We start from the raw sequence: 52,996 nt of genomic DNA, 5'->3' as shown, positions 1-52,996 counted from the left end.
TGCGAAAATTGGCGTGGATCCTGACGGTTCCTGGCAAGGCGCGCCGACGAGGCGTAGCGGGGACTACGGCGAGGAGGCGCAACGCCGCCAGGGGCCGTCAGGGCCGCGACAATCGTAACGTCATTTGCGGCACAGGACACTAGGCTCCTGTATCCGTCGGGTATACTGGACTGGGGCAGCGCCTGAAGCTGCGGGACCGCCTTGACGCCGGTCCGACCTTCCTGCGGCCAGCGGTGGCTTCGCCGGCATGAGTAACCTGAGATAGTATTGAGTGCCACTGCCGAACGCCCGCGCTCGTTCAACGCGTCGGGCGTACAGGACCCCTGACCCATGGGAACTCGGAGCTGCGGATAGAGCCGATGTATGCTGCCTGGCGTGGCACGGGGCCAGACAGCGCAACCGCTTGATGCGCGACCTGGACTCACCAAAACATGCGTGAACCTGAAATCCCGCGGGAACTCTGCGTACCTGAAGCAGCGGGGCGGTGTCGACAGTGCGATGACCTCGAACAGGTCTTTCGGACAAACCTGTTCGGCGTTCTCGTCATCGAGCCGGACGGTCGCTTCGCCTACGTCAATGACGCGGCCGTGGACCTCCTTCAGTGCTCTCGTGAATTGTTTGTCAACTCTCGGTACCACGACCAGAACTGGGACATCGCAGACATCAATGGACACTCTGTGCCGTGCGAGGATCAGCCCTTTGCGAAAGTCATGGCCACGGGGCAGCCCGTTCGCGGTGCCGAATACGCCATTGCCTTGGCGGACGGGCCGCGGCGTTACCTCCGAGTGAATGCGGCGCCCATACGTGGGCCCAACGACGCAATTGAGCGAGTCGTCATCGCGCTCGAGGACATCTCCGAGTCCTTTCATGCGCGGCGACATCTGGAGCAGGTGTACGAGTGGTTCCGCCTGGCCCAGGAGGCGACCCGATTCGGATTGTGGCAATGGGACGTTGACAGGGATCGTGGCCAATGGGACGTCGTATCGTGGCAGCTACTCGGCCATGACGGCGACCAGGCATCAACCGTGCTGACTTACGAGGACTGGTTGCAGCTCATCCATCCCGATGATCGTGAGGCCGCCTCGCACGAGTTCCGGGTGCAACTGCAATCCGGCGATTCTCTCTCCCAGGAGCTCCGCTACCGGCGAGCGGACGGGCGGTGGCAGTGGATTCAGCACCGCGGCAAAGTCGTGAGCAGGACGCCGGAGGGGCAGCCACTAATGATCGCGGGCACGCACACGGATGTTCAACAGCTAAAAGAAGCCGAGGAGCGGCTTCGGCAGATTGCCGAGAGTATTGAGGAAGTGGTCTGGCTTCGCACCAGCGACGCGCTGCTCTACGTTAACAGGGCCTATGAGCGTATTTGGGGACGCAGCCGCGAGTTGCTGTATGCAGACCCTTCCGGCTATTTGGAGGGCGTACACCCGGACGACCGGCGTCGAGTCGAGACCGCGTTCGCGCGCGCGCAGCAGACTCCGGTCGCATTCGACGAAACCTATCGAATCGTCCGGCCCGACGGCACAATCCGCTGGGTGCGTGCGCGTTCCTATCCCGTTGATCACGAGCAAGGCCGCACTGTCGGCACGATCGTTGACATTACCGACGCAAAAAAGGCGCAGGATATTCTGGAGCGACGAGCAACCATCGATCCGCTAACAGGGCTTTGGAACCGCTCCCAATTCGATATCAAATTCCGCGACGCGCTCGATCGTTGCCGTCGGTACCACTCGCCAGCAAGCCTTATCCTGCTGGATATCGATCATTTCAAGCGCGTCAATGACACATTCGGACATGATGTGGGTGACGCCGTCCTGCGCGAGATTGCCCGACGTCTGGGCGCTATCCTGCGAAGCCCGGACGCCCTCGCCCGCTGGGGCGGTGAAGAGTTCGTGGCGTTACTGCCTGAGACCAACATTGAGCATGCAGCAGGCATCGCCCAACGCCTGCGCGAGTGCGTCTGCAGTCGCGACGTCGAGACTGTCGGTCGGATAACGGCCAGCCTCGGGGTGACTGCTCTCCGCCCCGACGATCCGACCACGCGGGCCGTGCTGCGTCGCGCCGACTCTGCGCTCTACCGTGCCAAGGCTGCAGGCCGCAACCAGGTAGTGACGATTTACGCCTGAGGCAGCCATCCACCCCTAGTGCCTGCTGTCGGGATTTCCCACTAATGCCGCCGGCAGAACCCGAGTTCAAGGGCGTGCCAGGGCCTGGCCTTTCCCGCCTGCTACCGTCGACAGATTGCCCCTTTATTCATCAGACCTTTCCTTCAAAACCCCGGGAACATGAGCTATCCTCTAACTGCCAGCGCGGGCGGCCTATCCGACCGCGTTTTACTTGTACGGGACTGCGGTCGGGGGAGAGCAGGCCCATAGCAGGTGCCATGGCAAGGGCACCATCCGTCACCGAAGCCTAGGAGTTGACAAAGCCTCGGTGGCGGCCAAGGCCTACCGCTGCCGATTACTCGAACCAACCCTGTTGAGAAGAGGGGAGACACCCATCATGGCAATACGTGTAGCCGTGCCCAAGGAAACCCAGACAGGAGAACGTCGGGTGGCCTTGGTGCCGAGCGTGATCAAGCTGCTCGACAAGCTGAGCGTAGAGATTCTAATGGAATCCGGCGCTGGCATGGAGAGCGGCTTCAACGACGACGCCTACCAGGGCGTCAAAATCGTGGATTCGGCTGACAATCTCTACCAAGATGCCGACGTTATCCTGAAGGTCCAGCCGCCGACCGTTGAAGAAGCCGGCAAGCTCAAAGAGGGCAGTGTCGTTGTAGGGTTCATGTCACCTCACGAGGGCGACACACGCGTCAAGACATTCACCAAGAACAAAATCACCAGTTTCTCCATGGAGCTGGTTCCGCGCATCACCCGCGCCCAGTCCATTGACGCCCTCTCATCGCAGGCATCGATTTCCGGTTACAAGTCCGTGCTCCTGGCGGCGAACCTGAGCCCACGGCTGTTTCCGATGCTGACCACGGCTGCCGGAACCATCCGGCCATCCACCGTGCTTGTCATCGGTGTTGGGGTGGCGGGCTTGCAAGCCATAGCCACCGCCAAGCGCCTGGGCGCCATCGTGGAAGCCTATGACGTTCGCTCCGCCACCAAGGAACAGGTCGAATCCCTGGGGGGTAAGTTCATCAAGACGGGCGTCACGGCGGAAGGTGAAGGCGGCTATGCCCGCGAACTCACCGAGGACGAGAAAAAACAGCAGGCCAATGTGCTCGCGAATCACGTGGCCAAGGCGGACGCCGTCATCACGACAGCGGCCATTCCAGGCAAGCCGGCGCCGAAGCTTATCGACCAGGCCACCGTGGAGCGCATGAAGCGCGGCGCAGTGATCATTGACCTTGCTGCCGAGACCGGGGGCAACTGCGCAGTCACCAAGCCCGGCAAGGACGTGGACCACAACGGTGTCACCGTCTCGGGGCCCAAGAACGTGCCCAGCGCGCTATGCCAGCATGCCAGCGAGATGTATGCCCGCAACCTGTACAACTTCCTGGCGCTGATTGTTAAGGACGGGAAGCTCGCACTGGACTGGAACGACCAGGTCCAGGCGGATAGCTGCCTGACGCACGCCGGCGAAATCAAGCACGGGCCGACCCGTGAACGCCTGGAAGGAGGCAAGAAGTCATGATCGAGGGTTTCACTGCACTCTACATCTTCATGCTGTCCGCGGTCGCGGGGTATGAAGTGATTTCCCGGGTTCCGGTCATCCTGCACACGCCGCTGATGTCCGGCTCCAACTTCATCCACGGCATCGTCGTCATCGGTGCAATGATCGTCCTGGGACACGCGCAGACGCCCATGGAGCAGCTCATCGGCTTCATCGCCGTGCTTCTGGGTGCCGGTAATGCCGTCGGGGGTTACGTGGTCACCGAACGCATGCTCGAGATGTTCAAGAGCAGCAAGAGCTAAGGTAAGGGGGCACGGGAATGGCAACGCTGATGCAATTGAGTTATTTCCTGGCAGCCGTTCTGTTTATCGTCGGGCTCAAGGCAATGAGTTCGCCGAGGACGGCGCGCAAGGGCGTCATGTGGGCTGGCGTGGGCATGGTGCTCGCGACGCTCGTCACCTTTTTTGATCCGACGATTATCGGATTCGCCAACTACCTCCTGATCATCATCGCCATCGGCATCGGCGGGGGGCTGGCCTGGGTCACCGCCAAGCAGGTGCAGATGACCGAGATGCCGCAAATGGTGGCGCTCTATAACGGCATGGGCGGCGGCTCGGCCGGCGGCATTGGTGCCGTAGCACTGCTGGAGGCCCAGCGCAAGCTGGTGGAAACCGGCGATAACGCCATCTTTCAGCAGATGGGTGCCGACGTCGCTGTACTGGCCGTGCTGGGCGGGCTGATCGGTTCCGTCGCCTTCTCCGGCTCGCTGATCGCCTGGGCGAAGCTGGATGGGCGCATGCAACGCAACAGCCTGATGCCCGCGCAGCAGATTGTGAACATCGTCCTGTTTGCGGCGGTGGTCCTGGCCGGGATCTGGGTGTTCTTCTCCGGTGGCGTGTTCTCGATCTTTGTATTCTTCGTCCTGGCCCTGGTGCTCGGCGTGTTCATGACGGTTCCCATCGGCGGCGCCGATATGCCGGTCGTGATTTCGCTGTTCAACGCCCTCACCGGGCTAGCGGTTGGCTTCAAGGGCTACGTGCTCGGTAACGCCGCCCTGATCATCGCCGGTACTCTGGTGGGTGCGGCCGGTATGCTACTCACGGTTTTGATGGCCAAAGCCATGAACCGATCGATCGCTAACGTGCTCTTCAGCGGCTTCGGTACCCATGCCGTCGCGGCCGCCGAGGGCCCCGAAGGCGAAATGAAGGAGATGGGCGCCGAGGATGCGGCGTACCTCATGGCATTCTCCGAGCGCGTGGTGATTGTTCCGGGCTACGGCATGGCCGTGGCTCAGGCGCAACACAAGATCTGGGAGATGGTGCAGGGGCTGCAGGGCCGTGGCGTGGACGTCAAGTTCGCGATCCACCCGGTGGCAGGCCGCATGCCGGGGCACATGAACGTGCTGCTGGCCGAGGCCGGGGTCCCGTACGATCTCATCTTCGACATGGAAGAGGTCAACGAGGACTTCAAGCTCACCGATGTGGTGCTGGTCATCGGCGCCAATGACGTGGTGAACCCGGCGGCCAAGACCGACGAGTCCAGCCCGATCTACGGTATGCCCATTCTGGAGGTGGAAGACGCCGAGAACGTGCTGGTGATCAAGCGCGGTCGCGGTACCGGGTTCTCCGGCGTGGAGAACCATCTTTTCTTCGGCGACAAGACCAAGATGGTCTTCGGCGACGCCCAGAAGGTGGGCAGCCAAATGGCGGCAGCGATCAAGGAACTCTGACAGCCTGGTGCCTGCCGCACGAAAGGGGCCGCCTCCGGGCGGCCTTTTTTTCGCCCTGCTACCGCGCCGCCACGGCGACCGTGACAATCCGCCGCAACGGTGCCCGCAACCCGGCCGTGGCCGCGACACCCAGGCTGGTCAGGTACCGCTCCAGGGCCACGCGGGCATCATCGCCCGCGTCCCCCGGGTGATCCCGACGGCCGCACGGGCGAATCCGCGCCAACACCCTCTCCTGGACTAAACGCTCCACCTCCAACTCCCGCTGGAGCAGACTCTGGCGCAGTGCAGCGGCCTGTGCATCCCGGCGTGCATCCCCCCGCAGGCCGTTGCGGGCCCGGCGCAGTGGGCGCAACACGTCGGCCTCGAGACGCTCGCTGATCGCGACCACCGCGGCGGCCGCCTCGGGTCGAAGCGGCCCGTGCCCGGCCGCCGCACTCCAGACAACGGTCAGCAGGGCTGTAACGCACACCCCCGCCCGATCCTGAAGCAGCAGGCAAATCTCCTTCACACCCGCTTCGCCATACAGCCGGGCCAGGCCAGCCCAGGCGGCATCCCGTTTGTTCAGGGAATCATCCATCAGCGCTCTCCGGTCAGGCCGCGCGCATGCCGTGCCGTACCCGTGGGCCAGCCCCTTCCAGGTCTCACACAGGCGTCGCACCGCATTGATCGGCGCGGTGTTAACCATCGCCCCAGTGCAACCGGGCGCGATCCGAGGTTGACAAAAGCCGCGGGTTATACACACCGCCGTCCCGTCCCTAAGCAAAGACCCTGATCCTGGCGCAACCCGCCCCGTCACACTTGGAGGCGCACATAAGTCATTGTTTTACTGATGTGCCACTCGTTCGCCGCTGTCTGCTCTATACAACAATGGTACCCATGAAACAAGGAACTCCGTCGCAATCCGGAAAATAAATCCACAGAGTTGTCCACAGGCTCTGTGTAGGCATGACAAACACGCCGACGCTGACATCGACGGCCCAAAGATCGGTAGACTGCCCGCGGGTTCCGCCCCAACTGGAAGCACAATGCCTCATGCGCTCGTTATTCAGGTGGCCGTCCCAGCGCCACTCGGCCGCACACTTGACTACCTGCCGCCCGACTCAGGGGAGCAGCCGGCGCCAGGCATGCGGGTGCGGGTACCATTCGGCCGCAGGCATGTGGTGGGCGTGGTCACCGGCAGTGACACACGGGCGCGGGTGGACGGCGGACGCCTGCGATGCATTCAGGAACTGCTGGATGACACCCCCATCCTGCCTCCCGACGTCCTGGAGCTGGGCCTTTGGGCTGCCGCGTACTATCACCACCCCCCCGGGGAGGTGCTGGCCGGCATGCTGCCTACCCCGCTGCGCAAGGGGCGTCCAGCGCGGCGACGGGCTGCGGACTGCTGGCAACTCACGCGCACCGGTCAGGCGTGTGACCCCGAGCAGTTGCGCCGCCGGGCCCCGCGACAGGCAGCCGTCATAGAACGTCTCGTAGAAAACCCCGAGGGCCTGCCCACCGCGGCGCTGGCCAACCTGGACGGCAACTGGCGCAACGCCCTGCGCACCCTTCATGCTCAGGGCCTGGTGACGCCGGCGGTGCCATCAGTCAGTGCGCCGCGGGCCGGCAGCGCCCCGACCCTGAACGCGGCGCAGTGTGCGGCCGCCGTGCGCATCGTCGCGTCCCTGGGCAATTTCACTGCGCACCTTCTGGAGGGCGTCACCGGCAGCGGCAAGACGGAGGTGTATCTCGCGGCGATGGATGCCGTGGTCGAGCGCGGCGAACAGGTGCTGGTGCTGGTCCCCGAAATCGGACTCACACCCCAGCTTATCGAGCGTTTCAATGCGCGCGTGCCGGGACGTCTGGCTGTGTTGCACTCCGGCCTGGCGGAGGGCGAACGCCAGGCCGCCTGGCTTGCCGCCGCAGACGGCGACGTGGACGTCCTGATCGGAACGCGATCAGCGCTGTTTACGCCATTACCCCGACCTGGGCTCATTATTGTCGACGAGGAACATGATACGTCGCTGAAACAGCAGGACGGCTTTCGTTATCACGCCCGGGACCTGGCCGCGGTACGCGCCCGCAACCTCGGCGTGCCACTGGTGCTGGGGTCCGCCACGCCGTCGCTCGAGAGCCTGCACAACGCCGTCACCGGACGCTACCAGTTGCTGGATCTGCCCCGTCGCGCCGGTGCGGCCCATCCGCCACGCCTGGAACTCGTGGACGTCCGTGGACAACCCCTGGAAGCCGGCGTCTCCAGGCTGGTGCTGGCGCGGATGGATCAGCACCTGGACAGCGGTGGGCAGGTGCTGCTGTTTCTCAACCGCCGCGGGTATGCGCCCGTGCTGCTGTGCCACGACTGCGGCTGGGTCGCGGGCTGTCCGCGCTGCGATGCCCGCCTCACCTGGCACCGGCATGCTCGGCGCCTGCGCTGCCACCACTGCGGCCACGAACGGGGCGTCGACCGCCATTGTCTGGATTGCGGCAGCACCGATCTTCGCGATGTCGGCCAGGGCACCGAAAAGCTGGAGCAGGCGCTGAACAAGCGCTTCCCCGACGCCGGGGTCATCCGTATCGACCGCGACAGCACCCGGCGCAGGGGGGCCATCAGCGATCTCCTGGGCCGGGCCCGAGACGGTGGAGGGCGCATCCTGCTGGGCACGCAGATGCTCGCCAAGGGCCACGATTTGCCGGGTATTAGTCTGGTCGCGATCCTGGACTGCGACCAGGGGCTGTTCGGCGCGGACTTCCGCGCCCCGGAGCGCATGGCCCAGTTGGTCACACAGGTCGCCGGACGGGCCGGCCGCCGCGAGCGGCCGGGCGAGGTGCTCCTGCAGACCCACCACCCGGAACACCCATTACTGGAGGTGCTGCTGCGCGACGGATACGCTCGCGTCGCGCGCACGATGCTGGCCCAGCGCCGGGAGGCCGCACTGCCACCCCACACCCACTTGGCGCTCATCCGGGCGGAGGCGGTGGATGCCGAGGCGCCCAGCGCGTATCTCGCCGCCGTCCGCGAGGCCGGCGAGTCCCTCGCCGACCCGAAGGTGCTGCTCATGGGGCCAGTGCCCGCCCCCATGGAGCGGCGCGCCGGACGATACCGCGCCCAGCTGCTCCTGCAGGCCGCGACCCGGCCACCCCTGCAAGAACTCCTGGGCCGAATGTCACCGCGAATGCAGGACCTGCCCGGTGCCCGTCGTGTGCGCTGGTCCATAGACGTGGACCCGCAAGAGATGTTCTAACAGGTGCGTTGCCGGGCGCAGCGCATGGCGCTGCCGCGGCGCAGATTTGTGGGTCGCCCCGGGAACCGGGATAATACGCCACCACCTGAAGAGCAACGGCCGCCGCTACGCGCATGAAAGAACAGCTTCGCAGTCTCATTGCCACCGCCGTGGACCGCCTCGTCGCAGACGGGACGCTGCCGCCTGACACCCGGGTCGAGATCCAGGTCGAGCGCGCCCGTGACAAATCCCACGGCGACTATGCCGTGAATACGGCCATGGTGCTGGCGAAACAGGCGCGCAGGAAGCCGCGGGAACTCGCGGAACGCCTTGTCGCGGCAATGCCGCAGGACGCGGGGGTTGCCGGCGTCACCATCGCCGGTCCCGGGTTCATCAACATCGACATCACTTTCGAAGCGGCCTACGGGGCGGTGCGTGACGCCCTGGAGCAGGGGCCGCGCTACGGCCGCTCGAACCAGGGTGCCGACGAGCGGATCAACATTGAGTTTGTGTCCGCCAACCCCACAGGCCCGCTGCACGTGGGCCACGGCCGCGGCGCGGCGTTCGGCGGCACGCTGGCGAGCCTGTTGACCACCGCCGGTTACGACGTCAACCGGGAATACTACGTCAACGACGCCGGGCGGCAGATGGACATTCTCGCCACCAGCGTCTGGCTGCGGCACCTGGAGTTGCAAGGAGAGGCGATCCGCTTTCCGGACAATGCCTACCGCGGGGACTACGTCCGCGACATCGCCCAACGGCTACGGAACAGCGCGCAGGACCGCTTCTTCCACCCGGCGAAGGTGGTGTTGGCGTCGCTGCCCCTGGACGGCTCCGAGGGCGGCGACAAGGAAGACTACATCGACGCGCTCGTCTCCCGCACCAAGGACCTCCTCGGCCCCGAGGCGTACGCAGCGGTGGTCAGCCTCGCTTTGGAGACCGTGCTGGAGGACATTCGCGACGACCTGGCCGCGTTCGGCGTCACGTACGATCAGTGGTTCTCGGAGCGCTCGTTGACGGAATCCGGCGCCGTGGATGACGCGTTACAGCGCTTGCATGCAGCCGGCCACCTCTACGAGGCCGACGGCGCCACCTGGTTTCGCTCCAGTGCCTTCGGCGACGAAAAAGACCGCGTGGTGCGCCGCGAGAACGGCGCCGTGACCTACTTCGCTTCCGACATCGCTTATCATCTGAACAAATTCGAGCGCGGCCATACCGCGTGCATCGACGTCTGGGGCGCCGATCACCACGGTTACGTTGCGCGGGTCCACGCCGCGCTGAAGGCCTTCGACCGGCCCCCGGAGCAGCTCGATGTTCGGCTCGTGCAGTTCGCCATTCTCTATCGCGGCAGCGAGCGCATGCCCATGTCCACGCGCTCCGGGCAGTTTGTCACCCTGCGGGAGCTGCGCGAGGAGGTCGGCGCGGACGCGGCCCGGTTCTTCTACGTCCTGCGCAAGCCGGAGCAGCACCTGGATTTCGATCTGCAACTGGCGAAATCCCAGTCCAACGACAACCCCGTTTACTACATTCAGTACGCCCATGCGCGCATCTGCAGTGTGCTGGTCCAGCTGCGCGAAAAAGGGCTCACCTACGACCCGGTCAACGGCGACCGGCACCTGACGCTGCTCACCGAGTCCCACGAGACGGAGCTTGTTAGTGCCATCGGCCGCTACCCCGAGCTCATCGAGATCGCGGCCGCTGCACGGGAACCGCACCAGGTCGCCCACTACCTGCGGGAGCTCGCCAGCCACGTGCATACGTACTACAACGCGCACCAGTTTCTGGTTGATGAGCGAAATCTGCGTGATGCGCGCCTTAATCTGGTATTGGCAGCCCGCCAGGTCATCCGCAACGGCTTGCACCTACTCGGTGTCTCCGCGCCGGAAGCGATGTAACGGACAACGGAAGAGAGCATGGCAAACAACAAGCGCAGCGGCGCCAAGCGCAATCCACGACCAGCCGCTCAACACAACGCGCCCCGCTGGGTCTGGTTCCTGAGCGGACTGCTGCCCGGGCTGTTCATCGCGCTGCTGGTGCACATGCACCACGCGCGTGACGACGGCATCGCCAGCCTCGCCTCGGGGCCGGAGAGCGCCGCGCCCGGCAGTGCCGATGACGGTAGTGATTCGTCGGATCGACCGCGCTTCGAGTTCTACGAACTGCTCTCGGAGATGGAGGTGGTCGTCCCCGATGAGCCGGAGCCGGACGCGGGACCGACCGAACAGCCCGCGACGCCGGCGCCGGAGGTGGCCACGCCGCACCTGGAGCAAGCGCCTGCGGCAGCTGACAACGCGCAGGAGACGCAGGAGGCGCAGGGGGATACCCGCTACATGCTGCAGGCGGGGTCATTTCGCTCCCACGAGGACGCCGACCAGCTCAAGGCCCGGCTCGCACTCATGGGTGTGCGAGCGGACATCCAGAGCGTTGAAGTGGACAGCGGCGAGACGTGGCACCGTGTCCGCATCGGGCCGTTCTCCGACCGCGAGCGGGTGGATTCACTGCGCAGTCAGCTCCAGGGTGTGGAAGTGGACAGCCTGCTGCTGCGCACGCGCGGTTAAGGGCGCGCCATCCGCCAAGGACGGGTGGCGCGGGCGCCCTGGAGGACCAGCGGCCGCAGGCCTTCCGGGTGTTCGGTTTCTGTGAACTCCTGATCCACGAGCATGGCTACGTGCCCCTCGGCCAGGCGGCGCATGAGATCCGGCGCACTGCCCTCGCCGCTGTGCGCCGCCAGAAGGGCCCGTTCCAGGTCGTTGATCGGCGCGAACGATTGGACACGCGGATCAGTGGCCATGGCCCGCCTATAGCGATTTCTTGTTGCCGCCACGAAACAGCTGGCGCTTGTCCCGGTAGAGCGCGGAGATGTCCTCATCGCCGTGACCCGCCGCCATAAGGCGCTCGTAGTGCTTGAGCGTCATTTCCACGATGGGCAACGCCACGTTCATGGTATCCAGCATGTGCCGGCAGATCGTGAGGTCCTTATGGTGCAGCCCAAGCTTGAAGCCGGGCTCGAACGTGCCTTTGACCATGGTCGGGCCGCGCATCTGCAGAAACCAGTTACCGGCCGCACCCCCGCCTACCACCTCGATGACCTTGTCCATATCCAGCCCCGACGCCTGGCCGAACGCCAGCGCTTCGGTCACCCCCTGATTGATGCCGGCAACCATGATCTGATTGACGGCCTTGGTGGCCTGGCCGGACCCCACCTCACCCATATGCGTGGCGCTCTTGCCCATGGCATCGAACGCCGGGCGCAGGCGCTCCACGGTATCGGCATCGCCACCGATCATAAACACCAATTGGCCGCTCTGGGCGCCTTCCTTGCCGCCCGAGACCGGCGCGTCCAGGAACTCGACATTGGCGGCGGCCAGCTTCGCGGCTGACTGCTTGGCGGTGTCAACGGCCACGGTGGAGGTATCCACCACGGTCTTGCCGGCAGACAACCCACCGGCCATGGCATCCATGACCGCCAGCACATCCTCGTCGCGAGAGACGCAGGTGATGATCGCATCGCACTCGCGTGCCAGGCTTGCCGGGTCCACCGCAGCCACGGCACCGAGTTCATCGGCAATGGCCCTGGCCTTCTCGGGTGTGCGATTCCACACCGCCGCCAGCAAGCCCGCCTTGTGCAGATTCCTGGCCATGCCGGTGCCCATGGCTCCCATTCCGATCACGCCGACTTTCATGACGATCAGCCTCCGTTTCACCTGTTAGGGTTCCGAGGCCGCGACGCGGCCATCACTCCTCGAGATAGGTATATCCCGCCAGTCCGGCTTCCAGCGCGGTCAGACAGTCCTCACGCCGCCTCGCATCCAGGTCCGCGTCGGCCACCTTGTCACGATACGCCGCCAGCAGGCTGTCGCGCTCGAAATGCACGTAGCGCAGCACCTGCTCCACGGTGTCACCGGGGACCGGGTCGCTCAGCCGGCAGCCATCGCCCTCCAGGTGCACGTTTATGGCGGCGGTATCGCCGAAGAGATTGTGCATGTCACCCAGGATCTCCTGGTAGGCGCCCACCATGAAAACCCCCAGGTGATAGGGCTCTCCCGGGCGGAACGGCGGCAATGGCAGCGTGCTCTCCACGCCCTCGCCGTCCACGTAGTACTGCACGCTGCCATCGGAATCACAGGTCAGGTCCTGGAGGATGGCGCGCGCGGTGGGCCGCCGTTCCAGGCCCGCCAGCGGCAGGATGGGAAAGACCTGGTCGATGGCCCAGACGTCGGGGATGGACTGGAAAATCGATAGGTTGCAGAAGAGTTTCTCGGCCAGTTTCTCGTTGAGCTCATCCAGCACCTCGCGGTGATTGCGCGCCGCCGGGCTGAGCTGCCCGTGGACTTGACGGCAGATCGCGGTGTAGAGCTCTTCGGCCCGAGCCCGCTGGCGCAGGCTCAGCACCCCGTGGGTGTACATCGCCTGGGCTTCCTGCAAGCCGTGCACGGCATCATGATAGCGCTCGATGGGCGAGCGGCCAGGACCCTCTGCCACACTCCGCCACAGGTCCTGGAGCACCTGCGGGGCATCGGCAGAGGGGGGCTCCGGGTTCGGCGCTCCAGGCACGTCGTGATCGATCACGTTGGTGAGCAGCACGGCGTGGTGAGCGGTCAGAGCGCGCCCGGACTCCGAGATGATGTCCGGATGGGGCAGGCCGTGTTCGCAACAGATTTCCCACAGGGCATGGACGACATTGCCGGCATACTCGGAGACGGAGTAGTTCATGGAGCAGAAGTTACGGGATCGGGTCCCCTCGTAGTCCACCCCCAGACCACCGCCCACGTCCACGGTGCTCACCGGCACGCCAAGGGCCCGCAGCTCCGCATAGTAGCGGGCCGCCTCGCGCATGCCACGGCGGATATCACGCACGTTGGGAATCTGCGAGCCCAGGTGGAAATGCAGCAGCTCCAGGGTGTGTTCCAGGCCTTCGGCGCGCAGCCGCTCGACGACGGCCAGGGCCTGGGAGGCGCTCAGGCCGAACTTTGATTTCTCGCCGCCGGTGTTCTGCCACTTGCCGGTGCCGATGGAGGCAAGACGCACGCGCATGCCCAGCCGCGGGGTGATGCCAAGGTCCCGGGCCTCGCCGAGGACCAGTTCCACCTCGCTGCGCTTTTCCATGACGAGGCGCACATCCATGCCGAGCTGCTGGCCCAGCAGGGCAAGGCGCACGTATTCCCGGTCCTTGTAGCCGTTGCAGATCACGGTGCCGCCCGGCGGCGCTAGCGCGAGCACAGCCATGAGCTCGGGCTTGCTGCCCGCCTCCAGGCCGACGCGGTGATTGCCGTGGGCGAGGATCTCCTCCACCACGCGGCGCTGCTGGTTGACCTTGATGGGATACACGGCCGTGTAGCGAGCGCTGTAGTCGTGCGCCGCCATGGCGGACTCGAAGGCCTGACAGAGTCCATCGATGCGGTCATGGAGAATGTCGACGAAGCGGACCAGCACCGGCAGGGAGAGACCGCGCGCCTGAATGGCCTCGGCGAGGCTGGTCAGCACAATGCCGTAACTGTCATCACGGCCGTCCGGATGCACCACCACGCGGCCGTCGGCACCGATGTCGAAATAGCCGCCGCCCCAGTGCGCCGTGTTGTAAAGATCGCGCGCCTGCTGGATGCTCCACTCGCCCATGATTCCGATCGGTCCCCGTTTGCGCTCCCCAGCGGAGGGTACAGTGCACCGGGGCTGCTCCCCGGACGCCGGTAACGGCGCCGCATCAGGGTAACACGGGTAACACCATCGGCTTGCCACGCGCCTTGCCTTCTCACGTTTGCACGACGCCGCGCGGTCGGCGAGGACTGGTCACGGCCGGCTGCTTTGCGCATAATCGCCGGCCATTGCGTGTTTGGACGCAGCTCATACGGGCTGCGCAAGGGAGGCGAACCATGGCACTGGATAGCGAGCGCTGGTTCAGCGAGCCCTTCGGTGAGGAAGGCATCGCGTTCTCGCTGGAATTAAAGGAGAAGCTGCACGAGGAGCAGACCCCGTACCAGAGGATTGAAGTCTACGAGACCACGCGCTGGGGCCGGCTGCTGGTAATTGACGGCTGCGTGATGCTGACCAGCCGCGACAACTTCACCTACCATGAGATGATGTCCCACCCGGTGCTGTTCACCCACCCCGCGCCCCGCAACGTGCTCATCATCGGCGGCGGCGACTGCGGCATGCTGCAGGAGGTACTCAAGCACCGGGGCGTGGCGCATTGCACCCAGGTCGATATCGACGCAGGGGTCACTCGGGCGTCGGAGCGCTTCTTCCCGGAGCTCTGCGGCGCCAATGACGATCCGCGCGCCACGCTGCGGTTCGAGGACGGCGTCCAGTACATCAAGGACCTGGGGGCCGGCAGCGTGGACGTACTGATCGTCGACAGCACCGACCCGGTGGGCCCGGCGGCGGGGCTCTTCGGCGAAGCCTTCTTCCGCGACGTCCACCGGGCGGTGGCCGACGACGGCCTGATCGTGCAGCAGAGCGAATCACCCATCCTGCACGTGGACACCCTGTTGCGCGAGCTCCACGGCGCCATGCGCAGGGCCGGCTTTACGCGCGTGGTCACGCTGCAGTACCCGGTGTGCAGCTATCCCTCCGGATGGTGGTCCGCCACCATGGCGGGCAAGGGGGCGGACCTCACGCAGTTTCGCGCAGGGGACGTGGAGCGCAAGCCGTTCCGCACCCAATATTACAACGCCGCCATCCACCGCGGCGCGCTGGCGGTGCCGGAGTTTTGCCGGCACTTGTTGACGGATCAATAAACGGCAGCGCTGCGCCTTCGACGCACGGCTACCCCACCGTCAACACCTCCTGCAACCACGCGGGATCGAGGTGGGCCTCCACCGCATCCGCCAGGCGGTCCAACTCGGCCTCGCGGTGGGCCGGGTAATCCACCGCCTCGCCGCCGACAAGCCCGGCGCGGGCCAGCAGGGCATTGGCCGCATCCGGTTGGTCGAACAAGCCGTGTACGTAACAGCCGAACACCTGGGCGTCCCCGCTCACGGCACCGTCCACTCGGCCATCGAGCCGCAGCAGGGGGCGACTCAAGGCCGCTCCGGTGGTGACCCCATTGTGGATCTCGTAGCCGCGTAAAACCGCCCCCTCGGGTTCCAGCGTGCCCGTCACCTCACGCAGCCGCTTGCCGGCGATCAGGCGTGTCTCCAGATCCAGCAGCGCGAATCCCGGGGTCGTGCCCGACTCGCCCTCAATACCGTCCGGATCGGCGACGCTGCGCCCGAGCATCTGGTAGCCGCCGCAGATGCCCAGTACCCGGCCGCCATAGCGTAAATGCCGCTGCAACACCTGCTCCCAGCCGTGGTCGCGCAACCAGGTGAGATCCCCGCGGGTGCTCTTGCTGCCGGGCAGTATGATGAGATCCGCCGGCGGCGGCGACTGATGCGGGCCGATGAATTGCAGATCCACCTGCGGATGCAGGCGCAGCGGGTCGAAATCGGTGTGGTTGCTCATGCGCGGCAAAGCGGGGACGACGACGCGCAGCGCGCCCTCGCCGCCGCCGCTGCCGGCGCGCCCGATGCTGTCTTCGGCGTCCAGCACCAGGCCCGGGAGGAACGGGAGCACGCCGACCACCGGCGTCCCCGTGCGCGCCTCGAGCCAGTCCAGGCCGCTCTCGAGCAGGGCCGGGTCACCGCGAAATCGGTTGATCACGAAGCCACGGATTCGCGCGCGCTCGCTGCCGGAGACCAGCGCGAGCGTGCCCACCAGCTGGGCGAAGACGCCACCGCGATCGATGTCACCCACCAGCAACACCGGGCAGTCGGCGGCCTCGGCAAAGCCCATGTTGGCGATGTCGTGCTCGCGCAGATTGACCTCTGCCGGGCTGCCCGCACCTTCGGCGATGACCGCATCAAAGCGGGCTGTCAGACTCTCCCAGGCCGCCATGACCGCCTCGCGCGCGCTGGCCTTGAAGCGGTGGTAGGCGACCGCATCCATGTTGCCGTACACATGACCCCGCAGGATGACCTGGGCACCGCGGTCACTCTGGGGTTTGAGCAGCACCGGGTTCATGTCGCTGTGCGGGGCGATGCCGCAGGCCAGGGCCTGCAGTGCCGTGGAGCGGCCGATCTCGCCACCGTCGACGGTCACGGCGCTGTTCAGCGCCATATTCTGGGGCTTGAACGGCGCCACCGACACACCCTTGCGCGCGAGCCACCGGCACAGCGCGGCCACCACCGTGCTCTTGCCGGCGTCGGATGTGGTGCCCTGGATCATCAGTGTGGCCATGGTGGCATGCGCCCGGCCTACAGCTCGACGCCTTTCTGCGCCCGCACGCCACCGTCTTTGAAGGCGTGCTTCTCGACGCTCATCTCCGTCACCGTGTCGGCGATGTCAATGAGTTCCCGCTTGGCGTTGCGGCCGGTAACCACTACGTGCTGCATGGCGGGACGAGCCAGAAGGTCATCCAGGACGCGGTCGAGGTCCAGGTATTCGTAGCGCAGGGCGATGTTCAGCTCGTCCAGGAGCACCAGGCCGTAGGCGGGTTCCCGAAGCATGGCCACGGCCTTGTCCCAGGCGGCACGGGCGGCCTCCTCATCCCGGGTGCGGTCCTGGGTGTCCCAGGTGTAGCCTTCCCCCATGACGTGGTAGGTGACATTGGGGTGGCCGCGGAAGAAGCGGTCCTCGCCGGTGACGAACGCGCCCTTGATGAACTGCACGATACCCACCTGCATGCCATGACCCAGGGCGCGGGCAACCATGCCGAAGCCGGAGCTGCTCTTGCCCTTGCCGGGGCCAGTGAGAACCACCAGCACGCCCTTGTCCGCCTGGGCACGGGCAATGCGCTCGTCGATGGCGCGTTTTTTCTTCGCCATGCGCGCGGCATGACGGTCCGGATCCTTGGCGTTTTCACGCATGGCCGATCTCCTCCAATGCTGTCCCGCGGAACAGGGCGGCGGTGGCCGCCGGCGCGGACGGGAAGTAGGCATGGTAGTAGCTGGCGGTGAGAGCGCCATCGCGGTAGATGGCCTCACCCGGTGTCCCGCCACGGTGGCGGCGTGTGCGGGCCACGGGCTCGAGCTCCGCCTCCAGGCGCGAGTGATGGAAGGTATGCCCGCGCAGCTCGCCGCCCGGCAGCGCCAGGGACTGCAGCCCAAGGCCCATCAGCTTCCCGGCCATGGCCGCCTGTCCGGGCAAGAGTCCCAGCATGCGGTGGGCTTTGCCATCGCCGTCGACCAGCGTGTCCATGCAGGCCATCAGCCCGCCGCACTCCGCCAGGATGGGTTTGCCCGCGGCGTGGTGGGAGCGGATGGCGAGCAGCATGGGCAGATTGTCCGCCAGCTGCCGGGCGTGCAGCTCCGGGTAACCACCGGGCAGCCACAGGGCATCGCACGCGGGCAGGGCCTGGTCGGCCAAGGGCGAGAATTCCCGCAGGTCTGCCCCCATGGCCTCGAGCAGCTCGAGGTTGGCGCGATAGATGAAGGCAAAGGCGGCGTCCCTGGCGACGGCAATGCGCGCCCCGTCGAGCAGCCGCGGCGGCTTCGGCGGCGGTTCCCCGGCCAGTGTCACGCTCGCCGGCAATGCATCCAGACCGGCCTCGCGCAGCAGTTCGGCCGCGGCATCAAGGCGCCGGTCCAGGTCCGGGAGTTCACCGGCCTGCACCAATCCCAGGTGCCGGTCGGGGATGCTCATGGCATCATCCCGCGGCACCGCGCCAAGGAGCGGCAGGCGCTCCGGCAGGGCCTCGGCAAGCATGCGGCCATGCCCCGCACTGCCCACGCGGTTGGCGATGACGCCCGCGAGGCAGACATCGTCGCGGTACTGATCCAGCCCCAGGGCCACTGCGGCAAGGGTCTGTGCCATGCCGGCGGCATCGATCACGGGCACAACCGGAATGCCGGCGGCCGCGGCGAGGTCGGCGGTGGCCGGATCACCATCGAACAGGCCCATGGACCCTTCCACCAGCACCAGGTCCGCTGTGGCGGCGGCGCGGGCCAGGCGCCAGCGGCATTCGTCCATGCCGGTCATCCAGGGGTGGAGCTGGTAGACCGGGTTGCCGGAGGCCGTCTCAAGCACCATGGGATCGAGGTAATCCGGGCCGTACTTGAACACCCGCACGTCGCGACCGGCATTGCGGTGAAGCCGCGCCAGCGCCGCGGTCATCATTGACTTGCCGGAGCCGGAGGCGGGGGCGCTGATCAGGACTGCCGGGGCGGTGCCCCGGGGCGTTATGGGTGCATCTGTCATTGGCTATGTCTCCCGTGTGCAGCCGGCCGCGGGGGCTTGATCGCTCCCGTTGCCTTAGGCACGAATACCTGGGCGCCGTCCAACTCGGTGCGTGCCAGCGGCTGCTGGTAGAGCCGCTCCAGGGCCTCGGGCACCAGCATGGTGCCCGAGGGCCCCCAACAGGCCTCGCCGTCGGGGTAGAGCAGCAGCACGTGATCGCACCAGCGCGCCGCCAGGTTGATGTCGTGGAGGCAGAGCAACACCCCGCGCTGGGCCTGCGCCTGCGTACGCAACAGCTCCATGACGCAGACCTGGTGGCGCAGATCCAGGTGATTGGTCGGCTCATCCGCAAGCCAGAACTCCGGCGTTTGCGCCAAAGCCGTGGCAATGGCCACGCGCTGACGCTCGCCGCCGGAGAGTGTGTTGACCAGCCGCGGCTCCAGGGATGCAAGCTCCATGCACTCAAGCGCGCCCCGGGCAATTGCCAGGTCGTCCGCCGTTTCCATATCCCAGGGCGCCAGGTACGGGTGCCGGCCGATGAGCACGGTCTCCAGCACGGTGGCCGGGAAACCGTCCTGGCGCTCCTGGAACACGACGGCCAGGGCCCTTGCGACGCGCTTGCGCCGCAACTGCCGGAGTGGTTGCCCGTCCAGGGTCACCGCACCACGCCGGGCCGCACGCAGGCCGGCCAGGGTGTGCAGCAACGTCGTCTTGCCGGCTCCGTTGGGGCCCAGCACGCCCCAGATCTGCCCGGGCGCAAGCGTGAGGTCCAGCGGCGCGCCATCCGGGCGCCCCGGGATATCGATCACCAGGTCCTGGGTCGCGAGCACGGCCATCAGCGGCTCCGGTACAGCAGGTACAGGAACGTGGGCACGCCGAGCAGCGCGGTGATGACGCCCACGGGCAGCTGCTCCGGGGCGATCATGGTGCGCGCCAGGGTATCGGCAAGCGCCAGCAGCGCGCCGCCGGCCAGGGCAGCGGCCGGCAGAATCAGACGCTGGTCGTTGCCCAGCACCAGGCGCAGCATGTGGGGCACCACAAGGCCGACGAAACCGATACTACCCGCCGTGGTCACCGCCACGGCGGTAATCAGGCTGGCCCCGACGTAGATGGACCACTCCAGGGCGCGCACGGGCACCCCCAGGGCGGCGGCCTGCAGCGGCCCGCGCGCAAGCACGTTCAGGCTGCGCCCCAGGGGGATCACCAGCACGCACACCGCCCCCAGCACTGCAAAGGCCACCCAGGGGGTGCGCGCATAGGTGAGATCCCCCATCAACCAGTACAACATGCCGGGCAAGCGTTCCGTGGGCCCGACCGCCAGCATGAACGTGATCACCGCCCCCCAGCCGGCCGCCACGACGACGCCGGTGAGCAGGAGCCGCGTGGGCGTCCAGCTGCCGGTGCCGTGGGCAAGGCCGAAAACCAACACGGTGGACAGCAGCGCACCGGCGAAGGCGAAGCCGGAGACCACCGCCGCGCCCAGCCCCGCGAGCATGGCGGCCAGCGCCCCCACGGCGGCACCGCCGGAGAGGCCCAGCACGTAGGGGTCCGCCAGGGGGTTACGCAGAAGCACCTGCATCAGCGCTCCGGCTACCGCCAGCAGCCCGCCCACGGCGAAGGCTGCCAGGGCGCGTGGGGCGCGGAGTTCCAGCACCAGGGTGCGGTGCAGCGGCGAGCCGTCGCCGGTGAGCACCGCCCACAGCTCGGCGGGCGGCACGCGGACACTGCCGAGGGCCACGGCGACCAGGACGGAGGTGACGGCCAGGCACAACAGGGCGAGCAGCGGCGGCACGAACCGCCCGGAGCCGATGGCCGGGCGCGCCGCCGCTGCCGGCGAGACGCCGCCCTCAGCGCCGCTCACGGGCCCTCTCCAGCTGCTCGCAGAGCAGGCGGCTGCCCTCCACGAGCCGCGGCGTTGGCCGCTGGATGCTCGACGGCGGCACGAAAAACAGGTTGTCCTTGCGCACCGCCTCCAGGCTGTCAAACCGCCGCCAGGGGTCCAGCCAGGTCGCGTCTGCTTCGCCCATGCCGCCGGCGACGATGGCCTCCGGGTCGCGCGCCAGCACCGATTCCTCATCGATGCGCGGGGTCAGGCTGGCCAAATCGCCGAAGACGTTCTCGCCGCCGCACAGGGCCGCCGCCTGGCTGATCAGGTGATCGTCGTTTATGGTCATGAGCGGATCCGGCCAGACCTGATAAAACACCCGCACCGGGTCCGCATCGCCATGGGCCTCGCGAATTGCGGCGATCTCCTCACGAAACGCCTGCGCGCGCGCCTGCGCCAGGTCGCTGGTGTCCGCCAGGGTGCCCAGGCGCTCCAGGGTCGTGGCGACATCGTCGAAATCCCGCGGTTCGGACAGGTACAGCGTGACACCCAGCGCGTCGATGCGCTCGAGCTGCTCCGTGGGATTGCCGCTCACCCAGCCGACGACCAGATCCGGCTGCTTTGCCACCAGAACTTCCATGTCGAGCCGCTTGTAACTACCAACCCGGGGAATGTCTTTCGCCTCGGGCGGGTAGTCGCTGTAGCTCACGGTGCCGACGATCTGCTCACCGGCGCCAGCTGCGAACAGCAGCTCCGTGGCGCCGGGGGACAGGGCGATAATGCGCTCCGGGGGCGTATCCAGGCAGACCACCCGGTCGGCGTCATCGGTGACGCAGGCGCGCTCGGCGGCCGTCACCGGCGAGCCGGCGAAACCGCCGGCGACGGCGCCGGCGATCACGGCCGCCAGAACGCGGTGTCTCGTCGCCATTAGTCGTCCCCCCCGATCAGCACCATGCGCCCCGTCTGCGGGTCGCGGTAGACCTGCCCCACGGCCTCGTAGCCGCTGCCCGCTTCCCCGGCCTCGGCGGGCACGTCCGGCAGTTCCTCACCGGTTTCCACATCGATTCCACCCTGGCTGAACTCCTCCCGGCCGCCCCCGGACGCGGCCAAAGCCACCATCAAACCCACGGCGAACACCAACATGATGTCCGCCAGGTTGGCGAGCGGCCCCATGGGCTCCTCATCCCCGGCATCAAAGCGGCTGCGCCGGTAAGACGGCACCGTCATGGCGCACCCTCCAGCCGCGCCATTGCGGCGTCATACCAGCGCCGGCGCAACCGGCCGATCAGAAAGCCGAGAATGCCCACCAGCAGCCCCAGCACCGTGGTATTGAAGGCGATGGTGACGGCCTGGGCCAGCACATCGAGTTCGCCCCGGCCCAGCGCCGCGAGCCCGGGACCCAGCGGAATGAGTGTGCCCATGAGGCCAAGCATGGGTCCGACGCGGGCCAGCAGGTCGGCACGGTCGATGCGCCGTTGCGCGCGCCGTGCCACGGCGGCGGCATCGCCGTTGGCTTCCATGCGCCGCACGCCGCCGGTGCGTTCCCCGAGCGCCAAACCCAGCTCCCAGAGGGCCAGTGCCACCAGCGCCAGCAGTGAAATGATCACCGGCTCCAGGAGCCAGCCGACCACCGCGTCCATGATGTCCAGCGTTGCCGATGTGAACATCGTTCACCTCGTCGTTGCGCGTGTTAATACCGCCGCCCCGCGTAGATCCCGCCACCAAGCAGCAACACCGCAGCCCCCAACACAAGCCACGGCAGCAGCACGCGCCCGCCCTCGACGGCCTGCCCGCCGGCGTGGTCCTCCGCCTGCTCCTCGGCTGCATCCCCGGTCGCCTCGGCCGGCGCGTCGGTGATATCCACTGCCGCGACGGTGGCCGGATCCATGGCCTGCTCGGCAAGACCCATCTGTGCCGCGGCGCGCACGCCATCGAAGCCCTGGGCCAGGTCGGCGTCGTCCAGGCGATCCGCCACCCAGTCCATGGTGGGATGATCCGGCCTGGTGTGGCCGCCGCCGGGCAGACCGTGCTCGACCACCAGCTCGGCGAACTCCCGGGCCTGGGCATCGATGACGTGGTCGCCCGCGTCCCAGAATTCCCGGTGCGCGGCCACCAGGGTGATGGCCTGCATGTGCATCTTCACGTGTACGTTGTGGTCCTTTTCCAGGAAGGCGTCCAGCCCGATGCCGTGGCTGTCCTGGAAGTAGACGTCGTGGACCGCGTCCCACGCCCAGGAGCGCACCACGTCCGGGCTGGTGACCTGCCAGCCCCAAAGGTTATCGAGAAAGTCGGCGCCCATGGTGCGCGCACCGGCATAGCCGTGGTCCATGAGCGGCTCGAGCCATTGGGGGTTCAGATTCTGCCGGCGCAGCTCTCCGAGGAGGGCCCGATGCAGGGACTCCACCCGCGGGTTGTCCACGTCGGCGTGCATGAGCACCCGGTTGTCCGGCGCCTCCCCGGTGAGGGATTCCACGGCCAGGGACAGTCCGCCCTGGAAATCGAAGCCGTCGTCGTTGTCCAGCAACCCGTAGACGTGACTGGCACGGCCCAGGTAGGTGCGGCCCACGGACTGCAGGCGCGCCTCGAAGGCAGCATGGGCCGGCTCGCCGCTGGCCTCACTGCCGTAGGCGTGGCCCATGCGGCGCAGGTAGGCGGCGGCCACTTCGCTGCGCTCCTCCCAGGCACCGGAGCGCTCCGCCAGCCGGTTCACCCCGGCACCATAGGCCCCGGGGGCCGTGCCGAACACACGCAGGGCGGCGTCGCGACCGGCCTCCTCGAGCGCCGCGCCGTTGTCCACGAGTTCGCGGGTGTCCGCCACCCAGCGGGCCGCCACATGGTTGTCCGCCAGGGATTCGTCACCCGGATCGCGCCAGTCCTCGGGCAGCGTGCGCAGCGCTTCGTCCAATGCCCGGGCGAGCTGCGGGTGCTGCGCGCGGATGGTCTCGGAGGCACCGTCCAGGGCCAGGCGCACGGCCTGGTCCAGCCACACGAGCTGATCCTCGTAGAGATCCCGAAACAGCCCCGAGGTGGTGAACAGCGCATCGCGCCGGCGCCCGCGATCCTCCAGCGGCATACGCTCCAGGCCTTCGACGATGCCGCGGGAGTTCCACCGCGGGCGCACCCCGAGCATGTCCAGCCCGAAGGCAACCATGACGCCCTCGTCACGCACGGTGTCGGAAGCCCAGAGCACGATGGCCTCGCTGCCCTGCGCCTGCGGGTCGCCCCGGTCACGGGCGGCGGCCGCCATCGCCTGACCCAGGGACCAGGCCACGCGGGTGGGCACCAGGTCCCCGGAGAGGGCGTGGAAGTTGCGGCCGGTGGGAAGCACGCCCGGTGTGCGCACCGGGTCGTTGCCCCGGGCGGGCGGTATGAAACGCCCCTCCAGCGCAGCCAGGAAGTTTGCCATCTCGTTCCCCGGCGACCCGGCCAGGTCGTCGCGCCACTGGGGCTCCGGTTCATCGTCGCCCGCCATGGAGCCAAGCATGGTCTCGATGGCGTCGTCCTTCCAGTCACGCCCGAACACGTGCAGGCCGATGGGCATGAACTGCTCCTGCATTTGGGTCACGTAGTGGCCCACCTCGTGGACAAGCAGTTCATCGTCAACGTCGGCCAGGCCTCCGAGCGCGTCATCCGCGTGCTGATGATCCGACTCGCTGGCGTGGTGATGGTCGTCGCCTTGAGCGTCCTCGTGGCGCGCGCCGTGGTGATGGTGTCCGTGCTCGAGCTCGTGCTCGTGCTCAATCTCGTCGCTGAGATCCAGCGCCGCGATGCGCTCCCGGAGCGTGTCCACCGCCCGCGCGCGGGCGGGCGACTCAGGATCCGTGGCCGACTCGAACGTCTCCACCAGCTGGCGCAGCTCCAGCAGGTCGTCATAGAGCTCCGTGGTCTCCAGCGGCGGGGTCAGGTGGCTCACGATCACGCCCATGGAGCGGCGCTTGGCCTGGATGCCCTCACCCACGCCGTCGACGATGTAGGGGTAGATCACCGGCAGGTCGGCACCCAGCAGCTCCGGGTAGTCGTCACCGGCCAGCCCGGCGCGCCTGCGGGGCAGAAACTCGCGGGTGGAGTGCCGGCCCACGTAGACCAGGGCGTCGGCCTCGAAATGATCGCGTAGCCAGTGATAGAAGCCCACGTAGTGGTGCGTGGGCGGGAAGGTGGTATTGGCGTGCAGCAGCGCCTCGCTCACTTCCCAGCCCCGCGGCGGCTGCGGACCGATGAAGACATTGCCGAAACGCAGCCCTGGGAACACCATCGCGCCATCGCTCACCATGGCCTCGCCCGGCGCCTCACCCCAGCCAGTGAGACCGGGGATGCCTGTGCGGATCAGGGCATCACGCAGAGCGCTGACGCCATCGGTGTCTCCGCCGCGCTGGAGCAGCTCCTCCCAGCCGTGCCGATACTGCCGCAGCAGGTCCAGAGCCCGGCGCTGGGACGCGTGCTCGTGGTTCTCGAGCATGTGCCGGAGGTCACCGAGACCCCGGTCCAGCAGCCCTTGCGCCAGCGTCTGGTGATCCTGCTCCTTGGCGCCGAGCAAGCGCGCGTGCAAATAACCCACGGGGCCGTGCTGCAGCTCCGCCCGGATCACCCCCGGCAGGCTGGCGAAATAGGCCAGGTAGGACGGTTCGGACAGCGACGGCACCCTGCCCGCCAGGTCCTCGAGCCCCGAACGGCTATCCGGCAAATTGATCCCGCGGTCCTGGATTTTGTCATGCAGAGCCTCGGCGTCCTCCGGCAACGCGCCGGTCTCGTAGCCCGCCGCCTTGAGCTGCTGGAGCATCTCGAACAGGGATTCCGGGACATCCAGCTTGTCTGCGCCCACGTTGTGCCGCCCGGGCGGGTGGTTGTAGTAGACCAGCGCCACGCGCTTGTCGGCGTTATCGAGCTGCTGCAAGCGCCTCCAGCGCTCCATGCGGTCCGTCAGGGCGGCGACGCGCTCGTCAACCGGCCGGGTGAGTGTCAGCCGCACACCGGTGGCGTCGTCGGTCTCCGAGGGCTGCGCCACGGAGAGCACCATGGGCTGGCTGACGCCCTGGAGTTCAGGCATGGCCAGCTGGTAGTGCACGGCATCCCAGGGAATGCCCGCCTCCGAGAACTGCCACTGCGGTTTGCTGAGGTCGCTTAGGCGGATGCCCTTGACCACGGGGACATCCAGCTCGCCGAAGGCTTCGGTAACCTCCCGCCGGCCCTCGCCGCCGCCGACCGTGAAATCCTGCAGGCTGACCACCCCGGCCAGGGAGGCGGGCGCCGCGCGCCGCGCCAGGGTGACCACGGCCTCCACACTGGCCCCGCCCCAGCGGGCCAATACCGCGAAGCACTGGATACCCCGCTCTTCGAGCGCCGCGCAGGCGGCATCCAGCAGGGCGCGGTCGCCTGGACGATCGCCGGAGTCCAGATCGAGCAGCGCCACGGCCGGCCCCTCCTCCAGTTCCATGGCCTGCGGGTCGGCACGCACTTCGCCATGGCGGTAGTAGCGCACGGTCTCCCGGCGTGCCGGCTGCGGCACGTCGACGCCGTGCCCGGCCTGCGCCAGCAGCCAGCGCAACATGCCCGCAATGTGCTCCGGGCTACGCCCCTGATAGAAGGCACGACCCACCAGCCAGGCATCCTGCTCCGGGAACTGTGCCCGCAGCGCGCTCAGGTGTTTCTGCGGGTCCTCGCCGGGGTCAGGGTTAGCCGACAGCTCGGTGATGGCTGCGTCCGACAGGTTCTCCAGCACGAACTCACCACCCAGCCGCGACAGCCGGGTGATGCGGCGGTCGCTGTTCATGGCCAGGACGGGCACATCGGCGCCGGGAGGTTGCTGGCGCAGCAGGCGTGCCAGCCGCCCGACCTGATCGTCGAACACGGCGGCCAGGAAGATGGCGTCCGCCTCCTGCCACAGCGACGCCACTTCGCCGTCGGACTTGCCCGCCAGCTGCTCCGGGGTGCGCAGCACGACGGCGTGATCCGGGTAGGCGTCGAGAAACGCGTGCGCCCCCGCCGCCACCTCGGCGGCGGAGCGCTCGGAGACAATGCCAAACACAGTGCCCGCGGAGGCGACGGCCGGTATCAGCAGCAGGCAAGACAAGGCCAGGCGCAACATCATCGATTCCCGTAGCGCACGCTCAGGAAGGCGTTGCGGCCGGCGTTTTTGAAACCGCCGACGGTCTCGTAGTCCCTGTCGAATACGTTGTCGACCGTGAGCTGCGTGGACCAATGTCGGGCAAACGCCCAGCCTGCGCGCAGATTCACCAGGCCGAAACCGGAGAGCCGCTCTTCGTTGTCGGCATCGTTATACCGATCTCCCTGGGCGACCCCCGAGGCGCCGACGGAAAAATGGCCGAGAGAGCGGTCAATGTCGAGCCTGGCACTGGCGGTGGAGCGGCGGGCGAGCCGATTGCCGGTGTCACGATCCCGGGGGTCGATGAGTGAGGCACTGCTGGCGAGCTCCCAAGCACCCAGCCGCGCCCCCGCACCCAGCTCCACGCCCTGCATGCGGGCGCGATCCACATTCTCGGGGCGCAGCACACCTTCGGGGTCTGACTGGTTCTGGATCAGGTCGTCGACGTAGGTCTGAAACAGCGCAACGTCCCAGTACCCGGCCCCATACTGGCCGCGGAACCCAAGCTCCGCAGTCTGCGACTTCTCCGGTGACAGATCCGGATTGCCCTCGAAAAAGCCGAGATCCGGCGTGTAGAGGTCGTTGAAGGTCGGCGCGCGGAAGGCCGTGCCGTAGCTCAGACGCACACGGTGCCAGGCATCGAGCTGCTGGCCGATGGCCACCGCCCCCGTCACGTGGTCCCCGAAGGCCTCGTTACTGTCGAAACGCGCACTGAACTGGATGTCCGCGCCCCCACCTGTGACCAGGTACTGGCCGAAGGCCGCGCGGTTATCGCGCCGGTCCTCTGCGAACTCGGTGGTACTGTCCACTTCGTCTCGCTGGAACTCCCCGCCCACGATCAGCTCGTTGCTGCCGTGAGTGAGAGAGTTCTCCAGGCGCGCCGTGCGGGTGCGGGTGTCGAAGATGGAGACTCCGAAGTCGCCCGACGTTTCCTGTTCGTCCCGGCCCTCGCTCACCTGCAGCCGGGCAAGCCACCGTTCGGTCACCGGCACGCCGGCGGTGGCGCCGACGGTCTGGGTGACGAAATCCGTGTCCCCGCCGTCGAACTCGGTATTGCCCTGGGCCCGGAAACCGAGCAGGCCCAGCTCCAGGCCACCGTCGAACGCGTGGGTGATGCGGCCAACGCCGGATGTGTTATGGAACCCCTTGTCCTCGCCGTCCTCGCGGATCTGCGTGCCGTCGGTGTGGAAATGGTTCGCCCCCAGGCTCCAGGACGTACCACCGCTGCTGCCAGCGACACCGGCACCGTATTCGTGGGAACCAAAGGAGCCGGCGCCGCCCTGAATCCAGTGCGCGTCCCGATCCCGCCCGTCCGGGGTAAATCCCTGAACGACGCCGCCGACGGCGTCCGCCCCATAGAGACTGCTCCGGGGGCCGCGAACGACTTCCACGCGATCGAGCAGCTGGGGTGGGATGAACTGCCACGGGGCGGAGCCGGTGGTTGCGGAGCGCACGCGGATACCGTCGATCAGCAGGACCGTGGACTCGCTGCCCGTGCCACGGGTGAAAACACTGGTGTTCTTGCCGAACGAGCCGCTGGAGGTATGATCAACGCCCGGTCGCCCGCGCAATGCGTCGGCGAGCTCCCGCGGCTGCTGGCGGTCGAGGGTCTCACGATCGATGACCGTGACGGAACTCAGGCTTGCATCAACCGTCTGGGTTGAAAGCGTCGGCGTGACAACGACCGGGTTGAGTTGGATCGCCTGGCCATCGCCGCTGGCGTGGGCAGGAATCAGGCATGCCGCCGCCAGGGCGGCCCTGCCGGGTGTGCACACGTGCATGGTTGTCCCCTTTGACCGTGCCACCCGCACGGCTTGTGTTGTGGTTATCGAGTGGTGGCGCGCGCAGGAGACGGACAGGCTGGCAGGGTCAGGGAAGTGGTCCGGCCGGCCTGAGCGTTGCCCTCCGCAACGCGCGGCATCACAGCAGGCCGGTCTACGGGCTGATGAGCGAAATGGCGTGCATTTCTCGGCGACCGCCTTCCCGTACCGCTGGCACAGTGGCTGATTGGGCGCCGTTGACTCAAACACCGTTGCGGGGGCAGCGTCGGATTATGGCCACGTGCCGTGGGGCGGGCCGGTACCGACTTCCCGTTTCATCCCGATCCACCGTATGACAACGGCCGGGACACCTGCTGCAAGGCGTAGAAAGCTAGCAAGAGGGGATCTGGGAGTCAAATGGCAGCCATGTGTGTGGCGTGAAGATGCGCCCTGATATGGCGGCTGTCGCACAGACGGTGCGTACCTAGGCGAGCAGGATTACGTGCATTCGATGGATGGCACGTGTTTACGGTTACCGCAATAGATTCCGCATTTGCACCGTCTTGCGAGAAGCCTTCTTGCCAACCCCGACGAGGCCGATGATCTCGTTCAGGAGTGGCTGGACAGGGCGCTGAGCCGCGCGTCCCGATGGGATTCGAACAAGGGGACTCGGTCCTGGCCCTTCAGTATCCTTGTCTTTAGGAGGCGATTCAGGGTATATTGCAGCGCACCAATGAACAGATCTGTCTATAGGAGACCAGTTCCATGGTAGATGCATTCGATACAAAGGATCCCTGGGCCAATGAACCGGTCATCCGGCAGCTCTGGTGGAGCGAGCGCAAACAGTGGTGTGCGCACTTGCTGCGCCTGAGTCCAGAGGACCGGCGTCACCGCTTCGCCGGTGAGGTCACTGATGCCTTCATCCGAAGCTACTGTGAGGCTGCCGACCCATTCGTCGTGATTGTGTTCGGCGCATTCGTGGATGGCGAACTTCGGGCCGTGGGGGAGTTTGCGCTGCTCGAGCGGGCGTGCCCGCGCCGCTGCCGCGCCGAGCTGGCCTTCAGCGTCGAGGCCGGATGGCAGGGCCAGGGTCTGGGCACCGCTTTGTTCCGCAGCCTGGTCATGCACGCACGCAATCGGTCGGTCGCGCACATCTATCTCGTCACCGAGCCAGACAACAGCCGCATGCACCGCATCGCCAGTAAATTTGGCATGACGACGTCCCCCTCGGACGAGGACCCGACCAGGCGGGTGGAGCTCCACGGTCCGTCCTACTGCACCGTGATCGGGGAAATGATGACAGAAGGTGTCGCCCTCCTGCGCCACGCCCCCGAGCTGCCGCAACTTCCAAAGGAGACGGCAGGAGACGCGTAAGGCTTGCGACCACGGGCGCAACTTGAGGCATCTTGCCGCCGCCACGCCCGCGGCGCGCGGCGCTTGCAGCGTACTCCGCGAGCGTCGCGGCGTCAGCCGTGGCCGCCCCGGAGTGCCTGATCGAGGGTACTCAACCCGACATCATCCGCCGGCAGACCAAAACGCAGCGCCGGGGGATTGGTAAACAGTCGGGTGAGAATGCCCTGCCGGGCCATGGCCTCATGCACAGCGGCAGCGTCCCCATGCGGGCAATAGCGGAACAGCGCCGTGCCGCCGGCGGGCTTCAGGCCGTGGCGGGCGAGCACTACGTCCAGGGCATCGGCGGCGGTGGGCAGCCATTGTCGTGTTCCCGCTTGCCAGTCGCGGTCCGCGAGGGCCTGGGCCATGAGCCAACGCGCCGGATGACTCACGGCCCAGGGTCCAAGCAGGGCCTTCAGGTCCCGGCACAGGGCATTGGGTCCGAACACCAGTCCACCCCGCAAGCCGGCCAGGCCGAAAAATTTGCCGAGGGAACGGAGCACGATCAACCCGTCCCTACCGGCGGCTCCGGTCAGGCTTAGTTCGGGCGTGGGGTCAACGAACGCCTCGTCCGCCACCAGCCAGCCGCGGTGGGCCGCGAGCCTCCGATGCCACTGCAGCAGGCGTTGCGCGGAAACAGCGAGGCCGGTGGGATTGTTCGGATGAATCCAGACCAGCACATCCAGGGTCTCCAGCATCCTGTCCACGGCGCCATGGGGGATGGCAACGACACTGTGCCCCGCCTGACGCCACCACCAGGCGTGCTCCCCATACCCGGGCTCCGGCACGCCCACCCGGCAGGGGGCACGCAGACGCGGCAAGGCCTGGATCGCCGCCTGGGAGCCGGCCACGGGCAGGCATCCAGCGTCAGCGGGCGCGCCGGCCCAGGCCCGGGCCACGCCCGCCAGGCCGTCATCGGCCTCCGGCAGCCGCTGCCAAACGAACGCCGGCAATGCCGGTACAGGCCATGGCCAGGGATTAATGCCCGTGGACAGATCCAGCCAGTGCTCCAGCGCGATACCGTACGCCGCGGCCGCCCGGTTTAACCGCCCGCCGTGATCAGGGACCATGCGAGACCTCCCAGCAGGATGGCCACGACCCACAGCATAACCGCGCGGCGCACCAGGGCGACCGCTGCCATGGGGGTTGCCGCATCCGGCGCGTCGCCCTCACCCAGCCATGGCCGGTCACGCCAACCGCCATGATACGGTGCCGGCCCACCCAGGGTGACCTCCAGAGCGCCGGCGCCGGCAGCGATGACGGGGCCAGCGTTGGGGCTTTCCCACTCCCTGGCCTGGACATACCAGCACCACAACGCCGTCGGAGTTCGGCCGACCATGGCATACGCCAGGGCAGTCAGCCGGGCGGGTACCCAGTTGAGGCCATCGTCCAGGCGGGCGACACAACGCCCAAAGCGAGAGAAGCGGGGCGTGCGGTAGCCCCACATGGCATCCAGGGTGTTCACCAGGCGGTGCAGGACAAGCCCCGGCAGGCCGGCGAGCGCATACCAAAAGAGGCTGGCAAACACGGCGTCCGCCCCATTCTCCAGCACCGACTCGCTTGCGGCGCCGGCAACCCCCTGTGCATCGAGTCGTTCGGCATCGCGGCTCACCATGGCAGCAACGGCCCGACGGGCGCTTGTCAGGTCACCGGCGGCAAGGGGTCGGGCGACCGCGCCGGCGTGTTCGGCGAGGCTGCGCTGGCCCAACGCCAGGCACAGCACCACGATCTCCGTCACCACCAGCGCGGCCGGCGGCAATGCCAGGGTCAGCACCGCGGCGAGCAGCACCGGCGGGACGATGACGATGGCCGCCGCGAGCAGCCCTGTGCTAACGTCGGCACCCTCCGTATTCAGCCGCTGCTCCACGCGGCTTGCCAGGGTGCCGAACAGCGCGAGCGGGTGCAGCCGCCGCGGCTCGCCCAAGAACGCATCCAGCAGCAATGCGGCAATACAGACAAAGACCGTCAGCATCGGGGCTCCCTGGATCGGACTACGGGCGTACGGCACTGGAAACCCGCCCGCCCCGGGGGCGGTAGTGTACGCGCCGGCTTGCCACCCGTCAGGGGTGGGCCGGCCCTCCACTGCGCTGACGCGCCAACACGGATGCGCGGGCATGACCATGACACACCCGTGGGAGCAGCCCATCCCCACACCGAACGCCGCCTGCTCGCAACGGGCCGAGGCCCATCAGGCGCGTCTGACCAAGCCGCCCGGGTCGCTGGGCCGGCTCGAGCACCTCGCGAGCACCCTGGCGGGCCAGCAAGGCACCGTGTTCCCGGCGGTGGAGCGCGTGCGGATCGTGGTCTTCGCTGGCGATCATGGCGTCTGCGATGAGGGCGTGTCGGCATTCACGCAGGCCGTCACCGCCCAGATGGTGCGCAACATCGCCGCCGGCGGGGCGGCCATCAGCGTGCTCGCACGTCATCTCCATGCCACGCTGGAGGTGATCAACACGGGCACAGTAACGCCCCTGCCGCAACTGCCGGGCGTCCGCGCGGCGACCGTGGCGCGCGGCACGCGCAACCTGGCGCGTCAGCCGGCCATGACGGCGGCTGAACGCGATGAAGCACTCGCCGTGGGGGATGCCGCAGCGCAGCGGGCGGCGGACGCCCAGGCGCAGCTGTTCATTGGTGGCGAAATGGGCATCGGCAATACCACCAGTGCGGCCGCGGTTGCGGGTGCGCTGCTCGGCCTGCCGCCGGAAGCCCTCGTGGGCCGTGGCACGGGTGTGGATGATACGGCCTTGGCGCGCAAGCGTGCCGCTGTGGCCCGGGGGCTGGCCCGGCACGGCGACGCACGGGCGCCGCTGGGGGTGCTCGCCTCGCTGGGCGGCCTGGAGATTGCAGCGCTGACAGGTGCCGTTTTGGGAGCAGCGCGCCGGCGTGTGCCGTTCCTTGTGGACGGCTTTATCGTCTCTATTGCCGCCCTCATCGCCGTACGCCATGCGCCCGCGTCAGCCCACTGGCTGCATTTCGCGCATCGCTCCCGGGAAACCGGCCATGGCGCAGTACTGGAGGCCCTGAACGCACAGCCACTGCTGAATCTGGGCATGCGGCTGGGCGAGGGCAGTGGGGCCGGCGTCGCTGTACCCCTGATGCAGGCGGCCTGCCGTTTGCATCGCGAAATGGCCACTTTCGAATCCGCAGGCGTGAGTGATGGTAGCTGACATCCCGCGTTCCACATGGGTCGATCTGCTGCGCCACGGTCAGCCCGAGGGCGGCCAGCGTTATCGCGGCCACCAGGATGACCCGCTGAGCCATGTGGGCTGGGAACAGATGCGCGCAGCCGTCGGGGCACGGGACCGCTGGGACGCCGTGATAACCTCGCCACTACTGCGCTGCCGCGCGTTCGCCCAGGCGATAGCCGACGAACGCGGCATCCCGTTGCACGTGGAGCCGGCCTTCAAGGAGATCTCCTTCGGCCGTTGGGAGGGCCTGAAGGCCGAGGAAATCCTGGCCCGGGACGGCGACCGGCTGGCCGCGTTCTGGTCTGATGGCGACGCCAACCCGCCGCCCGGGGGCGAGGAACTCGGCGCCTTCCACGCCCGCGTGGCCGGCGCCTGGGCACGCTGGACGGAGCGTCTATGGGGCCAGCATGTCCTGCTCGTTGCCCACGGAGGAGTGATTCGCATGATTGTCGCCGAAGTCTTGGAGGTCCCGCCGACACGGATCATGGCCGGGCTGCACGTGCCTTATGCCTGCCGCAGCCGTGTGCGCATGGACCGCACCGAGCATGGGCTGCTCACCTGCCTCGTGGCCCACGGCGGAGCAGCGTGATGTGGCGCGGGGTGCTGCTGGCATTGGCCTTCCTCACCCGCCTGCCGATCCGCCTGCCGCCGGATATTGACGACCGGGACCAGGGAACGGCCATTGCCTTCTATCCGCTAGTGGGTCTGGGCATCGGTGGCGCCCTCGCCCTGGTCGCTGCCATGCTGGCTTGGCTCGGTACGCCGCCACTGGCCGGGGCCGTCATCCTGGTCGCACTGCTCGCCGGTGTCACCGGCGCGCTGCACCTGGACGGCCTGGCGGACACGGCCGATGCCTGGCTGGGCGGGCAGGGGAGCCGCGGGCGCATGCTCACCATCATGAAGGATCCGGCCTGCGGCCCGGCGGGCGTGGTCGCCGTGGTGATGGTGCTGCTCGGCAAAGTGGCCGCGCTGGCGGCGCTGCTGGACACCCCGGGAGGCTGGGTCGGCCTGGTGCTCGCACCGCTGCTCGCACGCACCGCCTGCGCCTTGCTGTTCCCTACGCTGCGCTACGTGCGGGCCGGAGGGCTCGGCGCGGCGGGCGCAAGGCATCTTAGATCGGACCTCCTGGCGGGCATGGCCGCCGCCGCGCTGCTGGTGGCGGTGCTGCTTGGTGGTTGGGCGGGCCTCGCCATGGCCGTGGCGGCCGGGGCCGTCTTCGCCCTCGGGGTTCATCTGATGCAGCGACTGCTGGGCGGTTTCACAGGGGATACCGCCGGCGCCCTGCTGGAAGTGGTGGAAACCGCCACGTTGCTCACTGCTTGTATCGTCCTGGCGTCGCCGCCGAGCTAGTGTCCTGTAACCCAAGTGCGTGTCGGGCGTAAGGTCTCAGGCCCGGAGCATGGGCAGCGACCCCTTGAGACACTGGGGGATGCCGGCGATGGAGATCACCACGGTATCGCAGTGCGCAGCGAGATCCTGGTTGAGCCGGCCCAACTCATCGGCGAACCGCCGCGTCAGCGGGTCCATGCCGATGATTCCGAGCCCAACTTCGTTACTGACGATCACCACGTTCCCGGGATAGCGCACCAGGGCTTCCAGAAAGGCGGTGCGCTCGCGCGCGAGGGGGCCTTCACCTGCCGCCAGCAGATTACCGAGCCACAGGCTCATGCAATCGACCAGCAAGTTCGGCGACGCGCCGGCTTGTTGGTCCAGCACACCCCCGAGTGCCAGCGGCTCCTCCACCAGCCCCCAGGAGGAGGGGCGCCGGGCACGATGGGCACGAATGCGTGCCGCCATTTCCGCGTCCTCCGCCGTCGCGGTGGCGATGTAGCACACGCGGCGGCCTCCGGCGGTGACCAGGGTTTCTGCGAGGGCGCTCTTCCCGGAGCGAACGCCGCCAAGGACCAGGGTGTGTCGCATGGCGGCATGATAACAGGCTCCCGGGCGCACGCGGTGCCGGCGCAAGATGACACTATGCCCGGCCCGAGGCCGGACTTCCGCGGTAAGATCGGATTGCACATTCGGCCGTGCCCCACGGACGGTAAACTGTCAGATTAAGGCGGACGGGTTGCGGCGGCCGCTGGGTCTGGGACGCCCCGGACCCAGCGGCCGCCCCGCGACCACCCGGCGACCCAGCTCGAGCTGCGCGATGCGGAGACCACGTATGCCTGCGTTTCAAGACTGCCTCCTGTGGATCAACGGCGACAACGCGGACGCCGCGGCCGGCGAACGGTTCGAGACCCGCAACCCGGCGACCGGAGCGCTACTCGCCAACGTCGCGCTGGCCCGCGAGGCCGACGTGGACCAGGCGGTGGCCGCCGCGCACGCCGCCCGGCACCAATGGGCAACCATGAGCGGCACCGCACGCGGGCGGATTCTGCACCGCACGGCCGAGCTCCTGCGGGAGCACCGCCAGGCCCTCGCCGAGCTCGAATCCCTGGACGCCGGCAAGCCGATCGCGGAGACGCCCGAGGCAGACGTGGACTCCGGCGCCGACTGCCTGGAGTACTTCGCCGGGCAGGCCGCCTCGCTGCAAGGCGAGTACCAGGAGGTCGACGGCGGTTTCTTCTATACCCGCCCCGAGCCGCTGGGCGTGTGCGCCGGTATCGGCGCCTGGAACTACCCGCTACAGATCGCCTGCTGGAAAGCCGCTCCCGCCCTGGCGGCGGGGAACACCATGGTGTTCAAGCCTGCGGCGCTCACACCCCTTTCTGCCCGCCGCCTGGCCGAGCTGTTTCGCCAGGCCGGCCTGCCCGACGGCGTATTCAACGTCATCCACGGCTTCGCCGAAACCGGCCATGCCCTGGTACGCCACCCGGGCGTGTCGAAGGTCTCCCTCACCGGCAGCGTGGCCACCGGCAAGGCGGTGATGCGAGAGGCTGCCGACACCCTCAAGGCCGTGACCCTGGAGCTGGGCGGCAAGTCGCCGCTCATTGTCTGGGACGACGCCGTGGTGGACGATGCCGTCTCCGGAGTGCTGCTGGGCAACTTCTACACCCAGGGGGAAGTCTGCACGAACGGGACACGGGTGTTTGTCCATGAAGCGATCATGGATGATTTTCTCGCGCGCCTGCAGGCACGCACCGCGAGGCTTCAGGTGGGCAACCCCCTGGATCCCGCTACCGATATTGGCGCCATGATCTCCCCGGCCCACGGTGAACGGGTGCTTGCATTCATCGAGCAGGGTCGCGCCGAGGGGGCACGGCTGATCACAGGCGGCGCGCGAATCAATGTGCCCGGCTGCGAGGGGGGCTGCTTCGTGGCCCCAACCATCTTCGCCGGCTGCCGGGACGAGATGGCCATCGTGCGCGAAGAGATCTTCGGGCCCGTGATGTCGGTGCTGTCATTCCGGAACGAGGACGAGGTGATCGCGCGCGCCAATGCCACCCAGTACGGGTTGGCCGCCGGGGTGTTCACCCGGGATATCAACCGCGCCCACCGCGTCGTGGCCGCACTTGATGCCGGCATTTGCTGGATCAACCACTACAATCTCACCCCCATCGAGATGCCTTTCGGCGGCGTGAAAGACTCCGGCATCGGCCGGGAGAACAGCCGCCATGCCCTCACGCACTACACGCGCTTGAAGAGCGTATTCGTGGCAGCCGGCGCGGTGGACGCGCCCTATTGAAGCAGCGCCGGTCGCGACGCGCCGTGCGAGTCGGTCCGATGGCGTGCCCGTGCATCCAGCGTGCATCATGACCGCAGCGGAGCCCCTATGCCGAACCAGGAGCGTTTCCACTACATTATCGTCGGTGCCGGCTCCGCCGGCGCCGTGCTGGCAAACCGCCTCACCGAGGATGCGGATGTCTCCGTGCTGCTGATCGAGGCAGGGCCCATGGACCGGAGCCTGTTTATCCACATGCCTGCGGCGTTCGCCTACCCGCTGGCGAACGACAAGTACAACTGGTGTTACCACAGCGAGCCGGACCCCCACATGGATCACCGTGCCATGTACTGCCCCCGCGGGCGCGTACTGGGCGGCTCCAGCTCAATCAACGGCATGGCCTACGTACGCGGCCACGCCCTGGACTACGAGCGCTGGGCCCGGGAGTTCGGCCTGGAGGAGTGGCGTTACAGGCACTGCCTGGCCTATTTCCGCAAGGCGGAGGACTTTGACCAGGGCGAGAACGCCTATCACGGCGCCGGCGGCCCGCTGCACGTCACCACCGGCGAGATGCGCAACCCGCTCGACCACGCGTTCGTGGAAGCCGCCATCGCGGCAGGCTATCCGCATACCGAAGACATGAACGCCTACCAGCAGGAGGGCTTCGGCCCCATGTTCCGCACCACCAAGGACGGCTGGCGCTGGAGCACAGCCACGGCCTACCTGCGCCCGGTGATGGGGCGGCCCAATCTCACCGTCCGCACGCGCAGCTTCGCGCGCCGCATCCTCATGGCCGGGGCGCGAGCCATCGGCGTGGAGGTGGAGCAGGGCGGTCGGAGCGCGAACATCCACGCCGAGGGCGAGGTGCTGTTGTGCGCCGGCGCCATTAACTCGCCGCAGCTTCTCATGCTCTCGGGGATCGGCCCGGCGGAGCACCTGCGCGCGCACGGCATCGGCGTGGTCACTGACCGCGCCGGCGTGGGCCGGAACCTGCAGGACCACCTGGAGATCTACGTGCAGTACGCCTGCAAGCAGCCCATTACGCTCTACAGCGCCCTCAAGCCCTGGAACAAGGTGATGATCGGTGCCCAGTGGCTGCTGCGGCGCACCGGGCTCGGCGCCACCAACCATTTCGAGTCCGGTGGATTCATCCGCAGCGATGCCGGCGTGGAGCACCCCAACCTGCAATACCACTTCCTGCCCATGGCGGTGAGCTACGACGGCAAGAGCATCCAACAGCGCCACGGCTTCCAGGCCCACGTAGGCCCCATGCGCCCGGCGAGCCGTGGCTCAGTGACACTGCGCAGCGCCGAGCCGCACGCAGCGCCACGCATCCTGTTCAACTACATGGCCATGCCAGAGGACCGCGACGACATGCGCCGGGCCATCCGGCTCACGCGGGAGATTATGGCCCAGGCGCCCATGGACGCGTTCCGGGCAGAGCAACTCGCACCCGGCGCGGCGCTCACCTCCGATACTCACCTGGACGCCTTCGTCCGTCAGCACGGGGAGAGCGCGTATCACCCGGCATGCACGTGCGCCATGGGTGTGGCACGCAATCCGGAAGCCGTGGTGGACGGCCAGGGCCGGGTGCACGGCGTCGAAGGGCTGCGGGTGGTGGATGCGTCCATCATGCCGCGCATCGTCAGTGGCAACCTGAACGCCCCCACGATCATGATGGCGGAGAAGTTGGCGGATGCCGTGCGGGGCGCGCCGCCGCTAGTCGCCGACCGGCCGTGGTATACAGCGAAGCATTGGCAGGTACGCCAGCGGGAAGGCGAACCGGACCGGGACGTGCGCTGACGCCGCGTGACTGCGGCAGACTCGTAGTAGTCCGGCCCGGGATCACCCGGACCCGACCGCAATCGCTGCCTCGGCACAGCAGGCCTGGCCGAGGGCAGCAGCGGTGCTTTAGAAGGTGATCGTGCCGCCGGCAATCACCCCGAGGTTGCCATCCAGGATATCCAGCTCGCCCAGCACGGCGACGCCCTCGCGGAAGAAATACCGCGCCGTGCCGCGCACACCGACATAGTCGAAATCCCCGGTGACCACCCGCAGCTGCCCACCGACCTCCCACTCTTCGCTGAGGCGGTGGCGCAAGCCGCCACGGAACGCGATGCTGATATCGTCCACACTATCGTCGTTGCTGAATTCCTGATATTCGAGGCTCAGGCCACCCCAGAGATCCGTGCGCGGATCAAGCGGGAGGCGGTAGGCACCGCCGACATGGATGGTGGTGAAGTCGATATCGTCGGTCAGAAACGAAACCCCCCCGAGTAAGAAAACCTCTTCGGTAATGGCGAAGTTCGCGGCAGTATCGACGCCGGCGAAATCCTGGCTGCCACCGCCCACGCCGTTGCCGAAGCTCGGATAGAAGGCGACACCGCCCTGTATCCAGGTGTAATCGAGATACTGCGCGCTCAATATCCCGGGTGTCATCAGACCGGCAAGTGCCAAAGACAAAGTGCTTTTTTTCATCGCTAACTTCCTCCGTTCCTCAATTCTTGCGTTGGTATATCTGCCCTCTCGAGCGACGTTGCAAATCAGCGTTACAGCGAATCCGCCCAACCCTACCCGGACGATGCAATGGACCCGTGCCGCCAAGTCTCCGTTGCGCATACTCCACGACTGAGACTTGGCGTCAAGCGACAACAGGCTCAGGGGCAGCAAATGGTAGCAAATGTCAGTGAATGCGGTAGCGGAAGTTGCATACCCGTCATAGTGTAGCTCGGCCTGTCAGCCCCGGCATGGTGTTTTGTTATTGCGCACGTTGCATCGCATGGTGAAGTGATGTCATGAATAGAGGCATACGAAAGCACAAGGGCGTGGATGATGGAGCGTGCCTGCGCCTACCGTGACCTGCAGAATCGCAATGACTGGCCGGCAGGATGGCGGCCCGGGCGCCCCGGCGACACTTCTCCCTTGCCATCGCCCTCGGGGTCATCGTCGTCGGATGCGGGTGCGGCCAGCTGCAAGCCGCCTGCTGCGTCGCCGATCGCCTGTTCGGGGATGATGGTGATGGGCTGCCCCCACGTTATTCAGCCTCCGAGCGCGGCGAGGCCTGCGACGGCTCGGCTGGCGTGTTGTGCATCGCCTCGTCGGCGCGCGGGTCCATTGGCGTCGCCGTTATTTCCGGCGCAGCTACGAAGCTGTGCTTGAACTCCGTCGGCGGATGGGGCCGCACCCACAGGCCGTACAGTGTCAATGCACCCAGCCCCGCGGCAGTCAACGCGGTGAACACGAACAGGCCGTCGGGGCCGATCGGGCGCATCACGGCCGCCGCCAGCAGCGGACCGACGGCCGCCCCCGCGCCAAAGGTTAGCAGCATGCCGCCACTGGCCTGGACCATCTCGGAGGCCTCGATCAAGTCGTTGGCGTAGGCCACGCTGAGCGGGTAGATGGTGAACGCGAGCCCGCCGTACAGCGCCGCCAGCGCGAGCACTTCCTGGGGATGCTGCGCCCAGAGCTCGACGTCGGCTATCGCCTCTGGGAGGTCCTCGACAACGGTGTAGTACTGCATCAGGGCAATCATCGCCAGACTGGCGATCATGGCCGCACCCACGACCCACAGCAACACCTTGCGCCGGTCCACGCGGTCAGAGATCCGGCCAACGGGGTACTGCAGGATCAACCCACTGACCACGAACACTGCCATGAACCGCGCGATTTCCGGGACCGACATGCCGAGTTCGCGACCGTACACTGGACCCATGCCGTAAATCGCACCCGCCGAGAGCCCTGCGCAGAAGCAACCGGCCACCGCCAGCGGCGAGACCTTGATGAGCCTCAGGGGGCCGAAGGTGGGCGATTCCACAGGCGCCGGGTGGCGCCTCCGGGTCACGGCCACCGGCACCAACGCAAAGCACAGCAGCAGCGCCGAGAGCATGAACAGGCTGTCGCCATGCACCTCACCGGTGTTCAGCAGCAGCTGGCCGCCGCCGAGGGCGAGGTAACTGACAACCATGTACACGGCCATTAGCGTCGCCCGATTGCGCGGGGTGGCGGCGGTGTTAAGCCAGCTCTCGATGGCGATGAACGCACCAGCCATGTTGAAACCGATTACGGCGCGCAGGAACAACCAGAACCACGGCTCCCTGTTGAACGCAAACAAGAGGACCGCGACCGTGCTCACCGCGCAGAACGCGGCGAATGCGCGAATATGGCCGACGCGGTTGATCAGCCGCCCGCAGGCGAGCGCGCCCGCGACGAAGCCGGCGTAGTAGCCGGACATCATCAGGCCGATCAGCTCGCGGGGGAAGCCCTCCACCGACGCGCGCAGCCCGATAAAAGTATTGAACAGTCCAGCGCCGAGCAGCAGAAAGCTGACCGCAATCAGCAGGGAGGAGAGCAGGGACAACGTGTGAAGCATCGAGCCCCGGTCCTGGCAAAACTGGTGAAAAAGGCGAGCCTACAGCAACAAGCCCCGCGCCGTCGCATATCACCACCAGCGGGGGCTGGTATCGGGTCTGGCAGGCGCGTTCACCTTTGACGCTTGGCCTTCGCGTCATACCATCAGACACGGCGCTGTCGAGAGCCCCACGCAGGCAGCCGCCGAGGGCGACATCGCCGACGGTGGCAGGCAAAGGGCCCGCGGTGGCGACCTCCGGCGGCCCGATCGCTGCGCGACGAGGCACGGCCCGCCGCTGCATCAAGGCACCCCATGGCGTGCGCGCGCGCGTTCGGGAGCTCTTCAATGCGCGCCCAATAAATGATGCTTCAGAGATCCGCGTCCCAACCCTGGTCATTCGCGGCGACCTGGATCTGACGGCGACCGAACGGCAGGCCGCACAGCTACGCGCCCGCCGCGAGTCAGCCAGCACTGCGAAGGCGAGCTATTCCGTGAGCAGCAGCGCCAGCTGCCGGGAGCGCGCCACCAGAACACCGGTCTCGTCCCACAGCTCGCCGTCCTCCACCATCATGCCACCGGCCAGGTCGCTGGTGCGAAAACGTGTCGCGATCCAGCCCGGCGCCGGCCGTCGGCGGACATGCACGGTGAGCTCCAGCGTGGGCACCCAGCCCACCGCGCCCAGCAGGCTGTAGAGCGACGGCGGGAAGGCATCGGCGAACAAAACGAGGGCGGCCGAGTCCACCGGGCGGCCGTCGGCAAAGCGCACCCAACCGGCCATTTCAGCGCGATCGGACGCCCCTGGTTCGGCCAGCGCCGGTGCGATGCGTACGTCCACCCGGGAGGTGATCGCCAGCTCCACGCCCTGGCCCAGCGTGTCCCGGGGAACGCAGTGCTCGGGGGCCGGCAACTCCACCATGGGCGGACTCAGAGCGGGCTGGCCGGTGTCTGGCGCAGCGCGCTCCAGATCCGCGACAGCGGCTATCATGCGAAGCCGTTCCTTGCCGTCCTGGTGCAGCGACGCAGTGACATTGACCGCGCGTCGCCCCTTACGCACCAACTCGGTCACGATCTCGGCGTCCCGATCGGCCACCGCGGGCCGCAGGTAGTGCGTGGTCACCGATACCGGATCCGGCTGCTCCGTCACCCGGCACGCGGCGCGCAGGGCGGCGGCCGCTGCATAGCCACCATTGGGGTTGTCCCCGATGTTCCACGCGGGGCTCAGTCGCGTGCTCCAGCGCCCGGGGCCGATGGCTGTCACCGCCGTTTCAGCGTCGAAATGCCATTGCGCCATAAGCGGGCTCCCACAATCTGCTACGGATCGACCAACTGCCCATACTGTATGACAGGCCCTGCCGCCGGACTAGCCTGGTTCAGCGGCAGCGACCGGATCACGCCTCAGGGGCGTGCGCCAGCCGACTCGCGAACGCGAGAGGCTGACAGGGCATAGGCGCTGGTGCGGCTGTGGCAATGGGAACTGTATCGGCGGCAGCGTGCGGCTGTGTCTCAGCCGTCTTATATGCTACGTTATAACGTGTTAATTTTTCCGATCGCAGGCGGGCGCGATGCTCGGCCAAGCGCCCCGGAGGATGCCATGAATTCGTATGCGCGCACCAACGATGACGCCTGGGAACAGCACGGACAGCACTGGCTCGTCAGTGGGCCCTATTGGATCTTCGTCACGCACTACCCGCATGTGCGTGCGCAGTTGTACCGTTGCTGGGAGCAGGTGGGGCCGGCTCTCGACAGCGTGAGCAAGGCCAAGCATGCCGCGCAGATGGACCGCCACAAACGAAGCGGATGACCATGCCTTGCACCGCGTGCGGAAATGTCAATCGTCGCGGGAGCTAAAGGATGCCAGCTAGCGGCTCGGCTCGTGCGTGAGTGATGCGCGCAATGAATAGCGTCAGTCCGACTAGTGTCCTTATCAAGACGTCATACCCGCTGCGGCAGTCGTTGCATGTGGCGCACCACCCTCAGGCGTTCCGGGTAACCGAGCAGGTCGTGCAGGGTGTACCGATCCAACGCGGTGAAAAACGCCTCCATGGCCTCGCTCATTGCGTGCCGCAGCGGGACAGGCCGACCGGCCGTGTCTTCCCGGCACTCAATAAAATACCCCTGGGCTTCGGTGACGCGCGCCACCTCGCCCAGGCGAATATCCCGGGGGGAGACCGCAAGCCGCACACCTCCGAGCCTGCCGCGTACGGAATGCACGTAGCCGTGCTGGACGAGCTTCTGCACCACCTTCATCAGATGGTTGCGGGAGATGTCGTACTTCTCCGCAATTCGACCGATGGTGGAGAGTTGCTCATCCGGCGTCATCCCCATATAGATGAGTGCTTGAAACGCGTAGTCGGTGTGCCGTGTCACACGCATGGTGCCTCCGGGGTCACTGCATGGTTGCCCTGACAGGGTACCGGCTACCTCTTTCGGTGTATTGACCTATCTCAAGTGTTCGGCGATTCCACCCCCAAGACGGGCGCCGGCAGGCGGATGGCCGCCCCCGCGCGGGATCACAGGACCAACTGGCGAGCGGCCCGGCGAGCCTTCCGGGGAAGACAAAGAGGCCAAAGGATTCTCCAGGCGTTCGGTGCCGAAGGCCTACGAGGCATTCGACGAGAACGGACGGATGTTCCCGTCATCCCCAATAACCGCGTGGCGGAGGTCATGGAGGAGCTGGTGACGCGCGATTTCAGCGATTACCTGGTGGACCGCTCCAGCGAACGCCGGGCCGACGGCCGCCCGCTCCAGGCCGCCACCGCAGTGGTGGAGGATCCACGATCCACGTCCCCGATTTACCGCTCCAGCGCCAGCGCAATTCCCTGACCCCCACCGATACACAGCGTGACGATGCCCCGGCGTTCGCCCGTCCGCTCCATGGCGTGCAGCAACCTGACCGTTAGCACGGCCCCGGTGGCGCCGATGGGATGGCCGTGGGCGATGGCACCGCCCTCGACGTTGACCACGTCCTCGGACAGCCCCAGTTCACGCAGCACGGCCAGCGCGATGGCGGCGAAGGCCTCGTTGATCTCTACGCGGTCGACGTCGCCCACACTCCAGCCGGCCCGCTCCAGCGCCTGGCGGACGGCGGGAACCGGCCCGATGCCGAACATGCCCGGTTCCACGGCACCGATGCCCCAGGAGACGAGTCGCGCCATGGGCTTGAGGCCCGCCTTCTCCGCCCACGCCCGTTCCGCAAGCACGATTGCGGCTGCACCCGTATTCAGACCGGGAGCGTTGCCGGCGGTGATGGTGCCGTCCTCGCGGAAGGCAGGGCGAAGCTTGCCCAGGCCTTCGGCGGTAGCATCGCCGCGGTTGTGCTCATCGCGCTCGAAGACGGTCGGCCCCTTGCGCCCGGGCACCTCCACGGGAACGATTTCGGCGTCGAACAGACCGTCGGCCTGGGCCCTGGAGAAGCGCTGCTGTGACCGCGCCGCCCAGGCGTCCTGGTCCTCGCGGCTGACCTTGTATTCCTTGGCCAGATCCTCGGTGTGCCAGCCGGAATGCTTGCCGGAGAAGGCGTCGTTGAGGCCGTCGCCGAGCAGGGAATCCACCATCTTGGCGTCGCCCATGCGATAGCCCCAGCGCGCCTTCTCCAGAAGATAGGGGGCGCGGTCCATGTTCTCCAGGCCACCAGCAACGGCGCAATTGGCATGACCCAGCAGGATTTCCTGAGCCGCAGAAGCCACGGCCTGGGCGCCGGAACCGCACACCCGGTTCACGGTCAGTGCCGGAACCTGGACCGGAATGCCACCGTTGATGGCCGCCTGGCGGGCAGGGTTCATGCGGTTGCCCGCCTGGATCACGTTCCCGAGAACCACGGTATCGATCTGATCGCCTTTGAGGCCGGCGCGTTTCAGGGTCTCGGCGACGGCGATCGCGCCCAGATCAGTGGCAGGCATGTCTTTGAGGCTGCCGCCATACGTGCCAATGGGCGTGCGCACAGGGGCGCAGAGAACGACTTCCTTCGTCATGATGATTACCTCAACCAGGGATAAATTGCTAAGAATTGTCAGTATGCAGCATGCAGCAGGACGGATCTTGATCTGAGGCAATCATGGTCCAATCTGGCGGGCTTCTACATCCAGGCGGCGGCCTGCGGCCGGCTGGCTGTATCCCCGTAGGCACGTTGCGCGCGTATCTCGTCGGCGGTGGCCTCGCGGACGGCACGGACGCTCAGCCGGAACGCCAGCCATTGGCCCGCCAACGGGTGATTGCCGTCGAGCACCGCGCCGTCGTCGGTCAGGCGAACGACGCGCAGGGAGAAACGCCGTCCGTACGAGCCGGTGCTCAGGCGCTTGCCTGGCGTCAGTTCCAGCCCTTCGGGCAGCGCGTCCCGCTTTGCCTCGAACACCAGGTTCTCCTGCCGCGGGCCGTACGCGTCCTCGGCGGCCAGTTCCACCACCAGTTCGTCACCGGGCCCGGCGCTCTCCAGGGCCTCTTCCAGGGCCGGCAGGACATGCCGGTAACCATGAAGGTAGACCATGGGGCCCGACTGCTCGCTGTCGTCCAGGGGATCGCCGTCCCGGCTGGTGAGCTGGTAGTTGACGGTTGCGACGGTGTTGTGGGCGATGATCATGGGGCATTCCTTCTGCGATGTCTGATGAACCAGATGAGCGCGACCGTAACCATCGGGCCCATCCCGAGTGCGGCCCAGACAGCGGCGGCTCTGACCGGAGGGGCAGCGTGCTCCTCCGCGAGATGGTCGCTAATGACCCGCCACTCGCCGGCTTCCAGATCCGCACCGTACGCCAACTCCATGCGCCACACCGTGAACGCCCAGCCGGGCCAGCTGCGCTGCTCTTTGTCGAAGTCGTTGGCGGCGTGGCAGGTCATGCACCGTTGCTCCGTGAGGCGCTCGGGGTAGGGTCTGCTGGCATCGTCCGCCTCCTGGGCCTCGCGCTCGACTCGGGCCTGGTCTTCCTGCGCGCGCCGGCGCTCCTCCGCGGCCTGACGGTCGCGCTCAATGGCCTCGCGCCGCGCCTCGCGCTCCTCCTCGGTCATACCGTCATCGGTCGGCTCCACCAACTGATCATACGACATGCCGGCTATGACAGGGTGTGGCGCAAGGCAGAGCAACAGAGCCAGTCCAAGGCATACAGCCCGAATGGCGCCACGCCGCGTCATGAGCCGGTTTCGGAAGGCAACTCCTTGAAATGCGGTTTCGTTGCCTTAAGCCCCATGGTCTCGGCCCGGCAATCCGGGCACACGGACAGATGCCCCGCGTCGAGGCCCTTTTCTTCCAGGATCCGGATCATGCCGGCCAGCTCGGCGGAGGCGGCGAACGGGTTGCCACAGTGCCCGCAGTGGGACTGCTCACCGAAGGCGGCTTCCCTTGCGGCCCCGCGGCTTTCGTTGACGTCCGGCTCCGCCGCGTGCGGGGCGGGCGCGGGTACGCGGGACTGCAGCCAACGCGCATCCTCATCCAGAGCGTCGCGCACCAGACGGCCGAGAACGGCGTAGGGGCGGCACCGCGCGTCTCGGCTGCTCTGGTGATCCAGCCGTTGTAACAGGTCATTCGGCCAGGGGCGGAGGAAGCGGTTGAGGAAATCGCGCGCCTCCTGAAGTACGCTCGTCGCCCGGGCACTATCCATTTGCGCTGCCGTACCGAGCAGCGCGGCCAGAAACTGCAGCTGCAGCACAAGATGGTCCGGCATGCCGCGGAAGTCGGCGTCGCGGGCAAGTCCGTGGCGCTGATAGTAGCGCTCCATCTCTACCACGCTGGGGCCCATGATGGTGCCGTCGATGTACGCGCCGGCATTCAAGGGGGCGGGACGTGGCGGCACCAGGAACAGCCGGCTGTAGGCTCGCAGCAGGGACTGATGATCGGCGGTCGCCGCCATGGACGAAGCCAGCGCCGCGCCTGCGCCTTTGCCCGGCACAAGCTCGTCCAGATCCGCCGGCAGAGCGTCCGTCATGGCCTGATGGTAGGCCGGGTCCATGGGCGGCACAAATGCCTGGCCGAGGCAATGATAGAGCTCTGCCCGGGCCATCAGGTAACGCCCCTGGCCGTCCGACGGAGCCGTTGCGTTTGCGGTCGGTTGCATTCGATGACCTCCTTGGGGGGAGGGCACCGGGGGCAGGGTGTCGCCCCCGGCACCTGCCTTCATGCTGTCGCCTGGCGGGGCTCCGCCGTTCGCGGGGCCCTTTCCAATTGCGGGGCGGCAGACAGATCGAAATACTTCTCGCCCAGCACGTAGAGGGTGAACATCATGGCCGCGCCCATGATGGTCAGCGCCCACTCTGTGACCGACGGTGTGTACTGGAGCATATCCCAGGCCCACGTGCCCTGAAAAAGGGGAATGACCTGACCGCCCACGACGAAGTAGTAGCGCTCGGCGAACAGACCGCCGAAGGTCAGCACCGCCACCAGGATCTGTATCTGCGGATTGACGCGCAATTTGGCCGACATCATCAGGGCGAAGGGCAGCAGCAGGCCGAACACCAGCGAGAGGATGTACAGCGGCGAGGCGAACAGGTAGTCCGCCCAGACGTGGTAGACCTCGGGGTTGTTGGCGTAGAGCCCGGTGATCGCACGCACGGTCACGAACAGGATGGTCAACCCGAGGACAGTGGCGAACAGCTTGGGCAGGCCCCCGGTAAAGACAATCTGCAGTTTCTCCGGCATGTTGCTGCGAGTGAAGCCGTAGGCCAGATAGGTGAAGAACACCAGGGCCGCCATGCCGCTGGTGATCGCGGTGAGGTAAAAGTAGATGGGCAGGGAGCCATCGTACCAGAACGGCCGCATACTCATCATGCCGAAGATCAGCGCCAGGTTGCCGCTCGCGAGCAGCACGCCCAGGAACGAGGCGATGCCGATGATCTTCGTGTTCCTGCTGTCCCAGTCGCCAGCTTCCATTTTCTGGAACTTCCACAGCAGGAACAGCAGATCCGCGGCGTAGAAGACGCCCATCCAGAACATGGCGGACTGGATCTGCATGTTGAACGGGATCGCCCAGAGCATGCGGAAGGTGTGACCCAGCTCCAGCGCCAGCACCGCCATGCCGGAGATCAGGATGATGAAGGCCAGGAAGATTGCCCGCTTGGCGATGCCGTAATACTGCTTGAAGCCGAAGACCAGCGGCAGCGATGCGATCAGGCCCAGCCCGGACGAGGCCAGGGCGAAGTAGAGGTACGTGGAGATGGGCTGGCCCCAGGGGAGCTTGGAGCTCACGTTGAATGCCGCATGGCCCACGGTCATGAGCTGGAACATGACATAGCCGAAGGAGACCACCAGCACGACGGCGGAGAGGATCAGCAGGCCGGTACCCGGCCCGCCCTTCATGATGTTGTTGTCGGACATGTCCGCTTACCCCCTTCAGGATTCGCGTGGGCGGAAGGCCGGAATACTGGCGCCGGCACCCAGGTAGTAGACCTGCGGACGGTTCCCCGTGTGGTCGAGCAGCCGCGCCCCCTTCTTGTCGGCGATGAGCCGGTTGACGTTGGATTCCGGGTTGTCCAGGTCGCCGAAGAAGCGGGCCTTGGGCGCACAGGTGCGCACGCAAGCGGGCACGTACTCCTTGAGTTCCGGATCGTCCTCGTCCAGGTCCGCGACGCCCTCGGGGGCCTTGCTGACCTTGTGGTAGCAGAAGGTGCACTTGGAGACCACGCCCTTGGGCTGGATGCCGATGCCCCGGCGCCAGTCCTGCTCCGGGTTCTGGTAGGGCGGGCTCCACATCTGGCCGTTCTCGCCGGGGTAGGTGTCGCGGATGTCCGGCTCCACCAGGGGCTGCTCGTCGGCGAAGAAGCGCACCCCGTACGGGCAGGCAATCATGCAGTACTTGCAGCCGATGCACTTGTTCCAGTCCACGAACACGATGCCGCCGGCGTCCTCGTCCTTGTAGGTGGCCCGGGTCGGGCAGACGTGCACGCAGGAGGGATCCTCGCACTGCATGCACGGCCGCGGCAGCCACTTCATCTGTGCGCTCGGGTACTCACCCTCGTTGTAGAACAGCACGTCCTGCCAGCTCTCGCCGGGCAGGGTGTCGTTCTCCATGGCGCACGCCGTCGTGCAGGCCTGGCATCCGGTGCATTTGTCCAGGTCAATGACCATTCCCCACTTAGCCATGTTGCAACTCCTCCGTTATCGTGCTCAGGCCCGTTCCAGCGTGACCTTGCTGGTGTAGTAGCTGGCGAGCCCTGAAATCGGGTCGGACAGGTTTTCTGTGAGCTCGCCCGAGTTCCCCGGTTTGGCGTGACGCCCGTTCGCCGTGGCCCACCGGCCCTGAGCCCAGTGGCCGTATTCGTGGGGCAGTACCAGGGTGTCCGGGCGGTGCGAGGGCATCAGGCGGGCGACCGCGGTAATGCTCTTCTGCTCGCCGCGCACCTGCGCCGACAAGCGGACGGTGTCGCCATCACTGATGCCGCGCTCGTGGGCCGTCCTGGGGTGGACTTCCAGAAACACCGTGCCCTGGCCGCCGACGATTGGCTGCATGTACGCCTGTGCCTGGGGCAGGTTGGCGCTGCGGCCCTCGGCCTTCAGTGGCAGCTTGGGCGTGACGAAGTGCAGGTCGCCGCCGCCGGTGTGGCGCGGTTCCACCCACTGGATGATGCCCGCCTTGTCTTCCGGGATGCCCATCTCCTCAGCGATGTAGCCGGCGTGCTCCTCCAGGAAGCTGGACTTGAACTCGAACTTGCCGGAGCCGGTGGGCATGAGCTTGTCCTTGACTTCGGGCTCGCTCATCTCGATGGTGTAGTCATCGCCGTCCCACTCCCAGAACTGGCCGCGCCAGTAGCGCCAGTGGTAGGGCTTCTTGTACCACACGCCCTTCTCCTTCCAGCTCTCGAAGTCGTTGACGCCGTTGTCGCCCGGGTCATCGGCGAAGCCGGCGGCGCGGTGGCGCAGCATGTTCTCCACATCGCCCAGTTCGGCGTAGTACTCGCTCATGGGCCCGTCGATGCGCTTGCCGATCTCGATGAGCATGTCGCCGAAGTGCTTGGTGTCGTAAACCGGGTCCACGGCAGGGACGCGCAGAGCCGACATGGGCCAGCCCTCGAAGGGGTAGGTGGGCGAGTCCTGCAGCCGTTCCAGGTAGGTGTGTTCCGGCATGATGATGTCGGCGTACATGGCGGTCTCGCCCGGGTAGGGCGAGGTGTCGATGATGAAGACGTCCTTCAGCGCCTCCTCCCACAGAATCGGATCCGGCGCCGACCAGATCGGGTTGGTGACGAAGAACATGGCCGTATCCAGCTTGTAGGGATCACCGGCCAGATGGTGCTTCGCCGTCTCCTGCATCATCGTCCCAGCCATGGGCCACTTGTCGGTGCCGGCCATGTCGATGCGCGGGTGTTTGCCTTCCATGTCCTTCGCGTAGTCGTCCATGTAGTCGTCGGCGCTCACCGGCAACGGCCCGTAGGAGGGGCCCATCTGGTAGAACAGCCCGCCTTCGGCGAACATGCTGCCGGCCAGGGCGTTCAGGGCGTGGATGGCCATGCCGTTGTAGGTGCCGTTGAAGTGCGCCGTGGGACCGCGCTCCATCAGGGCGATCGCGGGCTTGGTGGTGGCGAACTCCCGGGCGATGCGCTGCATGTCGGAGGCGGGGATGGTGGTGATCTCCTCCGCCCACTCCGGCGTGCGGTCCTTGAGTTCCTCGTTCCACCAGTCGGCGATGCCGTGGGTCCAGCGTTCCTCGAAGACATCGGCGTCGATGGTCTCGCCGGTGCGGAAGCGGTTTTCACCATCCTCGAAGTCGCCGACGAATTCCTTGTCCCAGAGCCCTTCCGTGAGGATGACGTGGGCGATAGCCAGCGCCATGGCACCGTCGGTTCCGGGCTTGATCATGTGATAACGATCCGACGCCGCCATGGTGGGGTTCATGCGCACGTCAATGGAGGTGATGCGTGTCTGCGGGCTCTTGACACGCATGTGCCCCCACATCTGCATCAGGTAGTTGTAGGGGCGGAAAGCCTCCAGGAAGCTGGCGCCGAAGTTCAGGATGTAGTTGCAGTTCCGGTAGTCGTAGGCGTTGTAGGAGTTGTTGCCGTCGGTGGCCTCCTTGGCGCGCTTGGAGCCCTCGGCGCAGATGGAGGCGTGGCCGATGGCGGAGTTCGGGGTGCCGTAGAGCTTGCCGAAATCGCCATACATGCCGGCGTCGCTGGAGCCCCAGCCGCGGCCGTAGAAGTGCGCGAAGCGGTGGGACTCGCCGTTCTCCCGCAGCCGGTTCAGACGCTCCGCCACGATATCGAACGCCTCTTCCCAGGTGATGGGCACGAACTCCGGGTCCTCGTTTCGACCCTTGTTGGGATTGGTCCGCTTCATGGGGCCCTCGAAGCGGTCCGGATCGTACAGCAGGTAGGTGCCCAGATGGCCCTTCGGGCAGAGCTTGCCGTTGGCGATCGGGTTGCCTGTGTCCCCGTAAATGGCGTGCACGCGCCCGTTGCGGGTGTAGACGTCGATGCCGCAGCGCGCGGGGCACTGGTGGCAGATGTTCTTGGTGATCCGTGTCTCGCCCTCCATGGAGGCGGGTTCCTGGGCGGCGCTTTCCCGCACCGGTGCGAGGCCGCGGAGCGCGCCGTAACCCATGGCGGTGGCCGCGCCCGCGGCACTGGTGGCCTGCAGAAAGCGGCGTCGGGTAATCAGGGTCTGCAGGATATTCATCGGCAACCTCCGGGGATTGTCATTGTCGTTACTGCCCCGGATCCGGCCGGAACAGTTGCGTAAAAGCGCCCCGGGCAAGGTGGCGCGACTTCTCGCAGCTTTGGCAGCGAACGTCGTGTTGCCCGGATGGAGTGAACGGGCGCCGGCAGTCCTGGCATTGCGCCTGGCGGTGATTGGTGAGGCGGCCCGGTTGGCCGCCGGTCGACTCGATGTGGATCGCCTGCTCCGGGCAGGCGGCTGTGCAGAAACCGCACTGGATGCAATCCGCCGGGTCGAAAAACAGGCCGTCTCGACCCGGACTCACCGTCAGCGCGCCCGTGGGGCAGACGGCGGCGCAGACCCGGTGATTGCAGCACGCGTCCGAGATCACGGCCGCAGGCAGTAGCGACCCGGCATCCACGCCTGCGCGCTGACGTTCGTCCAGCAGACGCCACCGGCGTTCGGGCTGAACCAGGGCGCGCGGGTTGGCAATGGATGGCGGGGCCGGCGCGCTATCGTCGGATCCCGCCACACGGCGCAGAAACTGCCGGCGGCTATTGGCATGACGCTCGCTGGTGCCCGTGCGGACCGGCTCGGCCACGGCGGGCGGCAGCGGGCTGCGGACGACCCTGGGAGACGGCCGGTTGCCGCCTGGCAGATGCCTCTCCGCGCGCTGGCGTGCCTCGTCGATTGGCCTGGCGTGACCGCCGGCGACAGGGCAATCGGCGCACCATCCACGCTCCAGAAGCTCCAGTGCGTCCGGTGCTGCGCGCCGCGTCAGGGCCAACAGCTCGTCGTCCTGCAGCCCGGCCATGCAGGGTACGCGCAGAGTGCGTTGCGGGGACAACTCTGGCGGCACACGGTCACAGTCAACGGCCCGGAACGCAGGCGCCGTGAGTGAGGCTTCCCCCGGAGCAGGGAAACCGCGCACGGCCAGAGCCTCGGACGGGCAGGCCACGGCACAAGCACCACACCCCGTGCAATCACCGGTGAGGGATGGTCCACCATCCGCCGAGATGTCCAGTGCATTGACGGGGCAGGCGTCCACGCACGCCTGGCAGTGCGTCAGAGAACTGCGCCGGGGAAGACAGGCATCCGCCAGCAGCGAGACACGCGGATCCGTCGACGCCAACGGGCCGAAGCCCTGCGTGCCGACCGCCGCGCCTGCGTCACGGGCGCTGGTGTTGGATGGCTGGTCCCCTGGCATGTCTCTATCACCTAACTGCCTTTAAATAGAGCGTACGGACTACCTCCTTCGGTGTATTGATCTATCTCAACGATTCGACGATTTGCCGCCAGCCACACCCGTGACGCGCGCCGACGGGCGGATGGCTGCCCCCGCGCGGGGTGACGGGACTAACTGGCAAGCGGCCGCTGGGCGTGCCGGGGCAGCCACAGAGGCCGAACGGATGCACCAGGAGTTCAGGGCGTGGGACTACGAGGGATTCAACGAGCATTCAGGCCCGCGGTGAGGCGTTGGGCGTCAGCCGCAAATCGATGGGGGGCGCTT

At 67.0% G+C, this 52,996-nt stretch carries 46 protein-coding genes and 1 riboswitch; of the genes, 17 read left to right on the top strand and 29 right to left on the bottom strand.

Annotation, left to right across the window (positions count from 1 at the left end; translation table 11 throughout):
* Positions 1-431: 431 nt before the first annotated feature.
* The 4 genes from QZT63_RS10440 to QZT63_RS10425 all read left to right on the top strand — a co-directional run bounded on the left by QZT63_RS10440 (position 432) and on the right by QZT63_RS10425 (position 5,344).
* Entirely contained in the window at positions 432-2,123 is a 1,692-nt protein-coding gene (locus QZT63_RS10440; protein WP_290650950.1) for a diguanylate cyclase, read from the top strand.
* 376 nt (positions 2,124-2,499) lie between these two features.
* Positions 2,500-3,636: a Re/Si-specific NAD(P)(+) transhydrogenase subunit alpha gene (locus QZT63_RS10435; RefSeq protein WP_290650949.1), complete on the top strand. Its 1,137-nt coding sequence runs from the start codon at positions 2,500-2,502 to the stop codon at positions 3,634-3,636.
* Positions 3,633-3,917, top strand: a complete 285-nt coding sequence (locus tag QZT63_RS10430) for an NAD(P) transhydrogenase subunit alpha (protein ID WP_290650947.1) — start codon at positions 3,633-3,635, stop codon at positions 3,915-3,917. Before QZT63_RS10435 ends, QZT63_RS10430 begins: the two co-directional genes overlap by 4 nt.
* Before the next feature lie 17 nt (positions 3,918-3,934).
* Positions 3,935-5,344, top strand: a complete 1,410-nt coding sequence (locus QZT63_RS10425; protein ID WP_290650945.1) for an NAD(P)(+) transhydrogenase (Re/Si-specific) subunit beta — start codon at positions 3,935-3,937, stop codon at positions 5,342-5,344.
* A 58-nt stretch (positions 5,345-5,402) separates the two neighbouring features.
* Here the strand turns inward: QZT63_RS10425 and QZT63_RS10420 are convergent, their stop codons facing one another.
* Positions 5,403-5,921 carry a TIGR02444 family protein gene (locus QZT63_RS10420; RefSeq protein ID WP_290650943.1) on the bottom strand — a complete coding sequence of 173 codons (519 nt, stop codon included), beginning with the start codon at positions 5,919-5,921 and terminating at the stop codon, positions 5,403-5,405.
* Between the two features lie 448 nt (positions 5,922-6,369).
* Here QZT63_RS10420 and QZT63_RS10415 point away from each other — a divergent pair, with 448 nt between their 5' ends.
* The 3 genes from QZT63_RS10415 (at position 6,370) to QZT63_RS10405 (ending at position 11,102) form a co-directional block, all read left to right on the top strand.
* Complete coding sequence (locus tag QZT63_RS10415; RefSeq protein ID WP_290650941.1) at positions 6,370-8,565, top strand: primosomal protein N'; 2,196 nt, start codon at positions 6,370-6,372, stop codon at positions 8,563-8,565.
* A 113-nt stretch (positions 8,566-8,678) separates the two neighbouring features.
* Positions 8,679-10,439, top strand: coding sequence for an arginine--tRNA ligase (argS, locus tag QZT63_RS10410; protein ID WP_290650939.1), 1,761 nt, complete (start codon positions 8,679-8,681; stop codon positions 10,437-10,439).
* Positions 10,440-10,457: 18 nt separating this feature from the next.
* Positions 10,458-11,102: an SPOR domain-containing protein gene (locus tag QZT63_RS10405; RefSeq protein WP_290650938.1), complete on the top strand. Its 645-nt coding sequence runs from the start codon at positions 10,458-10,460 to the stop codon at positions 11,100-11,102.
* Here the strand turns inward: QZT63_RS10405 and QZT63_RS10400 are convergent.
* The 3 genes from QZT63_RS10400 to speA are packed head-to-tail and all read right to left on the bottom strand — an operon-like array spanning position 11,099 to position 14,160.
* Positions 11,099-11,335, bottom strand: coding sequence for a hypothetical protein (locus QZT63_RS10400; RefSeq protein WP_290650937.1), 237 nt, complete (start codon positions 11,333-11,335; stop codon positions 11,099-11,101). The genes QZT63_RS10405 and QZT63_RS10400 overlap by 4 nt on opposite strands.
* A gap of 7 nt (positions 11,336-11,342) precedes the next feature.
* Complete coding sequence (locus QZT63_RS10395; RefSeq protein WP_290650936.1) at positions 11,343-12,227, bottom strand: NAD(P)-dependent oxidoreductase; 885 nt, start codon at positions 12,225-12,227, stop codon at positions 11,343-11,345.
* A 52-nt stretch (positions 12,228-12,279) separates the two neighbouring features.
* Positions 12,280-14,160, bottom strand: a complete 1,881-nt coding sequence (gene speA / locus QZT63_RS10390; protein ID WP_290650935.1) for a biosynthetic arginine decarboxylase — start codon at positions 14,158-14,160, stop codon at positions 12,280-12,282.
* Positions 14,161-14,414: 254 nt separating this feature from the next.
* Between speA and speE the strand changes: the two genes are divergently transcribed.
* Positions 14,415-15,278, top strand: coding sequence for a polyamine aminopropyltransferase (gene speE / locus QZT63_RS10385; RefSeq protein ID WP_290650934.1), 864 nt, complete (start codon positions 14,415-14,417; stop codon positions 15,276-15,278).
* Positions 15,279-15,306: 28 nt separating this feature from the next.
* On the opposite strand, the gene QZT63_RS10380 is transcribed toward speE, so the two are convergent.
* The 10 genes from QZT63_RS10380 to QZT63_RS10335 are packed head-to-tail and all read right to left on the bottom strand — an operon-like array spanning position 15,307 to position 28,402.
* Positions 15,307-16,758 carry a cobyric acid synthase gene (locus QZT63_RS10380; RefSeq protein ID WP_290650933.1) on the bottom strand — a complete coding sequence of 484 codons (1,452 nt, stop codon included), beginning with the start codon at positions 16,756-16,758 and terminating at the stop codon, positions 15,307-15,309.
* A 17-nt stretch (positions 16,759-16,775) separates the two neighbouring features.
* Positions 16,776-17,387, bottom strand: a complete 612-nt coding sequence (gene cobO / locus QZT63_RS10375; protein WP_290650931.1) for a cob(I)yrinic acid a,c-diamide adenosyltransferase — start codon at positions 17,385-17,387, stop codon at positions 16,776-16,778.
* Complete coding sequence (locus QZT63_RS10370) at positions 17,380-18,717, bottom strand: cobyrinate a,c-diamide synthase (RefSeq protein ID WP_290650929.1); 1,338 nt, start codon at positions 18,715-18,717, stop codon at positions 17,380-17,382. Before QZT63_RS10370 ends, cobO begins: the two co-directional genes overlap by 8 nt.
* Positions 18,714-19,532, bottom strand: a complete 819-nt coding sequence (locus QZT63_RS10365; protein ID WP_290650928.1) for an ABC transporter ATP-binding protein — start codon at positions 19,530-19,532, stop codon at positions 18,714-18,716. The genes QZT63_RS10370 and QZT63_RS10365 overlap by 4 nt, the downstream gene beginning before the upstream one ends.
* Positions 19,532-20,488 carry an iron ABC transporter permease gene (locus QZT63_RS10360; RefSeq protein ID WP_290650954.1) on the bottom strand — a complete coding sequence of 319 codons (957 nt, stop codon included), beginning with the start codon at positions 20,486-20,488 and terminating at the stop codon, positions 19,532-19,534. The genes QZT63_RS10365 and QZT63_RS10360 overlap by 1 nt, the downstream gene beginning before the upstream one ends.
* Positions 20,489-20,543: 55 nt before the next feature.
* On the bottom strand, positions 20,544-21,449 hold the full coding sequence (locus QZT63_RS10355) for a cobalamin-binding protein (RefSeq protein WP_290650926.1): 906 nt from the start codon (positions 21,447-21,449) through the stop codon (positions 20,544-20,546).
* A complete protein-coding gene (locus QZT63_RS10350) occupies positions 21,449-21,748 on the bottom strand; it encodes a DUF2149 domain-containing protein (RefSeq protein WP_290650924.1) in 300 nt (99 codons plus the stop codon). Before QZT63_RS10350 ends, QZT63_RS10355 begins: the two co-directional genes overlap by 1 nt.
* Positions 21,745-22,188 carry a MotA/TolQ/ExbB proton channel family protein gene (locus QZT63_RS10345; protein ID WP_290650922.1) on the bottom strand — a complete coding sequence of 148 codons (444 nt, stop codon included), beginning with the start codon at positions 22,186-22,188 and terminating at the stop codon, positions 21,745-21,747. The genes QZT63_RS10350 and QZT63_RS10345 overlap by 4 nt, the downstream gene beginning before the upstream one ends.
* Before the next feature lie 23 nt (positions 22,189-22,211).
* Positions 22,212-26,603, bottom strand: a complete 4,392-nt coding sequence (locus QZT63_RS10340) for a cobaltochelatase subunit CobN (protein ID WP_290650953.1) — start codon at positions 26,601-26,603, stop codon at positions 22,212-22,214.
* The gene (locus QZT63_RS10335; protein WP_290650920.1) at positions 26,603-28,402 is read right to left on the bottom strand and encodes a TonB-dependent receptor; all 1,800 of its coding nucleotides are present in this window, start codon (positions 28,400-28,402) and stop codon (positions 26,603-26,605) included. The genes QZT63_RS10340 and QZT63_RS10335 overlap by 1 nt, the downstream gene beginning before the upstream one ends.
* A 129-nt stretch (positions 28,403-28,531) precedes the next feature.
* Positions 28,532-28,771: riboswitch (cobalamin riboswitch) on the bottom strand.
* Positions 28,772-28,934: 163 nt separating this feature from the next.
* Here QZT63_RS10335 and QZT63_RS20080 point away from each other — a divergent pair.
* Positions 28,935-29,153: a sigma factor gene (locus QZT63_RS20080; protein WP_366636676.1), complete on the top strand. Its 219-nt coding sequence runs from the start codon at positions 28,935-28,937 to the stop codon at positions 29,151-29,153.
* Complete coding sequence (locus QZT63_RS10330) at positions 29,147-29,755, top strand: GNAT family N-acetyltransferase (RefSeq protein WP_290650918.1); 609 nt, start codon at positions 29,147-29,149, stop codon at positions 29,753-29,755. Before QZT63_RS20080 ends, QZT63_RS10330 begins: the two co-directional genes overlap by 7 nt.
* A gap of 92 nt (positions 29,756-29,847) precedes the next feature.
* On the opposite strand, the gene cobD is transcribed toward QZT63_RS10330, so the two are convergent.
* Together cobD and cbiB are read right to left on the bottom strand one after the other, a co-directional pair.
* Positions 29,848-30,843 carry a threonine-phosphate decarboxylase CobD gene (gene cobD / locus QZT63_RS10325; RefSeq protein ID WP_290650916.1) on the bottom strand — a complete coding sequence of 332 codons (996 nt, stop codon included), beginning with the start codon at positions 30,841-30,843 and terminating at the stop codon, positions 29,848-29,850.
* On the bottom strand, positions 30,816-31,745 hold the full coding sequence (gene cbiB, locus QZT63_RS10320) for an adenosylcobinamide-phosphate synthase CbiB (RefSeq protein WP_290650915.1): 930 nt from the start codon (positions 31,743-31,745) through the stop codon (positions 30,816-30,818). Before cbiB ends, cobD begins: the two co-directional genes overlap by 28 nt.
* A 142-nt stretch (positions 31,746-31,887) precedes the next feature.
* On the opposite strand from cbiB, the gene cobT reads away from it, so the two are divergent.
* Genes cobT through cobS form a run of 3 tightly spaced genes read left to right on the top strand, consistent with a single transcriptional unit; the run spans position 31,888 to position 34,311 of the window.
* Positions 31,888-32,940: a nicotinate-nucleotide--dimethylbenzimidazole phosphoribosyltransferase gene (gene cobT, locus QZT63_RS10315; RefSeq protein WP_290650913.1), complete on the top strand. Its 1,053-nt coding sequence runs from the start codon at positions 31,888-31,890 to the stop codon at positions 32,938-32,940.
* Positions 32,930-33,550, top strand: coding sequence for a histidine phosphatase family protein (locus QZT63_RS10310; RefSeq protein ID WP_290650911.1), 621 nt, complete (start codon positions 32,930-32,932; stop codon positions 33,548-33,550). Before cobT ends, QZT63_RS10310 begins: the two co-directional genes overlap by 11 nt.
* Positions 33,550-34,311 carry an adenosylcobinamide-GDP ribazoletransferase gene (cobS, locus tag QZT63_RS10305; protein ID WP_290650909.1) on the top strand — a complete coding sequence of 254 codons (762 nt, stop codon included), beginning with the start codon at positions 33,550-33,552 and terminating at the stop codon, positions 34,309-34,311. Before QZT63_RS10310 ends, cobS begins: the two co-directional genes overlap by 1 nt.
* Before the next feature lie 36 nt (positions 34,312-34,347).
* Here cobS and cobU read toward each other — a convergent pair whose 3' ends face one another.
* Complete coding sequence (gene cobU / locus QZT63_RS10300; protein WP_290650907.1) at positions 34,348-34,881, bottom strand: bifunctional adenosylcobinamide kinase/adenosylcobinamide-phosphate guanylyltransferase; 534 nt, start codon at positions 34,879-34,881, stop codon at positions 34,348-34,350.
* A gap of 244 nt (positions 34,882-35,125) precedes the next feature.
* On the opposite strand from cobU, the gene betB reads away from it, so the two are divergent.
* Together betB and betA are read left to right on the top strand one after the other, a co-directional pair.
* Positions 35,126-36,589 (top strand): betaine-aldehyde dehydrogenase, encoded by a 1,464-nt coding sequence (betB, locus tag QZT63_RS10295; RefSeq protein WP_290650906.1) that lies wholly within the window; start codon positions 35,126-35,128, stop codon positions 36,587-36,589.
* An 87-nt stretch (positions 36,590-36,676) separates the two neighbouring features.
* Positions 36,677-38,368, top strand: coding sequence for a choline dehydrogenase (betA, locus tag QZT63_RS10290; protein WP_290650905.1), 1,692 nt, complete (start codon positions 36,677-36,679; stop codon positions 38,366-38,368).
* Positions 38,369-38,476: 108 nt separating this feature from the next.
* Here betA and QZT63_RS10285 read toward each other — a convergent pair whose 3' ends face one another.
* The 3 genes from QZT63_RS10285 to QZT63_RS10275 form a co-directional block, all read right to left on the bottom strand.
* On the bottom strand, positions 38,477-39,043 hold the full coding sequence (locus QZT63_RS10285; RefSeq protein WP_290650903.1) for a hypothetical protein: 567 nt from the start codon (positions 39,041-39,043) through the stop codon (positions 38,477-38,479).
* 556 nt (positions 39,044-39,599) lie between these two features.
* The gene (locus QZT63_RS10280; RefSeq protein WP_290650901.1) at positions 39,600-40,934 is read right to left on the bottom strand and encodes an MFS transporter; all 1,335 of its coding nucleotides are present in this window, start codon (positions 40,932-40,934) and stop codon (positions 39,600-39,602) included.
* Between the two features lie 463 nt (positions 40,935-41,397).
* Positions 41,398-42,204, bottom strand: a complete 807-nt coding sequence (locus QZT63_RS10275; protein WP_290650900.1) for a thioesterase family protein — start codon at positions 42,202-42,204, stop codon at positions 41,398-41,400.
* Between the two features lie 300 nt (positions 42,205-42,504).
* Here QZT63_RS10275 and QZT63_RS10270 point away from each other — a divergent pair, with 300 nt between their 5' ends.
* Positions 42,505-42,714, top strand: coding sequence for a hypothetical protein (locus QZT63_RS10270; RefSeq protein ID WP_290650898.1), 210 nt, complete (start codon positions 42,505-42,507; stop codon positions 42,712-42,714).
* Positions 42,715-42,845: 131 nt separating this feature from the next.
* On the opposite strand, the gene QZT63_RS10265 is transcribed toward QZT63_RS10270, so the two are convergent.
* The gene (locus QZT63_RS10265; protein WP_290650897.1) at positions 42,846-43,286 is read right to left on the bottom strand and encodes an Rrf2 family transcriptional regulator; all 441 of its coding nucleotides are present in this window, start codon (positions 43,284-43,286) and stop codon (positions 42,846-42,848) included.
* A gap of 291 nt (positions 43,287-43,577) precedes the next feature.
* Between QZT63_RS10265 and QZT63_RS10260 the strand changes: the two genes are divergently transcribed.
* Complete coding sequence (locus QZT63_RS10260) at positions 43,578-43,736, top strand: hypothetical protein (RefSeq protein WP_290650895.1); 159 nt, start codon at positions 43,578-43,580, stop codon at positions 43,734-43,736.
* Here QZT63_RS10260 and QZT63_RS10255 read toward each other — a convergent pair.
* The 8 genes from QZT63_RS10255 to QZT63_RS10220 form a co-directional block, all read right to left on the bottom strand.
* Positions 43,706-44,884, bottom strand: a complete 1,179-nt coding sequence (locus QZT63_RS10255) for an acetyl-CoA C-acetyltransferase (protein WP_290650893.1) — start codon at positions 44,882-44,884, stop codon at positions 43,706-43,708. The genes QZT63_RS10260 and QZT63_RS10255 overlap by 31 nt on opposite strands.
* A gap of 104 nt (positions 44,885-44,988) precedes the next feature.
* Positions 44,989-45,489 carry a peptidylprolyl isomerase gene (locus QZT63_RS10250; RefSeq protein ID WP_290650891.1) on the bottom strand — a complete coding sequence of 167 codons (501 nt, stop codon included), beginning with the start codon at positions 45,487-45,489 and terminating at the stop codon, positions 44,989-44,991.
* Entirely contained in the window at positions 45,486-45,953 is a 468-nt protein-coding gene (locus QZT63_RS10245) for a hypothetical protein (RefSeq protein WP_290650889.1), read from the bottom strand. Before QZT63_RS10245 ends, QZT63_RS10250 begins: the two co-directional genes overlap by 4 nt.
* Positions 45,954-46,033: 80 nt before the next feature.
* A complete protein-coding gene (locus QZT63_RS10240) occupies positions 46,034-46,957 on the bottom strand; it encodes a molecular chaperone (protein ID WP_290650887.1) in 924 nt (307 codons plus the stop codon).
* Between the two features lie 59 nt (positions 46,958-47,016).
* The gene (gene nrfD / locus QZT63_RS10235) at positions 47,017-48,213 is read right to left on the bottom strand and encodes an NrfD/PsrC family molybdoenzyme membrane anchor subunit (RefSeq protein WP_290650885.1); all 1,197 of its coding nucleotides are present in this window, start codon (positions 48,211-48,213) and stop codon (positions 47,017-47,019) included.
* Positions 48,214-48,228: 15 nt separating this feature from the next.
* Positions 48,229-48,978, bottom strand: a complete 750-nt coding sequence (locus QZT63_RS10230; RefSeq protein ID WP_366636661.1) for a 4Fe-4S dicluster domain-containing protein — start codon at positions 48,976-48,978, stop codon at positions 48,229-48,231.
* 24 nt (positions 48,979-49,002) lie between these two features.
* Complete coding sequence (locus tag QZT63_RS10225) at positions 49,003-51,507, bottom strand: molybdopterin-dependent oxidoreductase (RefSeq protein WP_290650884.1); 2,505 nt, start codon at positions 51,505-51,507, stop codon at positions 49,003-49,005.
* 28 nt (positions 51,508-51,535) lie between these two features.
* On the bottom strand, positions 51,536-52,693 hold the full coding sequence (locus QZT63_RS10220) for a 4Fe-4S dicluster domain-containing protein (RefSeq protein WP_290650882.1): 1,158 nt from the start codon (positions 52,691-52,693) through the stop codon (positions 51,536-51,538).
* Positions 52,694-52,996 lie beyond the last annotated feature (303 nt).

Source organism: Aquisalimonas sp., from assembly GCF_007120195.1.
Classification (GTDB): Bacteria; Pseudomonadota; Gammaproteobacteria; order Nitrococcales; family Aquisalimonadaceae; genus Aquisalimonas.
The sequence above is the reverse complement of the archived record's forward strand: the minus strand, read 5'-3'. Positions and strand labels throughout refer to the sequence as shown.

Bases quoted from the DNA above. Each gene is read 5' to 3' on its own strand.
- QZT63_RS10420 (WP_290650943.1), bottom strand. From the start codon at position 5,921: ATGGATGATTCCCTGAACAAACGGGATGCCGCCTGGGCTGGCCTGGCC.
- QZT63_RS10335 (WP_290650920.1), bottom strand. From the start codon at position 28,402: ATGCACGTGTGCACACCCGGCAGGGCCGCCCTGGCGGCGGCATGCCTG.
- QZT63_RS10435 (WP_290650949.1), top strand. From the start codon at position 2,500: ATGGCAATACGTGTAGCCGTGCCCAAGGAAACCCAGACAGGAGAACGT.
- QZT63_RS10430 (WP_290650947.1), top strand. From the start codon at position 3,633: ATGATCGAGGGTTTCACTGCACTCTACATCTTCATGCTGTCCGCGGTC.
- QZT63_RS10230 (WP_366636661.1), bottom strand. From the start codon at position 48,978: ATGGCTAAGTGGGGAATGGTCATTGACCTGGACAAATGCACCGGATGC.
- QZT63_RS10415 (WP_290650941.1), top strand. From the start codon at position 6,370: ATGCCTCATGCGCTCGTTATTCAGGTGGCCGTCCCAGCGCCACTCGGC.
- nrfD (WP_290650885.1), bottom strand. From the start codon at position 48,213: ATGTCCGACAACAACATCATGAAGGGCGGGCCGGGTACCGGCCTGCTG.
- QZT63_RS10275 (WP_290650900.1), bottom strand. From the start codon at position 42,204: ATGGCGCAATGGCATTTCGACGCTGAAACGGCGGTGACAGCCATCGGC.
- QZT63_RS10225 (WP_290650884.1), bottom strand. From the start codon at position 51,507: ATGAATATCCTGCAGACCCTGATTACCCGACGCCGCTTTCTGCAGGCC.
- QZT63_RS10250 (WP_290650891.1), bottom strand. From the start codon at position 45,489: ATGATCATCGCCCACAACACCGTCGCAACCGTCAACTACCAGCTCACC.
- QZT63_RS10255 (WP_290650893.1), bottom strand. From the start codon at position 44,884: ATGACGAAGGAAGTCGTTCTCTGCGCCCCTGTGCGCACGCCCATTGGC.
- QZT63_RS10355 (WP_290650926.1), bottom strand. From the start codon at position 21,449: ATGGCGACGAGACACCGCGTTCTGGCGGCCGTGATCGCCGGCGCCGTC.
- QZT63_RS10405 (WP_290650938.1), top strand. From the start codon at position 10,458: ATGGCAAACAACAAGCGCAGCGGCGCCAAGCGCAATCCACGACCAGCC.
- speE (WP_290650934.1), top strand. From the start codon at position 14,415: ATGGCACTGGATAGCGAGCGCTGGTTCAGCGAGCCCTTCGGTGAGGAA.
- QZT63_RS10310 (WP_290650911.1), top strand. From the start codon at position 32,930: ATGGTAGCTGACATCCCGCGTTCCACATGGGTCGATCTGCTGCGCCAC.
- QZT63_RS10245 (WP_290650889.1), bottom strand. From the start codon at position 45,953: ATGTCGTATGATCAGTTGGTGGAGCCGACCGATGACGGTATGACCGAG.
- QZT63_RS10380 (WP_290650933.1), bottom strand. From the start codon at position 16,758: ATGGCCACACTGATGATCCAGGGCACCACATCCGACGCCGGCAAGAGC.
- QZT63_RS10280 (WP_290650901.1), bottom strand. From the start codon at position 40,934: ATGCTTCACACGTTGTCCCTGCTCTCCTCCCTGCTGATTGCGGTCAGC.
- cobU (WP_290650907.1), bottom strand. From the start codon at position 34,881: ATGCGACACACCCTGGTCCTTGGCGGCGTTCGCTCCGGGAAGAGCGCC.
- cobT (WP_290650913.1), top strand. From the start codon at position 31,888: ATGACCATGACACACCCGTGGGAGCAGCCCATCCCCACACCGAACGCC.
- QZT63_RS10270 (WP_290650898.1), top strand. From the start codon at position 42,505: ATGAATTCGTATGCGCGCACCAACGATGACGCCTGGGAACAGCACGGA.
- QZT63_RS10265 (WP_290650897.1), bottom strand. From the start codon at position 43,286: ATGCGTGTGACACGGCACACCGACTACGCGTTTCAAGCACTCATCTAT.
- argS (WP_290650939.1), top strand. From the start codon at position 8,679: ATGAAAGAACAGCTTCGCAGTCTCATTGCCACCGCCGTGGACCGCCTC.
- QZT63_RS10330 (WP_290650918.1), top strand. From the start codon at position 29,147: ATGGTAGATGCATTCGATACAAAGGATCCCTGGGCCAATGAACCGGTC.
- cobO (WP_290650931.1), bottom strand. From the start codon at position 17,387: ATGCGTGAAAACGCCAAGGATCCGGACCGTCATGCCGCGCGCATGGCG.
- speA (WP_290650935.1), bottom strand. From the start codon at position 14,160: ATGGGCGAGTGGAGCATCCAGCAGGCGCGCGATCTTTACAACACGGCG.
- QZT63_RS10345 (WP_290650922.1), bottom strand. From the start codon at position 22,188: ATGTTCACATCGGCAACGCTGGACATCATGGACGCGGTGGTCGGCTGG.
- QZT63_RS10440 (WP_290650950.1), top strand. From the start codon at position 432: ATGCGTGAACCTGAAATCCCGCGGGAACTCTGCGTACCTGAAGCAGCG.
- QZT63_RS10365 (WP_290650928.1), bottom strand. From the start codon at position 19,532: ATGGCCGTGCTCGCGACCCAGGACCTGGTGATCGATATCCCGGGGCGC.
- QZT63_RS10285 (WP_290650903.1), bottom strand. From the start codon at position 39,043: ATGAAAAAAAGCACTTTGTCTTTGGCACTTGCCGGTCTGATGACACCC.
- betA (WP_290650905.1), top strand. From the start codon at position 36,677: ATGCCGAACCAGGAGCGTTTCCACTACATTATCGTCGGTGCCGGCTCC.
- QZT63_RS10400 (WP_290650937.1), bottom strand. From the start codon at position 11,335: ATGGCCACTGATCCGCGTGTCCAATCGTTCGCGCCGATCAACGACCTG.
- cobS (WP_290650909.1), top strand. From the start codon at position 33,550: ATGTGGCGCGGGGTGCTGCTGGCATTGGCCTTCCTCACCCGCCTGCCG.
- QZT63_RS10260 (WP_290650895.1), top strand. From the start codon at position 43,578: ATGGAGGAGCTGGTGACGCGCGATTTCAGCGATTACCTGGTGGACCGC.
- cobD (WP_290650916.1), bottom strand. From the start codon at position 30,843: ATGGTCCCTGATCACGGCGGGCGGTTAAACCGGGCGGCCGCGGCGTAC.
- QZT63_RS10425 (WP_290650945.1), top strand. From the start codon at position 3,935: ATGGCAACGCTGATGCAATTGAGTTATTTCCTGGCAGCCGTTCTGTTT.
- QZT63_RS10340 (WP_290650953.1), bottom strand. From the start codon at position 26,603: ATGTTGCGCCTGGCCTTGTCTTGCCTGCTGCTGATACCGGCCGTCGCC.
- QZT63_RS10240 (WP_290650887.1), bottom strand. From the start codon at position 46,957: ATGCAACCGACCGCAAACGCAACGGCTCCGTCGGACGGCCAGGGGCGT.
- QZT63_RS10220 (WP_290650882.1), bottom strand. From the start codon at position 52,693: ATGCCAGGGGACCAGCCATCCAACACCAGCGCCCGTGACGCAGGCGCG.
- cbiB (WP_290650915.1), bottom strand. From the start codon at position 31,745: ATGCTGACGGTCTTTGTCTGTATTGCCGCATTGCTGCTGGATGCGTTC.
- QZT63_RS10350 (WP_290650924.1), bottom strand. From the start codon at position 21,748: ATGACGGTGCCGTCTTACCGGCGCAGCCGCTTTGATGCCGGGGATGAG.
- QZT63_RS10370 (WP_290650929.1), bottom strand. From the start codon at position 18,717: ATGACAGATGCACCCATAACGCCCCGGGGCACCGCCCCGGCAGTCCTG.
- QZT63_RS10395 (WP_290650936.1), bottom strand. From the start codon at position 12,227: ATGAAAGTCGGCGTGATCGGAATGGGAGCCATGGGCACCGGCATGGCC.
- betB (WP_290650906.1), top strand. From the start codon at position 35,126: ATGCCTGCGTTTCAAGACTGCCTCCTGTGGATCAACGGCGACAACGCG.